Raw genomic sequence first — 57,671 nt, 5'->3', positions numbered from 1 at the left:
TTACGAGCACTATAACCATTGTCGGTTTTTTCATTATTAGTTCCTGCTGGTTTATATATCATAATAAAATTTCTACGGTGATTTATTTATTCAGCCTTATTATTTTTAATTGTCTTCTTATATTCATATTGGCATTTGCTGTATACGAACCCAGACCAACTGGAATTTTAGTGGTTATGCCTGGTTCCTCATTTCCAGCAATTAATCTTGAAATCGCTACGGCGCTATATGGATTCATCTTATTTTATATAAAAAACACTTATAATTTATTTACGAATGTCCTTAAGTCTATCATCTTTACTCTCTTAGCCTTAAGCGGTTTAGGCTCCATTTATTTAGGAGATTATTGGTTTACAGATATTATTGCCTCTTATTTTGCAGGTGCAGCAATTTGTCTTGTACATTGCCTTGTTTATAGAAAAGCGAACTTTATCCTCACAAGAACATCCTTTTCTTTATTGGTATTTTCACCCTTTTTTATCAGTATTTTTTTATTTTCACTTGTATCCACCTCTTATAATTTCAAAACATTATCCTATAACCATAGATCTTATCATCAGCAATATACATTAAGTGAAAATGCATGGTGGCAACAAAAAAAACCTATATTGCCAATTTATCAATTAAGTAGAATTGGAAAAAGGATCAGTTTACTTAATTTACAATATGCTGGAGATTTATATTTATTTCAACATAGCTTGGAAGAAATTGGATGGGAATCGCATTTGGATTCATTTTTTTCCAATTTATTAATGCGAATGAGTAAAGGACCTAATAGTGTAAAATTACCATTATTCACTCAACTTTATGAAAATAAACCACCTGTATTAATTATGACTTATACTGAAAAGGGATCTGATTTAACTTTAGAATTAAGAATCTGGGAATCTAATTATACTTTATTGAAGTCAAATAAACCTCTATGGATAGGTAGCATTCACTCATCCAAATCGGTTTCTAAACAAAAGAATAAGAACTCTTTTAAAAAACTTATTGATCCTTTTGATTATTTACTTAAAACAGAGGAGACTTTTGCTGTGAAACAAATCTTGCTTCCCGAAGAGATAGTTAAAACAACACGATATCCTGTACAACCAAGCATTATTCTTATTAGACAAAAAAATCCATCCTCCAGTTAAACTAATGCAAGCTCACTATACACCAATTAAAAATACTGTTATAACTATATGTTTTTAAGAATAAATATAAGGTTTTGTTGCTTATCAATACCCGCTTTATGCTCAAAACGTAGGTCATGGGAAGCAAATATCTAAAGAACCTAACTTGAAGAGTTCTCTTGAATGAATACCATTGCAAAATTAATTCAAATTTTATTTCCATTGATTGCTCTATTACTACTAATTATTGGAATAAAAAAAAGAGCCATCTATTACATGATTTCAGCTCTTTGGCTAAGCCTTATAGCTATGTTGATTCATCTTCAATTCTCAGGCAATCAAATTTTTGGCACATATTTCAATTATTATAATGCTTCGATATATACTTCAAATTTACTTATATTGTTGATTACTTTAATTTACGTTATTTCACATTTAAGTACGGGTAGTACATTAAGATATGTATATAGTTTTGTTAATGCATTTTTAGTTGTTATTGCACTTGTAAGCATTATTAATCTTTGGATGAATGCTTTTTTTATTGAAAATAAAATGGAAGGCACTCCTATTATACAAGTTGCACTTATTAACAAGCCTGATTACTGTAAGAGCAAGTATGTATTTTATAAAGTTAATATTGATACTTCTATCATGTATCTCTGTCCTAATTATTATGGTTTAATACCATCTTTAGGACGGTTAGCTGTAAGTCCTGATTTTGTTGCTGCGCAATTACCGTTATCGATTAGAAATCAAATATTATTAAAACATAAAAAAGAGTAAAAAGAGGTTCAGTAGTAAATGTGCGAGCTAGCTTTGATAACGCTGGAAGTTAAATTGTTCTTTGGATTATTATTTGATACCATGTCAAAAATTTATCTTTTTAGTATTAACATGAAGAGAGTATTTGCTCTTATTATGATAGTATTTAGCTTTAATAGCTATGCTATGGCGCCCAAACTTAATTGGGATCAAGCTGTTGATCGTGCTGTACAACGCTACGGTTTAAGAGTAGAACCCCAGTTAAAATCCTATTTTTCAAGAGCCGGGGTCAGCTATCCTCCCCGTGAATTAGCACTACTTGCTTTTAAATCCGAAAGAAAGGTAGAGCTTTGGGCAAGAAATTCAAACCAATCATGGAAACACATTCATGATTACCCGCTAACAGGGTTCAGCGGTCGCTTGGGACCTAAATTACGTGAAAATGATAAACAAATTCCTGAAGGTGTGTATAAATTAGTTAATTTCAATCCTTTTAGTAGCATGCATCTCTCTATGATGATCAATTATCCAAATAGTTTCGACAGACAAAAAGGTTACCAAGATGGAAGAAAACAATTGGGAAATAATATTTTCATCCATGGCAAAAATTTATCTGTAGGTTGTTTGGCCGTTGGTGATCTCGCAATTGATCAACTATTTATTTTAGCAAGACGTGTTGGTTTAAATAATATTAAGGTGATTATTGCTCCCAATGATCTTCGGAAGAAAAAACCATCTACATCAACATTTGCACAACCAAGATGGCTTCCTGAATTATATAAACAGATTGCAGAATCATTAAAACCGTTTGATAAAAGCAATTATACCGCATAGACCAGGTTTTAAGCTAAATGGTATTCTAGTTTTGCTATTTTATAGAATATACCGATTTCGATGGTTATGTTTCTTTACAAGCGTTTCGAATTCGGTAACACCTAAAACCAGGCATGCTCTCTGAACAAATACAATATACGATTGTTAAATTAGTATTATACTCCTCTGGCTTCGTGTATCACTAATAATTAAATTTTTACTTGGTGTTATATAATGTCCCTATCTTTAATCCTTTGATTATCAATGCTCGCTAAACTTTAGGCAAAGTAGCCAATAAATCCGAAACCTCTTTTGGCGTTAACTCATAATGCTGCCCCCGAGATAAATATCGTGGCATGGTAATCGTTCCGTAGCGAATTCGAATCAAACGGCTTACTTCAAGACCTTGTGATTCCCAAAGACGTCGCACCTCCCTATTACGGCCTTCATTTAAAGTCACATGATACCAACTATTAGCGCCTTCACCTCCACGGAACTCTAAACGAGTAAATTTCGCCATTCCATCATCTAACTCAACGCCTTTGGTTAAATTATTTAAAACTTCCTGAGAAACTTGTCCACGGACTCTCACAGCATATTCCCTCTCAAATCCATATTTAGGATGCATTAATTGATTAGCGAGTTCACCAGAATTAGTAAAAATCAGTAGCCCAGAAGTATTTAAATCCAAACGCCCTACTTGTACCCAACGACCTTGTCTTAAATGTGGTAAGTGATCAAAAACAGTTTTCTCAAATTTAGGGTCATGGCGGCTTGAAATTTCTCCTACTGGCTTATGATAAAGCAAAATCCGTACATTTTTCTTTACTTTTAAAGGGTTAGGGATCAATTTTCCTTTTACCGTGATTTTATCCTCCTCGCTTGCTGAGTCACCCAATTTAACTGGTTTCCCGTTGACCTGAACCCAACCATTTTCAATCCATCGCTCCATTTCACGACGAGAACCAAGACCTGCTTGACTTAATATTTTCTGTAACCTTTCGTTGCTCATTCGGTAATATACTCTTCTTCATTAGGGTTATTATGTAAGTTCAATGTTTCCATAACCTCTGGCAAGGATGGAAGCTCATTTAAATATCGTAAATTAAAATAATTGAGAAATTCTCTTGTCGTAGTATAAACCGCAGGCTTACCTGCTACATTTTTATAACCAGAGATACGAATCCATTCTCTTTCCATTAAGGTTTTGATAATTTGGCTATTTACTGCTACTCCACGTAATTCCTCAATATCAGCCCGAGTTACTGGTTGCTTGTACGCAATAATTGCTAATGTTTCAAGCAAAGCACGTGAATACTTAACTGGCTTTTCAGTTTGTAAGCGTGCGACCCAAGTACTGTATTCTTTTTTTGTTTGGATGCTGAAACCTGTTGCAACGTGGATAAGTTCAAAAGATCGTGACGAATACTCTTCTTTTAATTCATTAATAAGGGTTTCCAGATGCTCTTTAGAAGGTCTTTGCCATTCGTCAAAAGTTTCTAATAAGCGCTCTGCAGTTAACGGCTCATTGGTACTTAGAAGTAATGCTTCAATAATATTTTTTAACAGATTATTATCCATTATATTAGGCTGCCTGTAATAATATGGAAGCAAAGGCTTCATTTTGAGTAATAACAATTAAGGATTGTCTCGACAATTCTAAAATGGCTAATAAGGAAACAATAAGCCCCATTCTTCCCTCATCCAAACTAAATAACTGTTTAAATTCGAGAACATGATGTTCCTGAAGCTTTAGTAAGACACTACTCATACGCTCTCGAACAGACAAAGCTTCACGAGAAATTTGATGATGGCTTACTTGTTCTTCCCTTTTCATTAAAGCAATCATTGCTTCAACTAAATCCTCTAATTCAACTTCAGGATGTACAATAATTCGCTCAAGTTCAACGGGAATCACTTGGATTAAAAAGTTATCGCGTTCTTGTCGTGGAAGTGCGTTAAGCAATTCAGCTGCGCATTTGATTTGCTCATACGCTTGTAATCTCCTCACTAAAGTCATGCGGGGGTCTTCGTCTTCTTCATCATCACCTTTTGGAGGCGCTGGTAATAAAAGGCGTGACTTAATTTCAGCAAGCATTGCAGCCATCAATAAATAGTCTGCTGCAAGTTCCAATCTCCGGCATTCCATCAATTGAATGTAATGCAAATATTGCTTCGTAATGCTCATAATCGGAATATCTAATATATCAATATTTTGTTTTCGAATCAGGTATAAAAGTAAATCAAGTGGGCCACTAAACGAATCCAGTAATACCTCAAGCGCATCGGGTGGAATATATAAATCATCAGGCAGCTCGGTAAGCTCTTTACCTGCAACTACAGCTTTAATTTCTGGCTTAATTGATAATTCAATGTCCATTTTAACTACTCATGATGATTTTCTTAAGCATTTATGCTTCTGGTACTGAAAACTGTATTTGGCGCATATGGGTAAAAAGCATCGAAGTTTCACATACTGATGTATGTTGACTGCGCTCCGTTATGCCTTTTTATCCTGTGCTGAAATATCATTTTTTAATAATCAAGTCCCATAACTTCTCTGACAGTACTCAGATTTTTACAAGCTACTTCTCGTGCTGATTCACTTCCCTCAGAAACGATTCGTTTTACTGAGCCTAAATCTGATTCATATTCAGTAATTGCTTCTTGAATGGGCTTTAACTCTTTATTAATACTATCAACCACAGGCCTTTTGCATTCAATACAACCGATTCCAGCGGTACGACACCCTGTTTGAACCCAATTTTTAACTTCTTCAGTGGAATATATTTTGTGAAATTGCCAAACTGGACATTTTTCAGGCTCGCCCGGATCTGTTCGCTTTACTCGTGCAGGATCTGTTGGCATAGTTAACACTTTCTTTTCTACCTGGTCAGGAGGTTCTCTTAGCATAATGGTGTTATGATAAGATTTGGACATTTTTTGCCCGTCAAGACCAGGCATTTTAGCTGTTTCAGTAAGTAATGGATGAGGCTCAGGTAAAATAATTTTACCACTACCTTCTAAATACCCCAATAAACGTTCTTTATCACCAATGGATAAGTTAGACTGATCCTCCAAAAGAGCTTGAGCTGTTTTGATTGCCTCGTGATTTCCAAGTTCTTGAAATTGTCGACGTAACTCACTATAAAACTTACTATTTTTCTTACCCATTTTTTTTATAGCTTCAGCTGCTAATTCTTCAAAATTGGGTTCTTTACCATAAAGATGGTTAAATCGACGAGCAATTTCTCGGGTTAACTCTATATGAGAGACTTGATCTTCACCAACAGGAACATAATCTGCATGATAAATCAAAACATCCGCACTTTGTAATAAGGGATAACCTAAAAAGCCATAAGTTGCTAAATCTTTTTCCTTTAATTTTTCTTGTTGGTCCTTAAAAGTTGGAACTCTTTCTAACCACCCCAAAGGGGTAATCATTGATAAAAGCAAATGCAACTCCGCATGTTCTGGAACCCAGGATTGGATGAAAATTCTTGACAGCCCAGGATTAACACCACAAGCTAACCAATCAACAATCATATCCCATAGATGTTTTTCTATAAACCTAGGCTCATCATATTGAGTCGTTAATCCATGCCAATCTGCAGCAAAAAAGAAGCAATCATATTGATGTTGTAAGTTGATCCAATTTTTTATTACCCCGTGGTAGTGTCCAAGATGTAATTTTCCACTGACACGCATTCCAGAAACAACTCGTTTATTGGAACTAAATAATACTGACATCAATATCCTCTTTTAATGATTTATTTAACATGACTCTCAACTTTTCCAGAGTATTTCTTGAACGTAAGGCACAAATGCTCATGCCTAATTTAACTTGGAATATTAGCATACGACATACGTGCACCTGTTCACTAAAAAGTTGAAAATCGCCTCAATTTATTTGAAGGGTTCGGGATCACCTTTACCCTCTCTTATTATCACTGGATAATCACCGGTCAAATCGACGACAGTTGTAGGTTCTTGCCCACAATGACCGCCATCAATTACTAAATCAATTTGATTTCCTAAAAGATCTCGAATTGCTTCAGGCTCACTTAATGGTGCTTTAGCACCTGGAAGTATTAAAGTAGTACTCATCAAAGGTGCCTCTAGGCACTCCAACAATGCAAGCGTTATTACATTATCTGGTACGCGCAAACCCAATGTTTTTCTTTTCGGGTGAAGCATGAGCCGAGGCACTTCATGGGTGGCATTAAGAATAAAAGTATAGGCACCAGGAGTAAATGCTTTTAATAACCTAAATATAGGATTCGATACCCGAGCATAAAGACCCAGTTGGGAAAGATCACGACAAACAAGAGTCATATTGTGATTTTTATCCAATTGTCGTAATCTTCGAATACGCTCAAGTGCGGATTTATTACCTAGGCCACAACCCAATGCATAACCAGAGTCGGTAGGGTAAACAATAATACCACCGTCTTCAATTATATTTACGGCCTTTCGCAACAAGCGTGCTTGAGGATTATCAGGATGTAATGCAAAAAACTGACTCATAAAGTCCCCTGTTCAATGTTCCATTCATGCCAAATTGGCGTACAATTTGCTGGTAACTGTTTCTGGCCACCAAGATTTACACGAGAACGACCATCACTGTGGTAGTCAGATCCAGAAGATGCCAATAAATGAAAACGCAAACTGGTTGCGGCCATTTCATTAACTTCATTAAGTGTCATTTCTCCAGATACCACTTCTATACCAACGCCACCAGCCTCTTTAAATTCGTTAATTAACTCATGCAATTTAGATCGCGTCAATCCGTATTTAAGTGGATGAGCAATCACTGCCTGCCCTCCTGCTGCTTTAATTCCCTCTACCGCCTCTTGAACAGTCAACCACAATGTGGGCACATAAGCTTTTTTTCCTCTTCCTAAATATTGCTTAAATGCTGAGGCAAGATCTCGAGCTTTACCTTCATTAACTAACAGTTGGGCAAAATGAGGCCGACCCACGCGAGTATGCCCAGCTAATTCACAAGCTTTGGAGTAAGCATCGCTAATACCTAACGAGTTTAATACTGTCCCTATTTGCTGTGCACGGCTCACTCGGTTTTGATTTTGGCGCTGAATTAGCTCTAGTAGGCTTGACGTATGGTGAATTTGATAACCTAAAATATGAAGTTCATGCTTTTTCCAACGTACACTGATTTCTATACCGTTAATTATCCTAATTGAGGTATTCGTAGCCGCCTGTAATAACCCTGGATAACCCGCTACTGTGTCATGATCAGTAAGTGACAAACACCTAATCTTTTGGTTTTGTGCTTTTTGTATCAATGCTTTTGGAGTTAAGGCCCCATCTGAAAAATTACTATGACAATGAAGATCAATCATGGATGTCTGTTATATAACAAAAAAATGATTGTATCATAAATCTTGCAGAAGATGAGTGTTCTGCACTATTCTTGTGTGCCTATACTTCACCTTATCAAAAAAAGAATAAAATGAAAGTAATGGGACACCCACTATCCCATCCAGTGAGAGAGCTCAGAATTTAGGTACACCACTACCTTTTCAGGAGATCCCTCGCAAAATTTAGCGATGATGGTTTGGGTAGGAATGTATAAAAAATACTATACTGAATAATATATAAATTACTGGTTGAGGAAAACCTAAAGATAATGATTCATAACGTCCATCATGTTAAGTTATGCCGTAAATCAATTGCCGCACGAAATGACAAACAAGCTGATTTTCTTGATGCAATTGATCGTTTTGCAGTAACTTTTGCAGTTGGCCCTGCAGGCACTGGAAAAACTTACCTGGCTGTTTCTAAAGCGATACAATGTTTTGAAAAGGGTGAGGTACATAGGTTAATTTTTGTAAGACCCGCCGTAGAGGCAGGTGAAAAATTAGGTTTTCTGCCAGGAGATTTAGTAGAAAAAGTGCTTCCCTATTTAAGACCCATTTACGATGCCTTATATGAAATGATTGGATTTAAAGAAACTCAAAAATTAATTCAAACCGATACCATAGAAGTGTTACCCTTAGCATTCATGCGTGGGCGAACTCTTAACGAGTCATTTATTATTCTAGATGAAGCACAAAATACTACCATCATGCAAATGAAAATGTTTTTAACCCGTATCGGTTTTGGTTCAAAAGCGGTCATAACCGGAGATATGACACAAGTAGATTTACCCAAAGGTATTGATTCCGGGCTTGCACATGCAGTAGGATTATTCAAAAAAATACCCGATATTAGTATTCATACTTTCACAAGCCGTGAGGTTGTCCGACATCCGTTAGTCTCTAAAATTGTAGATTGCTATGACAATGCATCATCTGGAAAAACTAAATGAATTATTATATCGATATACAAAATGCAACGGACGAATACCTTCCTATCAGTGAAGATCAATTAACTCATTTGGCATCACTTACATTGAGAGATTACAAAAAAGAAGCAGAGCTTACGATTCGGCTGGTTACTCCTGAAGAAATGCTCCAGTTAAATTATACATACAGAAAAATTAATAAAACGACTAATGTATTAGCATTCCCATGTACCTTACCTACAGAAGTGCAATTAGACTACTCTCTTTTAGGGGATGTTATTATTTGTCCACAAGTATTACTTGACGAAAGTAAGCAACTTAATAAAACTTTGGAATCACATTGGGCTTTAATTGTAATTCATGGAATACTGCATTTATTAGGCTATGATCATATTAAGGATGATGATGCAGCCATTATGCAATCTATTGAAATTAAATTGTTAACTGAGCTTGGCTTTGCTAATCCTTATGACGCAGAGGGTAATCAACTTGAATAAAGAGGAAGACAGTAGTTCATGGTTTTCTCGGTTTAAACAGTTTTTACAGGGTGAACCACAAAATCAAGAAGAACTGGTTAGTTTATTAAGAGACGCACATATTCGCTCTCTTATTAGTTCTGAAACATTGGCAATGATAGAAGGCGCTATTTCATTCTCGAAAATGCGAGTACGAGATATTATGCTGCCCAAAAATCAAATGGTTTGCATAAGGCAAAATGATCCGTTTCAAGATATTATAAAAACTGTGACCCAAACGGGCCACTCGAGATTTCCTGTCATTGATGAAAACTCTGATGAAATTATCGGTATATTGCATGCCAAAGATTTATTGCCCTACCAATCAACTGATTTGGACTCCTTTAATTTGCTTGATATTTGTCGTCAAGCCACTTTTGTTCCTGAAAGCAGGCGTTTAGACAGTTTACTCAGTGAATTTCGCCGTAATAAAAATCATATGGCTATAGTAGTCGATGAATACGGAGAAGTTTCAGGCTTTGTTACAATCGAAGACATTATTGAACAAATTATTGGTGATATTGAAGATGAGTTTGATATTGATGAAGATGCCTATCTTAAAGTACATGAAGACAATCATTACATTGTCAAGGCACATATGCCTATCGAAGAATTTAATGAGCAACTTAACGCGCATTTTAGCGATGAATTTTATGATACTATCGGTGGGATAGTAATGAATAGTTTTGGCCATTTGCCTACACGAGGTGAAACAATTACTATTGATTCTTTTGAATTTAAAATTATTAATGCAGATTCCAGACGTATTAAATTGATCGAATGTATTGATAAACGCAAGGCATAATGAATATGAATGGTAATATTCTCATAATAGACGATGATACAGAGCTAACCGATTTATTGTCACAGTACCTGGAACCAGAAGGCTATCATGCTGTTTGCGTCCATGATGGTGAAAATGGTGTGAAAAAAGCATTAAATCAACCTTTCGATGCGGTTATTCTCGATGTGATGCTCCCTAAATTAAATGGTTTTGAAGTGTTAAAATCCATTCGCGAACACCTAGAAACTCCTGTCCTAATGTTAACAGCTCGAGGAGACGATATAGATAGGATTGTCGGCCTCGAAATTGGTGCAGATGATTATTTACCCAAACCCTGTAATCCACGAGAATTAGTGGCTCGCCTAAGAGCTATTTTAAGACGTACGCAAAAAATTCCTGCCTCAAAACCCATTATTGAACAACATAATATAGTTGTCGACTGTTCGAAACGCCATGTGACCATGGCCGGGCATTATCTTGAGCTTACTAATGCCGAGTTTAATATCCTGGAAATGTTAATTAAATCACCAGGGCAAGCTTTTTCGAAGGAAGAGCTGACTGAATATGCACTTGGAAGAAAATATACTGCGTATGATCGCAGTATTGATGTCCACATTAGTAACTTAAGAAATAAATTAGGTGATAATCCTCAAGGAGAGCCCATAGTTAAAACAGTGCGAGGATTTGGATATATGTTTAATGCGTAGTTTATATTGGAAGATTTTTATTTCCTTTTGGCTAGCAACTATCCTTATCATTTTTACCACAGCCTGGATTATTAGTCATATTGTCCATAAATCATCACTACCCGCACAAGAACAATTGTTTATGGATAGTTATGCTAATGCAGCGGTTGCAACTTATGAATCAGGCCAGCAAGCTGCTCTTTTAAAATGGCTGAATAAAATTGGTATTTCTCGCCACATGTCTATTTATTTACTCACCAGTACTGGTGAGATTATTGGTACTCATGTAGCTCCAGAAAACGTAAAAAAGGTTGCAGAAAATTTACTTCAAGATCAATTAAGTGAAGGTATTTTAAAATCAGGCAAACTTATTGTAAGCCATGAAATTTTATCAACATCTGGAAAATTCTATCGACTCGCTGCAGTTAGTGAACAACCCATTTACCACTTTGTTGGTGTTCCATGGGCAGGCCTCGCCATTCGCCTCATTTTAGCAATTTTTATTAGTGGCCTTATTTGTTATTTATTATCACGTTATTTAACACAACCACTACGATCATTAGGAATGGCGGCTAAATCAATAGCAAAAGGTAAGCTAAATACCCGCGTTGGACATTTAAGGGGACATAACAAAGATGAAATTGCTCAGCTTAGTGCTGAGTTTGATCGCATGGCGGAACAAGTAGAAACATTAGTCAAATCGAAAGAAAGACTATTACAAGATATTTCCCATGAGCTACGTTCCCCCCTTGCTCGATTACAAATTGCGATTGAGCTTGGGCGCAAAAAAACAAATCATTTAGCAGATGGTGAGTTTAATCGTATGGAGCTTGAGTGTTCGAGATTAAATGCCTTAATTACTGAAATTTTGGATTTTGCCCGCTTGGAAAAATCAACAACTGATCTTAATTGTAATGAAGTGGATCTTTCAACTCTTTTATTAAATATAATAAATGATGCAAATTTTGAATTTGGCAACGAGTTACCTCGAGTCAAAGCCGGAGTTATTGAGCCATGCCAGTTATTCCTTGATGAACGTTTAATTCATAGAGCAATAGAAAACGTAGTCCGTAACGCCCTGCACTACTCCCCTGCAACTGAACAAGTTACTGTTTCCTTAACGCGTGACAAAACTCAGGAACACATATACATTGATATTACTGATAAAGGACCTGGCGTTCCCGAAGATCAACTTAATCGAATATTTAATCCATTTTATCGGGTAGATACTTCAAGAGCAAAAAAAACAGGGGGGTATGGTTTAGGATTAGCTATTGCTGCTCGTGCAATTCAACTTCATCAGGGAGAAATAGTGGCCTCAAATAATCCTGACTGTGGTTTATTAGTACGTATTAAACTTAACTCTAGTAACCCAGAAAAATAATTACAAAATTCAAATAAGGCGTGTTGACAATTCATCCCCACCACCGACGTGGCGCGGCTTGTTCCTGAGAAAAACTAAAAATTATCCCTGTTATTAAACTGTTTTTTTCTGTTTAATTAAGTTACAATGTGCTAGCTTAAGTAATACTGGAATCTCTGTAATATGACAGTAGCTCAGAAATTAGAAAAAACAAGTGGTATATTTTTTTTCTTGGGTTTTCTGCTTTCAAAACTTCAATATCTTCCTTTTCCTTTAGTATCTACTATTTTCAAGTTTCTTTCATTAGGTATCTATTCTCTAGCCTATGGTTCTTGGTCCATTGCCTGTCTTCTTCATCCAGATCACAAAGAGCATCACCAAAAATGGTATGGTTTTGCACAGATTAAAGAACAATTCTTTTTTTCATCATTCCTGGGATTAATCGCTACCGGACTCAGTATTGCTGCTGTTTTTGTACCCGTTCTCTTTCCAGCAGCAGCTTGGCTTTTCCTTGTCGGAAATGTGCTTTGGACCATTGGCGAATACCATAAATTAAAAAATCCACCACAAGATAATGAGGATTTTTCTTATACCCAACAAAAAAATTATTTATATTATGCAATAACATCATGTGTAATAAGCTTAGTCTCGGCAGTTTCAGCTACACTGGTCGTTGCCTTTCCTCCTTTCTTAATACCGATTACTATTTTTTCACTTCTTCTTTATACAGGCTTGGGGTCACTCGCATTTGAATATTGGTTACATAGTAAAAGTTCAGACAATCCACTATCCATTAAAGGTAGTTATTATCAAATGAACGATTCACTCGGTCCGCCAATTTCCCCTAAAAAATCTAACGCCCCAGGCCCTGGACTTACTAACAGCATTTTTAAAAGGCCTGAAGATGAAATATCTGAAATCGAACTGACCACCATCAATACCCCTGATATAGATGGAAATGAGTATGATTTGCAAATCCATACTTCTTCTTTATAATAAAAAATCTTAAGAGATTTTGATTGAGACTTATATGGATCCTACAATTACAAAAATGATTTCCAGTGCATATAAAGCACTTGCTCATTCTTACTCCCCATATTCCAAATTTAGTGTCGCTAGTTGTATACGTACTGACAAAGAAACTTTATTCACAGGTGTCAATGTCGAAAACAGCTCTTATGGATTATCGACGTGTGCTGAGGCTTCAGCTATTTCTGCGATGATCTCAGCAGGAGAAAAAAATATTAAAAGTATTGTTGTTCTTGCTGGAACAAATTTATTATGTCCTCCATGTGGTGCATGCAGACAAAGAATTTATGAATTTTCCTCCAAAGAGACCATTGTTCATCTTTGCAGCAAAGACTCAATATTACGTAGCATTAAAATTAGTGAACTACTGCCCCTTGCTTTTGATTTTAACCCTTAATTAATAGGAATATTTGTATGATAAATACTGCCCCAAAGCAGAATTATGCTCATTTAGCAGCTAACTATATAAAAAATTTACACCCTTCATTTAAACCAGTCGTTGCTGTAGTGTTAGGTTCAGGGTTAGGTAGATTTGCTGATGAACTGCAAGATGCAGTTTGCATCAACTATGAGGAACTTCCTGGTTTTCCAAAAATTACAGTACAAGGACATGGTGGTAATTTAATTCTTGGTTATTGGAATGGGGTAGGTGTTATTTGTTTGCAGGGAAGAGCACATACATATGAAGGCATAGAAAATTATGAAACAGTAAAAACCTATGTCCGCACTATGAAACTCTTGGGGTGTACTTATTTTATTGCAACTAATGCTTCTGGCTCACTAAGAGAAGACGTTGGGCCAGGTGAATTAATGCTTATTTCCGATCATATAAATTTACAACCAAGTAATCCACTTATGGGCCCTAATGATGATGAGTTTGGCCCAAGATTCTACCCATTAGATAATGCCTATGATCAAACTATGCGTTTGAAATTGTTATCCATTGCCACAGAAAATTCAATCAGACTGACTGAGGGAGTTTATATTTCCGTATTAGGCCCACACTATGAAACTGCCGCGGAAATTAGAGCATTTAAAATTTGGGGGGCTGATGCCGTGGGAATGTCTACTGTCCCAGAAGTATTAGTTGCGAATCATTGTGGGATGCATGTTGCGGTAATCGCGATGATAACCAATTATGCTACAGGCTTATCTAAAACAGCACATAGCCATGAATCGGTCATTGCAATGGCGGAAAGCGCTGCAGCAAAACTTAATCTTATCATAAAACAATATATTGCAGGTTTAAAGTGACAGTAGAAAATCATTTAAATAATGTCATGGAAAAACTGCTTGACCGTTTTCCGAAGCAATTCATCACGGTCAAGCAATTGATACATAGTATCGATCTTACCTTACTTGATGAGCATGCGAGTACAGAGGAATTAACTCAATTAAAACACGATGCCCAACAAAATGGGGTAGCTGCCCTATGCATTTACATGCAACACTTACCTGAAATTATGCCACAACATAGCGTTAGCACGGCAACAGTAATTAATTTTCCACAGGGAATGGAGCCACTTGATGTTTCACTGGCATCGATAGATAAAGCAGCTCACTTAGGAGTCAATGAAATTGACTATGTTTTCCCCTACTCCATGTATCTTGAAGGTCACACACAAAAGGCACTACATCAGTGCTACACAATTTCCGAATTATGTAAACAACATAATCTTGTTTTAAAGGTAATTTTAGAAAGTGGAGCGTTTTCTAACCTTCAAGATATTTATACGATTAGCAGGGAATTAATCGATCTAGAATGTAACTTTATTAAAACATCTACAGGAAAAATCATGCCAGGGGCTTCACTATCTGCAGCAATAGCCATATTAAGCGCAATAAAAGATGCAAACGCCTCTTGTGGGATTAAGATTTCAGGTGGCATAAAAAAACCACAACAAGCTTTTCATTATGCAGTGCTTGCAGAATTAATGATTAATAAACCAATTAATAAAAACTGGTTTCGTATAGGAGCCAGTAGTTTATTAGGTGAACTGTTAAAAACCAATTAAATCTCAGTTATACTTCGTACGCTCTAAACATAATTAACAGTCGTGACATTAATAACTTATCAGGATAGAGTCATTAATTAGATAAGGAATATAAAGTTATTCTAGTTCACCTTTCAACTGGAGTTTAATCTATGCAAAGAAGAAAAATATTTTTTAAATCAATTCTCGTGATACTTTTAGGTCTCATGTTATCAAGTTGTAATAACACTCTACCGCCGGGCGAATACGATACAAATGAAGTCGGTAAAGTAAAAAAAGTTATTCCAGGAGTTATTATTTCTAAGCGCCCTGTTCATTTACGAAATACGGCTGGCATGAATAACAATACAAACAACAATCTCGTGGATAGTGGATACAGTCAAACACGTGGCGTTGAGTACGTTATTAAATTAAACTCAGGGGGAATCATCTCTGTAGTACAGTCAGAAGACTTAAAGCTTAAAAATAAGCAAAAAATTCTGGTCATTTATGGTAAACATACTCGTGTTGTTGCTGATAATGGAAGTGAGATCTTCTAAATATCCAGGATATGTTCTCCCCGTTTTTTTCTTTCGTGTATACTAAGATTTAAACAAGTATACACGAATAGCAAGGATTGCTTAACCACATCTCTTAACTAGATATTAATGCTCATGTTAGGATAAGAAAAATAATTAAATTTAATACTTTAAGATCATCTTTTACCTCAAAATCCAAGTTTAAGATAAAGAATTCTCTTTTACACTAATTTAATATTTGCCTAGAATAAGTGACTAACTCTAATATTTCAATTTTTTGCTAAATGCTGTTCCACAGTTAGATTACTGAATTAGCCTGATATTCATCAAAAAGCCATGATCGTCTAAGTCGATTCTCGACAGTAGAGTTAACGCCTCTCACAAATAGGTCTGTAATGAATCTTGCACATAAACATACCAATAAAGCCATAATTTATTTCTATAAAAAAATTCTTTAGATTTTAATATACTATCAAATGCCCACACCAACGGCCAACCACATCAAGGCACCATAATAAACGCTGACAATAAACGCTTTGAAACATTTTTGTGGTTCTCGTTTATAAATCAGCTTTTGTTGATAAATTAAAATTAAACTCGCTGTCATCCAAATAAGGTAAAATAATAAATGTACTTTATTTATAATTGCCCAGAGCAACCATAATCCATGAAATAAACCTTGTAATAAGCCAATAATTAATCGATCAAAACCTGCAAAATAAATCGCCGTAGATTTAACCCCTATTCGCAAATCATCTATTTTATCCGTCATTGCATACATAGTATCGTATGCTAAAATCCATGCGAAATTGATAAGAAATAATAAATAAAACTCACTGTTCAAAGATACATTTGAGGCTACAAATGCCATAGGAATTCCCATTGAGAATGCAAATCCAAGAACTAATTGAGGCGCATTTAGAAAACGTTTACAAAATGGATAAACAAAAGAGATGAAAAGTGCGATGAGTCCCAAATAAAAGCAATTTTTAGGCAGCTGGACTAATATATATAATGCGGTTAAAAGCAACACGGCTAATAAAATAAATGCTTCAGTTAAGCTCACTTCACCAGCTGTTAATGGGCGAAATTGAGTTCGCATAACATGCTTATCAATATTTCTGTCGGCAACATCATTCATAATACAGCCCGCGGCACGCATTAATACAGTGCCACACACAAAAAAAGCTAAAAGTCTAAAATTAGGTATCCCTTTATTAGCAAGCCATAATGCCCAAGCTGTAGGAAACCAGAGTAGGAATATTCCTATTGGTTTATCAAAACGCATTAAACGCCAATATGCGCTCCACTTCATAAAACAAACTCTAACTCAGGGAGCATTATTTCTGCTATATAAAATGATTCACTCTGTTGAAATGAAAACTCAGCCAGTCGTACCCAGAGAATACCCTCAACCGTATTAATATTCTTTTTTACCCAATAAAACTCCATACAATGGTGATCAATTGCATAATTGATGCTGTTGATACGTTGTACTTTATCATTTCCAAAGATTAAATTTTTTATTGATTCATTTTTTAAACGATCAAAAAAAGAAGGCTCAAGCGCATAACATTTCTTAGGAATAATACTTCGTGCAAACCAATAAGATACTCCTCGACTTTTCATAATGATGTCGCGCTTGAATATTGATTCCTCTTGAATCTGGAGAACATTTTGATCCCACCAATCTGTATTTACCCAGTTTTGAGAAATTAGCTCAAGCTGTGCTTCGCCTTTAATTTTTTGCAACATCTCGGTTAACGAAGCTTGATGGTTAAGCCACTTTTTAAGATTTTCCGGGCTTTGCGCATTAATTACAAAAATCGAATGAGTATTGATAGGCATGGACTTTGATTATTTACAAAATATATTTCTTTGTGATCTTACAAAATTACTGCTTTAGGGACAAGTTATTACTTAATCTTATTCTACCTAATCTATTTAAAGTCAGTGTAATCTTTTCGTGAGTATTAATATTTATCAAACTAAAGTGCCCGTTGCTCATTGCCTGGGTTGGATTATTAGAAAAAATAATTTTATTATTAGAGCTAACCCCTGTCCAATGTAAACTCCAGTGTGGATGACTCCATTGCCATTGATAAATTAACTCTACTTGATTTGTTTGTCTATTCATGAAATTCAAAGTCATGCCTTTAGCCCAATTCAATGAAACATCTGATGGTATAAGGAACACAGAATTACCATTTATCATTGCTTGTAGCTTAGCGTACCGGATTGCATTTCTTAGCTCATCAATTATTATTTGCTGTTCATTTTTTCGCAAAAAATAACTATATGAACTTACGCCCATAATTAATAAACATGCAAACAAAGTCATAGTGATAATCAATTCAAGTAAAGTAAACCCTGTTGCCTTATTAAAAACACATTTAATTTTATTTTATTCCTTAATTTAGGGCTTACTTTAAAATAAAGTTTAACAACTATAAGATTAGACAGTATAAGAAAACGATTCTTCGTGTTCAAAATCATCATAATCTTCACAAAAAACCCCTGAAACTACACGTTGCATAGGCTCACATTTTCGACTTAAGGCACGAATTAAACGGCCATGGGGATGTGCATTGTCACTTAGCACATTTAATAGCCTTATACTTTGTAAAAAAGTCAAATCCCATCGCGCAAAATACTCTTCTTTGTAAATACTCTTACCCGATGAGAGCAACTGCAACACCTGATTTAATGCATTATATACCTTTTCACTTGGATTCTCTTTCAGTTCCTTTAGCAAATTAATAACAATGTGAATAATCACGTGTGATTCCTTGCGAATTTTTGCAAAATGCTTCAAACAAGCAAAAGGGGATTTTAATGAAAAAGAATGGCGTGCGTCATCAAAAAATTTTTTATCCATACTGTCTTTCAAAAGATCCTGGGATAATTTTAAAAAGACAGGGAATACAGCCAATAGAATTTTATGATTTTCTGATCGAACTGAACATAAAGAAGATTGTAGCCCTTCATTACCAAAAAAAGTAAATGGATTATCTTCATGCTTAGGACCGTGAATAACAGAATTTGGATGATTAAAATAAAGTACCCTTAACTCTTCTGCTTGTTTCATTAATTCACTTTGATTTGGTGCAGTTGATTCTTCAATAAGTTGATAGACAACATCAAACCAATTCTTATCGCCTCTATAACAACAGTAAGAAAGTAATTCACCTAATGAGCTAAATGTTGAATACATGTATTCTTCATTTTCATATTCTTGCAATTCATTTTTATGATAACGCATATTTAAATAATTCAGTGTTTCTTTGTAACCTGACTCAATCATTTCCTTTCTGCTTTTTTTACTGACTGAAAAAGAAGAGCTTGATACGTTATCTACATTTATCACTATTGATTGACATGCGTATTTTCTTAATTTCAAGCGATCACGTTCCCAACCGCTGGCAGGATCACTTACACCTGTAAGTAAGGTGTAAATCCAGTTAAGGATAACATTTTCTCTATAGACTTTATCCATTACACGATCTATTGCTTTTCTTTCAGGCCCGTCATCAAATTTTACTGCTAATACTTTTAGGTTATTACCATATTCGGATTCAAGTAAGGTAGAATGATCATCAAAAAATGCTTCAGTAGGAAAATTATTTAATACTCCGCCATCATTATGCTCTTCTCCATCAATAAGTGTTGAACGATATACAATAGGGAAACTTGCTGAAATTTTTACTGCTTCACTGACTTCAAAATTTGGTGAACGAATTAATGAAAAGTAACGGGTGCTACCTTGTCGTTTATTAGTTGCGGTAACTACTATTTCTTTTCCAATCCCACAACCAGGACACTTTTGGCGGATCATTTCTAAAGTGGCGAAAGTAATTATTCCTTCCGGATATGGAATTTGATATTGGGTAACAATTTGGTTCAATTTATATGCAATTGCATAATCCAAAGCTGTTTTTAATGAGTGTGCCTCAGATATTCCATTGAGATTAATATCAAAATGAACTAAATGTTCGTGTTTAAAATGCTTAAATAACTCTTCAATTTCATCTCCTGAGTAACCTAAATAGCACATTAATGCCATAATTGCACCCGCAGAGCTACCTGCAAATTTTTCAGGTAAAATTTTAGCTTTATTAAGGGCCTTACAGACACCAACATGAGCATAAATTTTAGCGCCGCCACCACAAAAAACTATATTCTCTATATTCGGTTTTTTTTCTCTAACCAGAATCTGATGTGATTTTAAAAAACGAAAGATTTCCAATTTTTTTGTTTCATATAATGGGACAATTTGTTTTTCTTTAATTGCTTTACTTTTCTCTTTCTCTTCAGATAACCAGGGAAATAACCAACTCCACATTCGTATATACCAAGGTTTTAGCGACATAAATCTCTGCATTTTTCGATAATCGTACATTTTATCAAGTCGCTCTTGCTGATCAGTGACCTCTATTGACTGGGGATGTGGGTTTTTGCATATGGATTCAAATTTAATATTTTTAGTATTTAAGGTAATAAGCCGATCAACAAGCTTATTAGTAATAAATACTCTTTTCGTATTGCCTAAGGGCTCTTGTTGAGGATCATTTGGATCTTTATATTTTGTACCTGTTCCAGGTACAAGAAATTGATGAAAGCCAATTAATATTCCATGACTTCCATGACACATTTCAATTCCAGTGAGCTGATACTGAGATATATTTTTCAGTGATAAATTTAAATCACTTATTTTCCAGTACTCTAGATATGTACCTTCAAACCAGCTTTTTATTCTACCCCACCAGGTTAAAGAAACTTCTGCAGTAAATCCACGATATTCATTAACTGTAGAGCCACTTAAAAAATTTTTAGTTTTTTCCTTTTGATGGGGATCCAAAAACCATTGCATAAATATCGCTTTTTTTTCATCACTTAAGCGCGTAAAGTCAAATATTAATTGTTCGTTATCAAATAAATAATTACCTAAAGCAATTTGATTATCCGGTGGCAAACCATTAATCTGCAGACGCCCTAAATAAGCTGTAATAATAATTTTTTTTAATAATTCAAGATTTTTGGGATGTTGGGAAGAGTCAGACTCAAGCAGCTGGCTAATTATATGTTGTGGTGTCATTACTTATCCTTAAGTTATGATAATCCATAAATTTTGAAAGTTTTGCTTTATTTATCTCGAGCCCACCTATTCTTAGTTGCCTATATTTTATGTCAATTTATGAGCATTGTTTTTATTTTTTTATCCATCACAAATATAATTAACACAAATTACTCAGAAATTAAATAGTAAAAATAAATTATTGACAGGATTAAAAATCGTTCACTATGAAACACAAATCAACCCTGCTTTTGATAAGCACATGTCTCTAACGTATCCCTGTGGTAAAAATTACCAATTTGAATGGATCTCAGACCTCTATATTGAAAAAATATAGTGTAATTTTTACAGTACGATTACCTCGGAGTTACTGCAAACTCTTTTTTAAAATCCCTAATTTTCTCCCATGCCCGCTTCCCTCCTTCTGCAACAGCAATATTGAGCTAATCCGTGACCCCATTATTTCTTAGCAAGTTAATTTTAGTTTAAGCTATTTGCGATACATTTAGCCATTGCTTAATCAAGTTGATTTAGTTATGAGCCACAAAGATGATGTTATTAAAACAGCTAAACTCCCAAATTTTTATCCTACATTCTTTCAATCTTCTGTAAATAAAAAAAATCGAGTAATTGATTTAATATCGCTTACTTACGAAAAAGAAAAACAGAAAATGTTAATGTATGACAAAAAAATGAGTAGCATACTCATCTATCTACAATTTGAGGAAGCATTAGCATCTAACGATGTGATTAATATTAAAAGATTACGTGAGGAGATGAATAACTTAATTGAACGATTATTTTCCAGTTGGTTTTAGTTCGTCTCCCTATCCTGTTCATGCAGGCTTGTTCAAAAATAGCTCGTTCCATTCTACCCAACATGACTATGGGCATGCTTATCTAAGAGTATTAGAATTAAAATAAAAAGCTCCTCATGCTTTTGCTCAATATAAGGAACTATATAATAAATTAATAGCACAAAAGAATTTAAATTAGATTGATGATCTCTCGTTTAAAAAAGATTTATTTCTATTATTTATACTAGTTCATGAGTTGGATTATTCACCAGATCAAAATCAATCTGTAATAGATTTAATTAAAGAGAGAACCACTCTTCCTTGTGAGAAAGGTGACGATAATTTAATCGAGTTAGAAAAGAATGGAGAAGATAACTTCTTAACTACGATTTTGGTTGTAGACGTAATTGATTTTGTGGAACCTTTAAAGGCATTGGGCTATGAAATTGAATACTCGTCAAAAGTGCCCCTAGACTCCGAAAAGCTTTTCTCAGCATTCTAGATGAATTTATAGAACGACACCCCGAAATAAAACTCGAGGCTCAGCACAATATCAAACCGTGTCTTTAACTGTTTCATTCATGGGCAAAAGAAGTGATTTGCTCTCCTACGACTTTCAGCAAAAATTGCTACAGTTGTTATTCATGGCAATAAAACTTTATTTTATATAACCCATAAGACGAATTGCTCAAATATCAGCCATATTAAACCGATTCGTTACACTTGATACATTATCTTCAGTATCATTTTTTTCCAATGATTGCGCATCGATACTGAATATTAATAAATATCGCCATTAATAAAAAATGAATTTTTTAATTTGTTCATTACTTCTTAATTCAAAGCATGAAGTAATTTTTTCTTGATTTGGATTGGGCTATTCCCCAAAGGAGTGTCAATTTTTGAAGAAGTATAATCATCTAACAGCTCTTTGACTTGTTTTCATAACTTATCAGAAATTTACCCTCGCATGGCGAGTGTTACTCGCCAATGTCTAAAAAATCGTTTGGCAGTGTCTAATTTATTGGTGCCATTTATCAAAAAGTCGCCTCTTAAATTCTTTGAGGCAATAGGGTAAACAACAGATCTGTCTTCAGTTACACCTACTTTTTAAAAATTCAGGATAATGCCTATTGAAATTACTGTGCATCAAAATACAATTGTAAAAGGTTGAAGAATTTTTTAGGAGATTAAAAGGACTTGCTACTAATTCCCTCTCTAGAGGAGAATTTTACCTGCAATATTAGCCAGGTTTGGGCTGGCATGCAGAACGATCACCATCTCGTCATTATTTATGAACAGATAAGAAATACATATCATTGCTATCTAAAACACTTTAAGATTTAGCAAAACTCACCAATTAAAAAGTTAAGTTATATCTTTTATAATTTCAGAAATAACCCTTTGAGGATCTGATGCTTTTGTTATTGGACGACCAATTACTAAATAATTACTACCAGTCTCCATGGCTTGCTTTGGTGTCATAACTCTCGATTGATCATCTTTTGGGCTTGTTTCTAATCGTATACCTGGTGTAACCGTTAAAAATTGAGTCCCACAGATACTTTTTATGACTTTTACCTCTTGGGCAGAACAAACAACACCATCCAAGCCTGATTCTTTTGCCAGAACCGCTAATTTTTTTACCTGTTCTATTATGGGTATATTTATACCTATGGCACTCAATTCATTTTGATTAAAACTAGTAAGAACAGTTACTGCAATCAGTAAAGGTCTAGCGGCACCATAAGACTCAATTGCATCCCTTGCCGCGTGCATCATGCTTGCACCACCAGCTGCGTGTACATTCATCATCCAAACACCTAGATCAGCAGCAGCTTTGCATGCCTGTGAAACAGTGTTAGGAATGTCATGAAATTTTAAATCTAAAAAAACTTTAAATTGCCTTAGGATCAACCGCTTTACAAATTGAGTTCCAAATAAAGTAAAAAGTTCATTTCCTACTTTCAAGGCACATTGTTGAGGATCGAGTTTTTCTATTAAACTTAAAGCCTCATCCTCAGTATGAAAATCTAATGCAACAATTAATTTAGATGACATTTTATGCCATTACCTCTTCTTCGTGTAATGTGAGAGCCTTTTTAACTGCTGCAACTACTTTGCTTTGTTCTGCTTCTTGCAGATAAGGATGCATAGGTAAGCTAATAACACGGCGACTTGCTTGCTCTGCATGAGGAAAATCACCTATTTTATAACCTAAATAACCCATGGCGGTTTGCTGATGCAAAGGGACAGGGTAATGTACTGCCGTAGGAACTCCTAATTCTTGCATTGCATTTTGAAAAGCATCTCGATTACTTACTTCAATGGTATATTGTGCATATACACTTGTATTATAACTATGAATAAATGGTATTTTTACTAAAGGTGATAACATTTGATCATATGCTTTAGCCACTCTTTGACGCATAATAATTTCATCAGGGAAAAGTTTCATTTTTTCAATTAGAACCGCAGCCTGAATCGTATCCATTCGCCCATTAATGCCAATACGATTATGGCAATAGCGTGCGTTTTGGCCATGAATCCGTATTTCAATAAGTTTTTGCGCTAATTCATCATCATTAGTAAAGCATGCACCTGAATCTCCATAGCCTCCTAAAGGCTTAGATGGGAAAAAGCTTGTGCATCCAATTGTAGATAAAGCGCAAGAGTACCGCCCTTTATATGTTGCACCAAAACTTTGGGCAGCATCTTCAATTACGGGAATGCCGTATTTTTCAGCGATAGCATTAATTTCATCATGCTCAGCACATTGACCATATAAACCCACGGGCATTATTGCCTTAGTTTTATTGGTAATGGCACTTTCTAATTGATTAGGATCCATATTATAAGTAAGTGGGTCAATATCCACGAAAACTGGCTTAGCCTGACATAAACTGATCACTTCTGTGGTCGCAAAAAAACTAAAAGGCGTAGTAATGACTTCATCTTCAGGCTGGATTTCCAAAGCCATAAGCGCCATTAACAATGCATCAGTCCCACTTGAATTAACAATAACATGTTTCACTCCGACAAATTCAGCCAATTGCTTTTCAAGCTGAGCTACTTCGGGCCCCATAATGTATTGGCCATGGTTCAAAACATTTCTTATGCTGTTTAAAATATCGTGTTCAATTATTGAATATTGTTTTTTTAAATCGATAAATTGCATCATAGTCTCTTTTAAAAATAGTTAATACCCTTCCAAGCCATGAACTGGCTTCATTCTTCCCCAGTTTTTACAACTAGGGCAATGCCAATGTAAATGTTTTCCACCAAACCCACAGTGTATACATCGATATACTGGCTTATTGTCTAAAAATTTACTAGTTATATCATAAAGCATTTGTAATTTGTCGCGTACTTTTCCATGAGCAGACTCAAGATGCCAATATATTAATTGATTCAAACCACGTATAGATGGATGTTTACTCAAATTATCAGCCACAAAATCTATTGCTGCATCCATATTTTTTTGTTGTTTTAAATATTCCGCTATAACAAAAATTACTGAAGCCCTAGGATTATCTGCTAAAGTTTGCTCAAGATATTTGATGCATTCATCCATGCTATCTAATTTTTTATGGCATAAAACTAAAGGTTCAATAATCTCTGTTAAAAAGTCAGCGTCTTGTTGAGGAACTTTTTTTAATGAGCGGATTGCTTGTTTGTAACGTCCCTCTTTCATTTCCAAGCTTGCATGCATTAAACTCGCACGAACAGAGGCTGCATCAACATTAATTGCTTGTTTGATGCAATAAGCAGCCTTATCTAAAGAGTTAGTTTTTAATGCCTGGCCTGCCATCTCACAGTAATAATGGGCCGCTTGGTGATGAAAACTTGTGCCTGTTGTAATTTCTAATTTTTTAATTACATCTAATGCCTTTTCCCAAGCTTTCTCTTGTTGATAAATTGCCAACAAACCATGTAGGCTACTGGTTTCTTTTGAACCACCTAATTCAACCACCTCTAAAAAAATTCGTTCTGCCCTATCGAATAAGCCCGCACTCATATAATCTTGGCCTAAAGCCATTAAAGACTCTTTTTTTTGTACCAGACTTAATTGAGGTCTAGCGATTAAATTTTGATGAATACGAATAGCCCTATCAACTTCCCCTCGACGTCTAAATAAACTTCCTAAAGCAAGATGGGTTTCAACCGTATCACTGTCTACTTCTAATAACTTAATAAATATATCAACAGCCTTATCAGATTGCTCATTTAATAGATAGTTAAGCCCTACAACATATTCACGAGATAAGCGATTAGCAAGGTTTGGAATATCTTTAGATTTACTACGATTTGCCATCCACCAACCGGACCATGCAGCAGCAGGCAATAGTAATGGCCATAAATCTATCATTATTACCCTCCTCTGTGCATGTTATATTTATAATAATAAAACTAGTGTTGATCTTGCAATGGGATTGAACGTAAGTTCTTAATTTCTTTTTCGGTTAATTTTAATTGATTTTTGAGTCTATGACACTCTGCTTTTAAGCGCCAATAGCGTGCTATAAAAAATATAAAGCCTATTAAAACACCAATCCCCAACATAATCGTCATCAAAACAGAAATAGGCATTGATAGTGTTTCAAAATAAAAATTAACATCTACCGATGTCGCATTTAAGGCAGCAAAGCTAACACCAATAACAATAAGAAGAATATAAATAACTAGCATTAATATGCGCATTGAAGTCTTCCTTTTTTGTAGCATGGGTAAAACCCTGTCACTTAGTCAAAAATCTTTGGGAAAAGTCAGATTTGAGTTCAGGTTGGACGAAAATAATTTTCAAAAATGCCCGCATAACACTTTATGCTGCGCTTTTGAGACTCATTTTCATTCAAAATGTATCAAACATAGCTTTTCGGCAAATTGTATAGAAGACTCAGGGTAAGACCCCATGAACCCTCTAGGAAATAATAGCTATATTAACCTGGACTACACCTCATTTCACCCAGGTTAACAAAACAAAAAAAGCGTAGATATATCTACGCTTTTTAACACATTAGCAGTAAAAATTATTCACTTTCTTTACTGGCCATTTTTTCCTTGAGCAAATCACCTAAAGTAGTAGTTGAAGAACCTTCGGTTCTGGAGTACTTCTTAATGGCATCTGCTTCATCTTGTGCGTCTTTTGCTTTTACTGAAAGTGTGATTGAGCGATTTTTACGATCAACATTTATGATTTTTGCTTCAATTTCATCACCTTCTTTGACAACAGTAGTGGCATCATCAACACGCTCATCAGATAATTCACTTACGCGAATAGTACCTGTAATATCGTCAGCTAATGCTACAGTAACTGTTTTTGGATCTACAGCAGTAACAGTACCTTTAACTATCGCACCTTTAGTGTACTCATCTACAAAACTTGCAAAGCTGTCTCCTTCAAGTTGTTTAATTCCTAAAGAAATACGCTCGCGTTCAGGATCAATAGCTAAAATAACTGCTTCAATCTCTTGTCCTTTTTTGTATTGTTTTACTGCTTCTTCACCAGGAGTTGTCCAAGAAATATCAGATAAATGAACTAAGCCATCGATATCTCCATCTAAACCAATAAAGATTCCGAAGTCAGTGATTGAACGAATCTTGCCACTTACTTTCTGCCCTTTATTGTAACTTGCAGCAAATTGTTGCCAAGGATTGCCAACACATTGTTTCATACCTAAAGAAATACGACGTCTTTCTTCATCAATCTCAAGAACCATAACGTCAACAACATCACCCAGTGCAACTACTTTACTTGGATGTACGTTCTTGTTGGTCCAATCCATTTCAGACATATGAACGAGGCCTTCAACGCCTTCTTCAATTTCCACGAAGCAACCATAATCAGTAATATTAGTTACTTTACCTTGTAGTTTCTTACCTATAGGATAACGTTCAACGAGATCAACCCAAGGATCATTTCCTAATTGTTTCATACCTAAAGAAACACGGTTGCGTTCGCTATCAAAACTTAATACTTTTACTTTTATATCTTGGCCAACGGATAATACTTCACTTGGATGCTTCACACGTTTCCAAGAAATATCAGTAATATGCAGTAAACCATCTATACCACCTAGATCAATAAATGCGCCATAGTCGGTAAGATTTTTAACAATACCATGCAGTTCTTGACCATCATGTAAGGATTCAAGTAATGCTTGTCTATCGGCACTGCTTTCTTCTTCAACAACCGCACGACGTGATACCACAATATTATTACGCTTTAAATCCATTTTAATTACTTTGAATTCAAGCTCTTTGCCTTCAAGATAAGAAGGATCTCTTACAGGTCTGACATCCACTAATGAGCCAGGCAGGAATGCGCGTATGGAACCAATTTCAACAGTAAAACCACCCTTAACCTTTCCAGAAATAAGTCCAGTAACTGTGTCATTGTTTTCATGTGATTTGGATAGTTTACGCCAAGCTTCCTGACGTTTTGCTTTTTCTCTTGAAAGGATTGTTTCGCCATAGCCATCTTCCACAGAATCCAAGGCTACTTCAACCGTATCACCCAAATTTACTTCCAATGCGCCATCTTTGTCATAAAACTCTTCTTTAGGTACAATACCTTCAGATTTTAGACCCGCATTTAAAATGACATAATCACTATCAATACCAATAACTTTGGCATTAATAATAGCACCAGGATAAAATTGAGCGCCGGCAATACTTTGCTCAAACAATTCTTTGAAACTTTCAGACATGTTTATAAACTCTTTAGTAAAATAATGAAAGAATGAGCTCCACTCATCTTTCCCCCAACAAACACTTAAACACTATATAGACGTTCATTAATTAAGTTTAATACATTATCGAACACTTGTACAATGGATAATCTGGTTGTATCAATTTGCACTGCATCAGACGCAGGCTTCAATGGCGCATGCGTTCGTGCAGTATCCCTTACATCACGCGTAGCCAATTCTTCTACAACCTGCGCGAGGCTAACATTAATTCCTTTTTCTTTCAACTGTAAATATCGTCTATTTGCTCTTTCTTCTGCATTTGCATATAAAAATATTTTCAAAATAGCATTAGGAAAAACTACAGTTCCCATATCCCTACCATCTGTCACCAGACCTGGGGGTTGAGCAAAATTACGTTGGCGTTCAAGCAAAGCCTCTCTTACTTCAGGAATAGCCGCGATCTGAGATGCGTCCTGGCCACATTGTTCACTTCGAATTTCGCGACTGACATCCACATTATCAAGAATTGCTCGAGAGCCATATTCATCACAAAAATCAAACCTCAAGTTAAGAGAACGAGCGAGCCCTACTAATTGTTTTGTGTCGTTGGAAGCAATATTATTTTTTCTCGCTGCATAAGCTAAAACACGATAAATTGCGCCACTATCAAGCATATTCCATTTCAGTTGCTTTGCAAGCAACTGACATAAGGTTCCTTTACCAGTGCCACTTGGTCCATCCAGGGTTATTACAGGTACATCGTTATTGTACATTATCAACTGATTCCTCTATTTGAAGTTGAAGTTGCTTGGCTGTTTCTACAAACAAAGGAAATGAGGTAGCTACATTAGCGCAATTTCTGACAGTAACTGGGGCACTGGCTACAGCTCCTGCAACGGCAAAAGACATAGCAATACGATGATCATCTCTGCTTTCAACAATACCTCCTTGTAAGGTGCCTCCTTCAATGAAAATTCCGTCATCTAATGCCTCTGCTTGAATTCCTAATTTTTTTAGACCATCAACCATAGCAGCAATTCGATCGCTTTCTTTAAAGCGTAATTCACTTGCACCACGAAGAGTAGTTTGTCCGCGAGCACAAGCAGCAGCTATAAAAATAACAGGAAATTCGTCAATTGCAAGCGGAACCATATTTGCAGATATATTGATTCCTTTCAAATGAGCATATTGAACGCGCAGATCAGCCACCCATTCTTCACCAACTTGACGCTGATTCAAAAGAGTAATTTTGGCTCCCATTTCCAACAGTATATGAATAATTCCCGTGCGTGTTTGATTTATACCCACATTTCGTATTAGTACATCCGATCCAGGAATAATTGTTGCTGCAACAATGAAAAATGCTGCAGAAGAAATATCGCCAGGAACATATATTTCAGTAGCCAAACACTCATGATCAGAATTAATTACCAGAGTATTTCCTGAACGTTTTATTGGATATGAAAAATATTTTAGCATCAGCTCTGTATGATCACGGCTCACTCCCGTTTCAGTAATCAATGTCTCACCTTCAGCATACAGACCTGCTAACAAAATACATGACTTAACTTGGGCACTGGCTTCGGGCATGACATAATCGATACCATGAAGTTTTTTTCCACCCTTAATAGTTATTGGTGGCTTTCCATCAATTGTTGAAATATCCGCACCCATCAAAGTAAGTGGTTTGCTAATCCGCAACATGGGCCTTTTCAAAAGGCTCTCATCTCCTGTTAACTGACTATCAAAGGCTTGTGCAGCCAATAATCCAGCTAATAGACGTATACTAGTCCCTGAATTTCCACAGTCAATCACCTGCTCGGGTTTTTTCAACCCATATTTGCCTACACCATAAATCACTACCTGCTGTTCGTCTGGGCCTTCTATTGTGACTCCCATTGCTTGAAACGCTTTCAAAGTAGCGAGACAATCATCCCCATCAAGAAATCCATTAATAACTGTTGTTCCTTTTGCGATAGAACCAAAAATGATAGAGCGATGTGATATCGACTTATCTCCAGGAACAGTAATTTCTCCTTTTATCGAGACAACAGGTTTACTTATAAAATTGTGTATTCTCACAGCTTATTTTCCTTTGCAAATTCAGACATGAATTCAATTAAAGCATCTACTCCAGCCATAGGCATGGCATTATAGAGACTTGCACGAATCCCACCTACTAGCCTATGACCTTTTAATGCATATAAACCTCTCAATTGAGCCAATCTAAGAAATTCTCTTTCTAACTGGGCATTTTTAAGGGAAAAACATACATTAACTATCGAACGCGCATCACTATCGATGTCAGTATTATAAAAATCTGAACTATCTATATACTTATATAATTTCGTCGCCTTTTGGCAATTGAGCCGATACATTGCATCCACGCCACCTTGTGCTTTTATCCAACGAAACATTTTATCAGCTAAATAACAATTAAATACTGGCGGAGTAGCATAAAGTGAATGATGTTCCGCATGAATTTTATAATGAAGCATTGTTGGTACAGGGGGATTAGGCGCTCTTTCTAATAAATCATCCCGTATAATCACTATAGTTAAACCCGCATTAGCTATGTTTTTCTGCGCACCCGCAAAAATCAAACCAAATTGGCTAACATCCAAAGGCTCACTAAGTAGAGAAGAAGTCATATCAGCAACTAAAGGAATTCCTTTAGTTTGAGGAACATAATGAAACTGAACGCCATTAACCGTTTCATTGGCAGTATAATAAACATAAGCAGTATTTTCATTGAATTCCCAGTTTTGCTGACTGGGAATAGTTTTATAGGCATTTTTTTCACTGCTGGCAATACAATATGCTTTTTTTAAATTCTGTGCTTCAGAAAAAGCTATATGAGACCAAACTCCAGTAACTACATAACCTGCTTGTTCATTCGGGTGCAAAAGATTCATTGGAATCATTGCAAATTGCGTACGAGCAGCCCCTCCTAAAAAGAGGATCTGATAATTTTTAGGAATAGTTAATAATTCCCTAAGTGTTTGTTCCGCATGGTTTAGTAGGGTCATAAATTCAGAACTACGATGCCCAACCTCAAGAACAGAAATACCTAAGTTTTGCCAATCAAGGAATTCTTCTTGGGCTTCTCGAAGTATACACTCCGGAAGCATCGCGGGTCCTGCACCAAAATTATATACTCGGGTTGTCATCACTACTTTCTTCAATTTCAACTGAGTCATTATTTATATCATTGGAGTCCTCGCCTAAATCTTCAATCTTTTGCATTCCAACTACTTTTTCACCCGAACTCACATTAATAAGACGAACACCTTGAGTATTTCTGCCAATAACTGATAATTCATTAACCTTAAAGCGCACTAGCGTACCCTTATCAGTGATCAGCATGGCTTCATCTGCATCAGTTACTTGCACTGAGCGAACTACTTTACCATTACGTTCATTCACCTGTATTGAAATTACACCTTGCCCTCCTCGCCCAGAAACGCGATACTCATCGATTGAAGTACGTTTACCATATCCATTTTCTGTCGCAGTCAATATAGTTCCGTCGGGATGAGCAACAACTAAAGAAATTACCGCCTGTTCTTCTTCGATACGAATACCGCGAACTCCACGCGCCGTGCGCCCCATAGGTCTTACCTTATTTTCATCAAAACGAACGACCTTACCCGCATCTGTAAACAACATAATATCTTTGCTGCCATCAGTAATATCCACACCAACCAAACTATCATCATCGTCCAGATCTACGGCAATAATTCCATTAGATCGTGGTCTGCTAAAAGCATTTAAAGGTACTTTTTTTACAGTACCCTTTTTAGTTGCCATAAATACATAATACCCATCCAAATATTCTCTTACTGGCAGCATGGCATTAATTTCCTCGCCTTCAGCAAGTGGTAATATATTAATTATTGGTCTGCCACGAGAAATACGACTTGCTAAAGGAAGTTCATATGCTTTTAACCAATAAAGTTTTCCATGGTTCGAGAAGCACAACAAAGTATCATGCGTACTTGCAATGACTAAACGAGAAACAAAATCCTCATCTTTAACATTTGTAGCAGATTTTCCCTTGCCTCCACGACGCTGGGCTTGATATGCACTAATTGGTTGATACTTGACATAGCCTTGATGCGATAAGGTTACAACAACATTTTCTTCGGTAATTAAATCTTCAATAGTTAAATCTTCTTGGGATTCAATAATTTCAGTACGACGCTCATCACCAAATTGAGTTTTTATTTCAACAAACTCATCACGAATGACTTGCATCAAGCGTTCTGGTGAGGCCAATATTTCTAATAATTCCCGAATAAGCTTTAATAACTCTTCAAATTCGTCCAAAATTTTATCTTGTTCAAGAGCAGTTAATCGATGGAGTCTTAATTCAAGAATAGCCTGAGCTTGTGCCTCTGATAACTTATAACCTTCAGTACTCAAACCAAATTCAGCTGCCAAATCATCCGGTCGTGAAGCATCCGAACCTGCTCGTTCCAACATTGTTTTGACTAAACCTGGTTGCCATAGTTTTGCAAGTAACGCTTGTTTTGCATCTTGGGGAGTTGGTGATTGTTTAATTAAAGCAATCATCTCATCGATATTGGCTAAAGCAATTCCTAGACCTTCTAACAAATGCGCGCGACTTCTCGCTTTTTTCAATTCAAATAAAGTTCTTCTCGTTACTACTTCACGCCTATGTTTAATAAAATACTCTAAAATTTGTTTCAAATTCAAGGTACGCGGTTGGCCATCAACCAATGCAACCATGTTAATTCCAAAAACATTTTGCATTTGAGTTTGGGTATATAAGTTATTTAAAATAACATCTGCAATTTCTTGTCGTTTTAACTCAATAACGACACGCATTCCTTGCTTATCTGATTCATCCCTTAAGCCCGAAATTCCTTCAATTTTCTTGTCTCTTACTAATTCAGCGATTCGCTCAACCAAACGTGCTTTATTAACTTGGTAAGGAAGCTCAGTAATGATGATCGATTGGCGACCAGTATCTTCATCAGTTTCAATTTCTGTTCGAGCTCGAATAATAGCGCGCCCTTTTCCTGTACGATACCCTTGAATGATTCCGGCTCTACCATTAATAATGGCAGCAGTAGGAAAGTCAGGGCCAGGGATAATTTGCATAATCTCATCTAAACCAATTTCAGGATCATCAACTAAAGCAATGCATGCATTTATCACTTCAGTAAGATTATGGGGTGGAATATTAGTCGCCATTCCTACAGCGATACCGGAAGAACCATTCACCAATAAATTAGGTACTCTTGAAGGCAATACCACTGGGGCAAATTCGGTTTCATCATAGTTAGGACTAAAATCGACCGTCTCTTTTTCCAAATCAGCTAACAAAGCATGCGCGACTTTAGACATTCTTACTTCGGTATACCTCATTGCTGCCGGGGCATCACCATCCACGGAGCCAAAGTTACCCTGACCATCTACCAAAAGATAGCGCATCGAAAAAGGCTGTGCCATACGAACAATCGTATCATAAACTGCTGTATCACCATGAGGGTGGTACTTACCGATCACATCCCCTACAACGCGTGCAGATTTTTTATAAGGTTTATTCCAATCATTACCTAGCTCGCTCATTGCGTAAAGAACGCGTCGATGAACAGGCTTAAGTCCATCACGTACATCAGGCAAGGCTCTGCCTACTATGACACTCATTGCATAATCCAGGTAGGATTGCTTTAACTCATCTTCAATATTAACTGGCAAGACTTCTTTCGCTAGATAAACCATAGTTTGGACGTATCCTTGATGAAAAATTTTAATGATGAAGAATAGCATATAGACGCATTTAATTAAATGTCTGTACTAAATACGACTAAGTGAAAAATAGAAAACTTTAAATAATTTTAGATTGACTAGGCAGAAACTATAAATCATGCTGCACTACAGCAATATCTCAATAATTTTACTATTTCCCACTGTAATTCTTTCAAATTCTAAACCATAATAAAATTGACTGTAAGTGCTCGTTTTGTATATAGTGCCACCCACAAACAATAAGTATCCTTAATCAGGAGTAGCAATGACTAAAAAAATAGCTAAACTCAGTATTGAAGGCCAAGAGCCACTGGAATTACCCGTTTACACACCAACTTTAGGGAACGATGTGATTGATATCACACAACTGGGTGCTCGTGGCGTATTTACCTTTGATCAAGGCTTTTTATCCACTGCGTCCTGTGAATCTAAAATCACCTACATTGATGGTGATAAAGGTATTTTGCTCTATAGAGGCTATCCAATTGAACAACTGGCTGAGAAAAAAGATTTTCTTGATATAAGTTATCTTTTACTTAATGGCGAATTACCAAATGCTGAAGAAAAGAAAAAATTTGTCGGCTTAATTAATAACCATACTATGGTACATCAGCAAATGTATCAATTCTTAAATGGTTTTCGTCGTGATGCCCATCCTATGGCAATTATGGTAGGAATGGTTGGCGCCCTATCTGCTTTCTACCACGATACCATGGATCTCAATAATGCAGAAGATCGCTTTATTTCAGCAATTCGAATGGTTGCAAAAATGCCTACTTTTGCTGCTATGAGCTATAAATACTCCATAGGACTACCTTATATTTACCCTCAAAATAAAATGTCCTATGCCGAAAACTTTTTACACATGATGTTTAGCGTTCCAACAGAAGAATCAACTCCTGATCCAGTTCTTGTACGTGCAATGGATACTATATTTATTTTACATGCTGATCATGAGCAAAATGCATCAACTTCAACCGTAAGGCTTGCTGGCTCAACGGGAGCCAATCCTTTTGCGTGCATTTCTGCAGGTATTGGGGCGTTATGGGGTCCAGCTCATGGAGGTGCGAATGAAGCGTGCTTAAACATGCTTAAAGAAATTGGAAGTGTAGATCGAATTCAGCATTATATTAAACGAGCAAAAGACAAAGATGATCCATTCCGCTTAATGGGTTTTGGTCATCGTGTATATAAAAGCTATGATCCCAGGGCTAAAGTAATGCGTCAAACCTGCTACGATGTTTTGGAGGCAGTGGGTGCAAAGGATGCTCCTTTATTCAAACTGGCCATGGAATTAGAGCGCATTGCCCTTGAAGACGATTATTTTATTGAGAAAAAACTTTATCCAAATGTTGATTTCTATTCAGGATTGACTTTGAGTGCTATAGGTATTCCAACTAATATGTTTACTGTAGTATTCGCCCTTGCTCGTACAGTAGGCTGGATGAGTCATTGGATGGAAATGGTTGCTACAAAATCAAGAATAGGTAGACCTCGTCAGCTTTATACTGGTGAAAAAACCAGAAATGTACCCTAGTCTCCGTAAGTTTGACATAAAAAGCATGTATATGCTTTTTATGTCACTTAACATACATTAATTTGTTCCTTGCTAATAAGCACATCAAACATTCCAGAAAAGCAACGTATCGTTGCACAGAACAATAATTAAAATTAAGAATGATAAGACTTTCCTAACTACTAGTGACTTGTAATCACCTAAATAACGGTGTTTTCTTTTAGATATAGCAGTGTAGATGTAGCCCGGGTTATGGCTTTGCATAATCCGGGCTAAAGAGGATTTTTGTTCTATTCTCGTTATGTTATGTATAGTGTGTAACGATATTCTATACCTCTTGCTCTTCTAATGCATAGGATTGTACTGTAGTTTGAGTTAAGTCCAACAATTCTCTGATTGCAACAAAAAACATAGTATAGTTTAGAACCGTACTCGCTCTTAGATCTGCTAAAATGTAACGCCAACGCTGAATCAATGCCCTATGGGACTCACCCCAAGAAGTAAGACGGGCTTCTAAATCAGGATTATCGCTATCATAGTTCAACAATCCAGCTGTAAGTTGACGTTGTTGCCAATCTAGATCATCTCGCAAAGCCTCCCTGGATAAGGACTCCCAATGATTTTCGCTAGGATGTATAATAATTTGTTTTCTTATCCAGGCGAGATCTAAGAACTCACCTACCCCATAATAAATTTCAGCAACTTTTGCAACACTCATATTTTTCTTATAGGCAATTTCAATTATATCAGTTGCCGCAAATAAACCACGGGATATAGTTAACTCATGAGCTAAAGTCGGCGATATACCTTCATCAACATACTTTTGATAATGAGTTTGATAGTGAATACGCCGTTCTTCACTCAAAATAGCAGGAATAGATTTCTTCAGTGCAACTACTCCATCCGCATACAGTTGTACGATTTCTGAAATATCTATCGCCTTCCGTTGAGTACGTAAGAACCAACGAGTAATACGTCTTGCAAGTCTTGCATACAACATAATCATTTCAATTTGTTGCTTTGCACTAATCTTAGTACCTAGTTCTTCAATTTGTTTCCAAATAGATTCTAAATTAAGAACAGAACGAGTGATGATATAAGCTTTGACAATGGCGGAAACAGGCGCTCCAGTTTCATCCTGTAACCTATAAACATAAGTAAAGCCCATTTCATTAACAATAATATTGCTTAATTTTGTGGCAATAATTTCTCGTCTTAATGGATGCGATTGCATTTGTTGCCTAAAACGCTCTTGTAAAGGTATTGGAAACGAATTGGTTAAAAAATGCTCCATATACGCTTCTTCGGGAACACCTGATGCCAAAATTTGTTCTTTCAAAATCGTTTTACTGTAGCACATCAAAACTGCAATACTGGGGCGCATTAATCCTTTCCCCATTAATTTGCGCTCCATGATAGCCTTGTCATCAGGTAAGTATTCCAAGCTACGATCAATTTTCCCTGTTCGCTCTAGGTCATTGATATAGCGGCTTTGGAGATCCAAGGCTTGCAGAGGTTGAGATGCTGTTAAGCTGATTGCACGAGTCTGTAAGAAATTATCTCTCAGAACCAATCGGCTCACTTCATCAGTCATCTCCATTAAAAGTTCATTTCGTTGTTTAGGTGTCAAATCGCCACTTGCGACTATACTATTTAGTAAAATTTTAATGTTGACTTCTTTATCAGAACAGTTCACTCCACCAGAGTTATCAATAAAATCGGTATAGACCATTCCACCATTTAAAGAGTATTCAACACGAGCCAATTGGGTTAAACCTAAATTACCTCCTTCACCTATAACTTTACAGCGGAGTTGTTTTGCATTTACTCGAGTTGCATCATTTGTCCTATCACCTACATGTGTATTAGACTCTGTACTGGCTTTTACATAAGTTCCAATTCCGGCGCTCCAAAGCAAATCAACCTTGGCTTTTAAAATCGCTTTAATTAATTCATTAGGTTCAATTTCAGTCTGCTTAATACCTAAAGCGGCCTGCATTTCCTTACTTACTGGAATGGATTTAGCATTGCGATTAAAAACCCCTCCTCCCTTAGAAATTAGTTTTTTATCATAATCAGACCAATTTGACCGAGGCAAATGAAACAAACGCTCACGTTCTTTAAAACTCTCTTCCGCATTTGGATTCGGATCAACAAAAATATGAATATGGTTAAAGGCACCAATTAACTTGATATGTTTTGATAACAACATTCCATTACCAAACACATCCCCAGCCATATCACCAATACCAACTACAGTAAAATCGTTGTTTTCAATGTCTATATCTAATTCATAGAAATGGCGTTTCACAGACTCCCAAGCGCCTTTAGCAGTAATTCCCATTTTTTTATGGTCATAGCCTACTGAGCCGCCTGAAGCAAAAGCATCACCTAACCAAAAACCATATTCTTGGGAAATTGCATTTGCAAGATCAGAAAAGGTTGCTGTGCCTTTGTCTGCAGCAACAACAAGATACGGATCATCCTCATCAAAACAGATGACATTTTTAGGTTTAACCACCTTTCCATCAATATAATTATCCGTAATGTCTAACAAGCCACGAATAAATAATTGATAGCAACTGATTCCTTCAGCCATAATTTCTTCTCGTGTACCATTAACAGGCAATAGTTTAGGTACAAAACCACCTTTAGCGCCACTTGGTACAATTACGGAGTTTTTTACTTGTTGCGCTTTCATTAGACCAAGTATTTCTGTACGAAAATCTTCTCTTCGATCTGACCAACGTAACCCTCCCCGGGCTACTTTACCGCAACGTAAATGAACTCCTTCAAATCGAGGTGAATAAACAAAAATTTCAAACATTGGATGTGGTTTTGGTACACCCGGAATGATTTTGCTATTCAATTTCATGGAAATGTAGGGATTGTGATGATTATTTTCATTAATTTGATAGAAATTAGTACGCAATGTTGCACTAATAGCATGAATGTATTGTCTAATTATCTTATCTTCATCTAGATTTGATACACCATCAAGATCAGCTAAAATTTCAATGGACAGATCGGTAAAACGGTCTTCTCGATTAGGATCTTCCGCTGGATTACAGCGAATCTCAAACAACCTTACTAATTTTTTAGCAATGGCAACATTATTATTTAAAGCCATTTCCATATAATCTTGGCTAAAGGTAATGCCTATTTGTTTAAAATATTTAGCATAGGTACGTAAAACAGCTACCTCACGCCAATTTAAGCCTGCTGCCAAAACAAGCTGATTAAAGCCATCATTTTCAGCCTCACCAAACCAAACTTTAGCGAAAGCATTTTGGAATAACTCTTTTATTTCATCGAGATCGAACTCTGTAGACTTATTATATTGCATCGCAAAATCATTAATCCACGTCACTTTACCATCATCAAACTTTAATGGATAAGGACGCTCGCTAATCGCACGTAGCCCAAGCTTTTCCAGAATAGGTAAAACATCAGAGAGTGGAATTGTTGAGTCATGTTGATAAACTTTTAACCTAAAACTGTTTTCCGATTCATCCAAGGGTTTATAAAAATTAATTCCTAAAGGGTTTTCAGGTGTAAGTATTTCAATATGCTTAATGTCATATACTGCAGTTCTGGGAGAAAACATATCACGATAAGCAATGGGAAATGCATTTTTATACTGGGCATACAAACAATTTGCTTGCTCCTCTCCATATGACTCATATAAATGCGTTTGCAAATCATCTGTCCATGATCGTCCCGCCTCTATTAGTTTCTTTTCAATTTCTTTTAAATCGTATTTAAGAGGGAGTTTAGGGTCAATTTTAATAATGAAATGAACACGTGCAAGTACTGATTCTGTAAACTGTTGTGAATATGTAGTTTCAATCGAGTTAAAACTATCATCAAGAATTTTCTTCATGGTCATTCTTAATTCTGTATTGATCCTTTCCTTGGGAACATATACCAGACATGAAACAAAACGGTGATAAACATCCATTCGTGCAAACAAACGAATACGTTTTCTATCCTGCATGTAAAAAATGCCCATTGCAATTTCGAGAAGTTCCTCTTCAGTTCCCTGAATCAAATCATCACGAGGCAAAGTCTCAAGAATGTTTAGTAAAACTTTACCTGCATGACTTCTCGGATTGAGTCTGGAATTCTCCATAATAAGTGCTACTTTACGACGCAAAAATGGAATTTGTTTGGGGTTCGTATGATAAGCTGCAGAAGTATACAAACCAATAATTCTTCGCTCACCAATGACATCTCCCTTTGCGTTAAAACGCTTTATACCAATGTAATCGGTATAAGCATCACGATGTACGCTTGCTAATGTATTGGTTTTTGAGGTCACTAAAATACGGGGGGATAAAGAAAACTCTCGCGCCTCAGGAGTCATTGCAGAAATGCTACGCGCCATTGATTTTGTAACGTTTTCACGTAAAAGCCCCAAGCCTGTGTCAGGTATTGCTTGTAATACTGTTTCTTTTCCTTTTTGCACGAGCTCATAATCCCGCATTCCCAAAAAAGTAAAATGATGGTCTTCAATCCAATGTAAAAATGCCTTGGTTTCTTCTACTTCATCCGAATCGAGCACGGAAGATACTTTATCAATCTCAGTAATTGCCTCGCGAACTGATGCGCGCATTTTTTCCCAGTCTTCAAAAACAACCCTATTATCCTCAAGTGCCCTTTCACATCCTTTATGTAATTGCTCCAGCATTTCAGGATCAGTTTGCCGGTCAATTTCGATAAATATAGGAGCTTCATGAAGTATTCCAGTTTCAGTAGTCAATTGATTACGTGGTAAAATCTCACAAATTTTATTGTTTTTATCTCTTTTAACACGAATGCCGCCCATATGAATTGTTAAATGGGAAGATAGTCCCATTCTATGGATTACGAGACGAATTGAATCAACTAGAAAAGGCATATCATCACAAATCACTTCAATTACAGTATGCGTTGTTTGCCAGCCGTGCCGTTCATAATCTGGATTATAAATTCTTATTTTTGTTTCATGTGGAGCACGTTCATTAATCAAGGACCAAAAATTAACCACAGCACCATAAAGGTCATCCAGATTCCATGCGCTAAGATCTTCCATAGCCACAGTACCATATAACTGTTTAGCAAATTCGGCGCAGAATTCAGCTTGATCACCAATCATAGTGCTTTTTATTTTATCTACAATGGCTTCAATTAATACATCTTTACCTTCTTCAAATTTATAAGACATTGTTGTTTTACCCCGTCGATTTTGCCTCTGCCCTGCAGCGAGAATTATTGTTTAAATAAATAACCAGCCACTCATACCTCAATGTGATGACATGAGATAAGAGTGGCTCAAAAATTATGCTTTACCCAAGCATTTTGCTAATTTATCTTGTCGATAAATTCGCACTGTGCTCTCGTTAAGTGTTACTAACTGCTATGGTTTTGATATTAACAAATTCTAATATACCTTCTTTTGATAATTCACGACCATAGCCAGATTCTTTTATTCCACCAAATGGTAACCTAGGGTCAGATGCAACAAAAGCATTGACAAAACATACCCCGACATCAATTTCATAGGTCGCTATATGTTCCCCTTTTTCTAAATCACGTGTGAACACAGCCGCACCTAAGCCATATTGGCTTTGATTGGCATAGGCTATGGCCTCTTTTTCATTATTGGCTGAAATGATGACAATAACAGGTCCAAATAACTCTTCATCAAAAGCTGGCATGCCTGGCGTTACATTACTTAACAAAGTTGGTGGATAGAAAAATCCCTGGCCGTCAGGAATTATACCACCAAGCAATAATTTAGCACCTTGTTTCAGTGATTTTTCTACTTGCGAATGTAAGCTATCTCTCAAGTCCGAACGAGCCAATGGACCAAGCTTCGTATCCGGATCAAGTGGATCTCCCATTTTAAATCCAGCTATTTGTTCCATTATTTTTTGAATTAACTCATTTTCAATAGATTTTAAAACAATGATACGCTTAGCAGCAATACAAACTTGACCTGAATTGTTTAGTCTTGAATTAACAATACAGTTTGCAGCCAAATCAAGATCTGCATCTTCAAGAACCAAATATGGATCATTTCCACCAAGTTCTAAAACAGATTTTTTCAAAAATTTTCCTGCATGGCCTGCAACAGCACTGCCAGCTCTCCCACTACCAGTTAAAGTTACCGCAATAACAGATGGATGTTCAATTACTTTGGCTGCTCCATCATTATCAACGATTAAATGCTGAAAAACATGTGGCGGAAAACCAGCCTCTAAAAAAAGCTGTTCAATTTTATTTCCTGTTCCTGTTGAAATAGGCGCATGTTTTAAAGCTGCAACATTCCCAGCCATTAATGATGGAACTGCAAAACGAAATACCTGCCAAAATGGGAAGTTCCACGGCATAATAGCAAAAACTATTCCTAACGGTAAATGACAAACCTTGGCCTTTTTCATTTCAGTTTGAACGATTCGGGGCGCAAGATATTCTTCTGCATGCTCGGCATAATGCTCACATAGCCAAGCACATTTATTAATTTCTGCCTTGCCTGCTGTAATTGGCTTTCCCATTTCATGAGTCATTAATCGTGCAAGCTCGTCAGTTTTACTTTTTAAAAGTTGTGCAAGTTGGAGCATCAATAATTTTCTTTTAGTAAATGATGTCTGCTTCCATGACAAATATGCATCATGACCTTTATTCAGTTTTTCATGAATTTCTTTCGGGCTGAGGCAATCATAACTTTGCAAAACTTCTTCTGTTGTAGGATTTATTGTTTGAATTTTCATTATATCTCCATACGAAATAATAGTATATTTAACTCAAAGTTGATAACTCTCCTTGCGTACTACTTTTGATTATTGATACTATTTTTATGTTTTACGCTTTATTATAAAAAAGTGGTAGTCAATATATTAAATAGACTTACTGATTATCTTCAATAATTTGTTTTTAGAAGAATACTTTTTTAAATAATGGATTTCTTTTAACCCTAGGATAATTGATGAATTTAAGCAAATTGAAATTCCATCCATTACAATACATTGCTGCTTGGTTAGTACATATCTTTACTGCAAGTGCAGCATGTATTGGTGTTTTTTCGTTGGTAAAAATGTATCAGCATGAATATATTTTTGCTTTATGGCTCATGCTAATCACAGTAGTTATAGATGCAGTTGATGGAAGTTTTGCACGACTTGTTGAGATTAAAAAAATCTTGCCACAAATAGACGGCGCTTTACTTGATAACATAGTCGACTATCTAAATTATGTCATTACCCCATGTTTTTTCTTATTAGTAAAACCAGATATGCTTCCTCCGCAATATTCTGTTTTTTTGATTGCTGCCGTTACAATCACTTCCGCCTATCAATTTTGTCAATCAGATGCTAAAACACCTGATCACTTTTTTAAAGGGTTTCCTTGTTATTGGAATGTAGCAATATTATATATGTTTATATTTGACACTTCTGCAACAACTAATGCCATAATACTATTCATTCTTTCTATACTTATTTTTGTGCCCGTAAAATATGTATATCCTTCAAGACTGGATTATTTAACCGAATCAAAAATATTAAAAATTCTCATGCATATTTGTTCAATTATTTATGCTATAAGCTCTATTTGTTTACTCGTAAGCTATCCTAATCCCAATATTGTTTGCCTTAGCCTCTCGATGGCATATGTAGCAATGTATTTGTTTTTAAGCTTTTATAGAACTTATTATCCATTGATTAAGGCAAAAATTACTGCACATAGATAATAAGCTTCTTTTACTAAATGATAGACTTTGCTTGTTTTATGATTAAAATACCCCGAAAATTTACTTATTGAGGTCGTTATGTTTTTGTTGCAACAAATTAAAAAATCACTAATTCTCTCTATGATACTAGCTAGCTCCGTAGAGGCTTCTGGACCATTCCCAAGAGGTTGTGAGGTCACTGGTTTTGGATACAATCAAAATTATTTAATTTTAAATGAGACTGGAAATCAGTCCTATTATTTAATACAAAATCATTCTGATAGCAGAATTGAGCTAGAGCGTTTAAATACTGAAGAGGCTTTTATGAGCCCCCCTTTACACGCAACATTAGATCCAATGAGCTGGGGAGCATTTGCTTCTGATGTTAAAAATTTAAATTTCAAATGCTATAAGCGTAACGATGACAACACTGTACTTGTAGCGTGCCAAGATGTATTAGATGTGTGTCAGTATCCAAGAGTAAAATTCGCTCTAAGTAACATGGGAAATTATTGGATCTCATTTAATAAACCACAAGGAACAATTATCCAGGAGTCTGTAGCAAAAGGAATTTATTTAAAATGGTGATTTGTGCTTAAACAATGGCTTACCCTATTGGGATGGTTTGGCACACTTATTATATTATTTGGAACCACTCAAAAACCATCCCATATTTATTATATTGCTGGCGCAGTAGCATTACTTACGACAGCAATTTACTTTAGGTTGTTTTTCTATATTGCTCTTGAACTCATTCTTATAGCAGGACACTTAGCAATTATCCTCAGAATCGGCCCCTATACTCAACTTTTTCTCCCTATACTGCTCTGCACTCAGCTGTTAACCTTCTATTTTGTATTTGGTAAGATAAAATTTTTTTTAGTACTTGGAATTTTAGGAATAGCTTTGCTATCTATAGGACTAGCTTATAATAATCAATGGATATTTTTTTCTGGTAGCACATTTATCGGCACTTATTCTTATTATGTCGGACACAAAGGGCAGCACCCTGCTTACATTTGGGCTGGTTTAAATACAGCGCTTGCATTAATTGCGCTTTACAGGATTCTTATTTTTTAGCCATAAAAATATTTTTTCATGTTTCAATTGTGCAGAGAAACATCTCAATTGTGCATAAAGCGATGTTTGTAGACAACAGGGTTTTATAATACCTTTTTAAGCTCAGAAAGCTAAGCAACTTTCATAAGCCTTCATATTATCGAGATGAGGATATAATTTTTCTATTGTTTTTTTAATTGATATGAAAGTCATTTAAACACTAAAGCAAAGCAGGATATATAATTTAAACATCTATACCACACTTTGCTTTATGTAAAAATATGTCACTATTTGGCAGGAACAATTTCAATGCTTAAATTAGCAATAACATCACTATGAACATGTATTTCAACAACAAAATTACCAATTGAGTGCAAAGGACCTTCTGGCATCACAATTTCGCGTTTACTTACTTCAATATTCTTTTCAGTCAAAGCATCTTTAATTTCATTGACACCAACAGAACCGTATAACTTGCCTTCGTCACTAGCCATAGCACTAATAACTATATGAGTATCATTAAACTTAGACGCACGTTGCTCTGCAATAGATAATGCCTGTTGGGCTTTCTTTTCGAGCTCTGACCGACGTTGCTCAAATATTTCGATATTTTTAGGTGTGGCAAAAACAGCTTTATTTTGTGGTATTAAAAAATTACGACCATAACCTGCTTTTACATTAACTTTATCACCTAGGTTACCTAAATTTCTCACTTTTTCTAATAAGATAACTTCCATCTCAATAACCCCTTAAATTGATTCACCTACCCTTGATGGGAGGTACATTCTAAAATTAACTAAACTATCTAATGAACCAAGGATAATGTAGATACACAATACAAAAGTTGGCTTCAATAATATTAATAATATTAATAATATTAATAAAATGAATATACTAATCTGGCTTTTATTAGAAAAAATAAAATAAACCAATGTAAAACCAGCAAGTACAAAATAACAAAGCATCAAAGGAAGAACATTGATAGCTAAAGGAATTCCGTAATAAGAAGCTAGAGAAACTCCTAAAAATACTAAAAACGATAATTTGCTACTTCGAAATGTCATAAACTCATTCTTGAAACCTCCAGGTACAAACAATTTAGCCTGGATTGCTCGAGCAACCATCAACGACATTACTGATGAAATAATTACACTTAACATCTGAACGCCGAAAAACAATTGTGCCAACATTGATGAGTTCATGCCATCAAGAGAACTTTCAACGAGCTCCTGATATTGCATAATGAGCATCTTAAATTGTTCAAATTGCCCCAAAATAAAATTAGGCGCTAAAAGTTGAAGAAGCAAACATCCCAAAAATGCCTGTATGAAAAAAGCTCCAAATGCCATTTGCCATTTTCCGGTTTTCCGCAAACATAGTGCTGCTAAATAACAGGGCATATAAGTAATGAAAGTATTAATTAAAGCTCCGGATAATGGTACCAACATCATCAGTGGGACAGAATGAATGACTAAAGCGGGTAATAAAATATCAAAACCAGATTTTGCTCCTTTTCTTAAAGTTACTAGACAAACTAAAGCAACTGAAAGCCAAGATACAAACGGCAAGACTGAAAAAACCGCTGCACAAACAATTGCATACTGCTTATTTTCAAGCATTAGCTTACATTGTTTTGATATGAAATTACCTGCTCGATTCATTTGATTTATTTATGGCTATCACAATATGGCAACAGACCAAGAAATCTGGCTTGCATAATTGCTCTTGCTAATTGTCTTTGGAAACGAGTATGAGTACCAGTAATACGACTTGGTACTATTTTTCCTGTTTCAGAAATGTAATTTTTTAATAAATTAATATCTTTATAATCAATTTCATTGCCACCTTCTGCACTGAAGCGGCACATTTTTTTTCTACGAAAATAAGCTGACATAAATAAGTCTCCTCTTAGGCTGCTCTGGTTTCTTTCTCTTTCTTCATCAAAACAGACTCAGTAGTAATTGCTTGTTTTTGACGTGTGATTAAGTTTCTGATGATTGCATCATTGTATTTGAATGCATTTTTAATCTCTTCCAAAGCTTCGAGACTGCACTCAATATTCATAAGAATATAATGTGCTTTATGTACATCACAAATTGGATAAGCCAATTGACGACGGCCTAAGTCTTCTTTTCGGTGGATTACTCCATTGTGCTTACTTATGATCCCCTCGTAACGCTCAACCATTGCAGGTACTTGCTCACTTTGATCAGGGTGCACAAGAAACATAATCTCATAATGTCTCATGATTTCTCCTTATGGGTAAAAGCCTTCTGTATTCAATGACAACAGTAAGGCAAGGTTTTAAAAAAGCTGCCAATTATAACTATTTCTGCTTGATCTTACAATCGCAAGCTACGTAAAAAATAGAAATTTTAAAAATTTAGTATCTAATACTACGATATAAATTATTTTTTTATTCATTTATCTCAATTTGTAGTGGTAAATATCTATAATTTAGGTTACCGTGCACATGATAAACGTGATGGACTTATAAACTACTTAATCAAAAATTATAGAGGTTTTTAATGGATATAATTTCTCTTCAATTTGAAGAACCTTTAATGATTCATATTGGCAAAGCATCTGTCAAAATTTTAGCATTTAAAACACAAGAACCAGGAAATATCAAATTTGGAGTTGATGCTCCTAGATCAGTCAATGTACACAGGGAAGAAATTTTTAATGCAATAAAACAGAAACAACTTTTAGATACAGTCGAATAATAACTCAATGAACCAAATATCATCACGGCCAATTAATATCCTTGCAGGGCTAATGCTACTATTGTCTTCTATTGTTTTTTTAGTAAATAACTATTTTTTTAAATTCAGGGGAAATAATTACTTTCCGGGAGGGATTCCCTACCTGGCAACTGTTTTGTTTCTTTTCAATTTAGGATTAATACTTTATTTTAAAAAAGGAAGCAAGTTCAGACAAATTGGCAGAGAGCTTCTTTATTTGTTTGGTGTAATGAGTTTGATCGCAATAGCAACCAATGCAGTACAATTAACCCCCTTTACCCCTATAGATCCATCCATTGTTAATTTTGAAAACTATATACATTTTCCTATGGAATCAGTTGTGGCTTGGACTAATAATCACCCTAAATTTAAATACCTCCTTGGCGTAACTTATGATAGTTTAACCTATCAAATGAGCATTTTGCCCCTGTTTGTCATTTTTACTTGTCACTTTCATCTTGTTCGAGAATATTATTTTTATTTATTATGTACCACATTGATTGGGTTTTCATTTTATTACTTTTTTCCAACCACCGCTCCAGCAAGTGTTTTAAACAGCGATCTTTTTTCTATTTCACAAATAGCAACAGGACTTAAGTTCCAACAAATACATCATTATATTAATCCTACTACAAATGATGGGGGGCTTATTGCTCTTCCCTCATTTCACGCAATTTGGGCGGTATTATGTGTGAACTTAGTTCGAGATTGGAAAATTTTATGGGTAGTTTTATCCGTGATTAATCTATTTCTTATTGCATCATGTGTACTTTTAGGATGGCATTATATTACCGATATCATAGGTAGTTTTATTGTTTTGTGGATAAGTTACTATTTTTTTAATCTGTGTAAAACTGAGCACAATATCATAAGAGAACCGACTATCTTGAGAGACTCTTGAAATAGTTGGCTCAATGCCTTGCGGTTTATATCATTTCATTTTTTATATTTTTCTAACTAATCCTGATGGAAATGCAAGCTCATTTTGGATAACCTTATTATCCTTGGTCATATGGCCCGATAACTGTTTTTCCAGTACCGTCTGTAACCGTATGTTACGTTGCTCGCTAAGCATCGGATATACTTGTAATACCAGTTGGCCATCTTGTTTACCTGTTTTTACAGGTTGATTAATGATTCTTACTTGCGTGCCGACCGGGACTGATCGAAATAAAAGTTCAATATCATCAGGATACATTCGTATACATCCCGCACTTACACGAGCACCTATTCCATCTTGTCTGTTGGTACCATGAATAAGAAATGTAGGCCAACCTAATCGCAAAGTATATTGACCTAATGGGTTATATGGACCTGAAGGCAATTCTTCAGGAAGAAAATCACCATTTTTTTCAGCTTCTTCTCGCAGATTTTTTGTTGGCCTCCACTTTGGATTAGCTACTTTAGCAACAACTTTAGTAACTCCTAATGGAGTTTTCCATCCTTTGCGTCCTATACCGATAGGGAAAGTAAGCACTACATTTTCGTTTTCAGGAAAATAATAAAGCCTGTATTCTGCTAAATTGATTACAATCCCTTTTCTAGGAACATGGGGCAAAATATACTGAGAAGGTATAATTAGCCGTGAATTAGCCGCTATTGTACGTTTTGGATCAATATGAGGATTAGCTCTGACTAACTCATGATAACCTACATCAAATCGTTTCCCTATTTCATCGATAGATTCAAGGCCTTCAGACAATACATATTGTGGTTCACCGACTACATCTCCGGTAGCCGGTAAAACTAATGTAGTTGCATGAGCAATAATAAATAGCCCAACAATTTGTAAGATAAGTAAAACAAACAGCCTATATTTGCTTAAGCACATTTTTTATCATACTCAAACCTGTACCTGGGTGAAACAATGTAAATTGTGTAATTTATCATGATCTAAGTTCGATCTTTGCTTCACTTAAGATGCATATACTCACTTAGTAAGAGAGTTTATAAACTCTCATCTACCTTGAAACGTTCACCATATTTTGATTCCAAAGTCTTAAATAGTTTTTCTAAGTTGTTTGCCCCAAAATCTTTCGCGTAATTCATTGGCCCTCCACGAAATGGTGCAAAGCCGGTAGCGAAAATCATGCCTGCATCAAGTAAGTCAGCATCAGCAACAACTCCTTCACGTAAACAAGCAGCTGACTCATTTACCATCCTTAAAATTAATCGATCCGCAATATGGGCATCTATGGCAACAGTTGGACGCTTTTTAATTGCTTTGCCATTTTTATAGTGATAAAAACCCTGACCACTCTTGCGACCCAGTTTTCCTTCTTTGACCATATCACGTAGTTTCTGGGGGACTGTACCGCCGAAATGTCCTGTTAAATTTTCAGCCACAGCCAAGCCGACATCTAAACCCACCGTATCTGCCAATTCAACTGGCCCCATAAACATACCAAAGGCTAAAGCTGCTTCATCAATTGTTTCAGGACTATAGCCCTCATCTAATAATTGAACACACTCCATCAAATACGGCATTAATACTCGATTCACCAAGAAACCTGGACTGGATTTAACAGGTAAAGGAAGCTTGCCGATTTGATTGACAAATGCACAAGAATTTAGCTCAACTTTTTTAGATGTTTGTGCACTGCTTACAATTTCGACCAAATCCATCTTTGCTACTGGATTGAAAAAATGGATCCCCACTAAACGTTTAGGATCATTCATGACACTGCTCATCTCATCTAATGGAATGCTCGATGTATTCGTAGCAATAATGGCATCTTTTTTAGCAAATTTTTCGACTTTTTTTATAATGTCTTGTTTGACTGCAAGATTCTCGAAAACTGCTTCAATAATTACATCAGCACGAGCGATACCACAGCCTTCAGGATCAGGAATTAAATTGTCCATTGCAGCTTGAATTAGCCTAGGTTTGCGCAATTTTTTCTTATATAAAGCATGTGCACGCCCAATTGCAGGGGCAATTTGAGCATATGTTTGATCTTGTAATGTTACTTTAAGCCCGCGCAAGGCACACCAGGCGGCTATATCACCTCCCATCACTCCTGCTCCAATAACATGTACCTGCTTCGCCTTAAAATCGCTTCCTTTAGCAAAAGCCTTCAATCGCTCACGTAAAGTAAATGCCCGGATTAGATTTTTTGAAGTAATCCCAGTCGATATCAAATGTTCTATAGAGTCAATTTCTTTTAAGTAAGCCCTATCCCCTATACCTCCTTCATGCTCCCATAAATCGATAATGGCGTATGGCGCTGGGTAATGCTCTTTACGAACTCGTTTACCAACACTACGGCGCATTAAAGAAGCAAGAGGCTTTCTCACCCATGCATTGTTAGTAATTCCCTGTATTAATGAGGGTTTATGCTTCGCGGGTTTGTTTTTGATGAAATAAATTGCTGCACGTTTTAACTGCCGAACAGGTACTACATCATCAACCATACCTAAGCTTTTTGCTCTTGAAGCCGAAACTGCACTTCCCGTTAAAATAATTTGTGATAAGGCGTTAAAACCTCCTATGAGTTGCGGCAAACGCACAGTACCGCCCCAACCAGGATGTATACCTAGCATTACCTCAGGCAAACCAATCCGAGTATCTTTTTCATCACTCGCGACACGGTAGGTACAGGCTAAAGCTAATTCACAACCTCCTCCCATACAAAAGCCATCAATCATGGCAACACTAGGAACTGTTAATGCCTGTAACCTAGCAAATACGGCTTGTCCTTTTCGTAAGAAATCTACCGCTTGAGCCGTTGTTTCGAATTTAGAAAAAGCATTAACATCTGCACCAGCAATAAATCCTTTTTCTTTAGCTGAATACACAATTAATCCTATAGCATTTTTATTTTGTGAAATTTCATGAAGCAAACTATTCAGTTCATCCAATACTTCTTCATTAATGCTATTTACAGTTGTATCTATTCTGTTTAAACCCAGCCATAGAATATTGTCATTGTCTTGATGCAATTCCCAATGTTTATAATTATTCATGTCCTTTCACCTCAGTCACTCTTTCCAGATACATTGCCCCACCCTGTCCTCCACCAATACAAATAGAGGCCATACCCCGCGACTCATTTCTTTGCTCTAATGATTTTAATACATGCAATACAATCCTGGCTCCGCTTGCGCCTATTGGATGTCCAGCCGCAATTGCCCCTCCCTCACGATTCAACTTGTCCAATGAAGGTCCGCCCCAAGCTTTTTCTAGACCTAATTGGTTACGACAGTAATCATCATTATTCCACGCTTCTATACAGCCAAGAACTTGTGCAGCAAATGCTTCATTTATTTCCCAACAATCCATATCATTAGGTTTTAATTTTTGTCTTTGTAAGATAGGCGTTGCTGCATGAACGGGACCAAGACCCATTTGAGAAGGATCAAGCGCAGACCACTGGGAATCTACAATTCGTCCAATAACAGGTAAACCATATTTTTTCACTGCCTCACTGCTAGCAAGCAATAATAAACACGCCCCATCAGTTATTTGAGAGCTGTTTCCTGCAGTTACCATACCGTATTTTTTATCAAAAAAAGGTCTTAATTTAGCTAATTTTTCTACTGTTGAATCAGCCCTTAAGCCATCGTCTTGTACATAAACACGTCCTTTGTAGTCAATAATAGGCGATACCTCTGTCATTTTGTTTTCGTTATATGCATGGGCTAATCTAATATGGCTCTGGCAAGCAAATTCATCCATTTGTTCCCGAGTGATACCAAATCGATAAGCAACCTTTTCAGCTGTTTGTCCCATGTTCATGCCTACAATTGGATCTGTAAGTCCGCGAAGTAATGCAATAACAGGAGCAAGAAATGCAGGTCTAAATTGAGTGACAAGACCTAATTTTTGCCCAATACTTTTGGAAGAATACCAACTGGCCAACCAAGAGGCCATTTTTTGATTAAATAATAAAGGAGCATGACTCATTGCATCAGTTCCACCTGCAAGAACTAAATTACTGCGGCCACTAGCTATTTGCATTGCAGCATTATCTAAGGCTTGCATGCCGGAAGCACAGTTTCTCATTACAGTAAACGCAGGAACCTTATCACCGCAACCTAAACGCAATGCAATTACACGAGCAATATTGGCCTCATCTGGTCCAGGCATGGCACTGCCAATAATTACTTCATCAAGTTCTGATGGAGAAAAAGGCTGTCGATTTAATAATGTTATACCTGCAGCTACAGCCAAATCTGATCCAGAAAAAGGACCTATTCCTTTGGCTTTAAGAAATGGAGTTCGATTTCCATCAACAACATAAACATCCCGACCATTTAAATTTGACTGCTGTTTCATTGATCCTCCTTATTTATCTATGCATTTATGTCACGGCAATCACATTTATCATTTTCTTAAAAGCAGGCATGACACAAGAAATATTTTCTTAATCCAATATTAACCCGATTTATGAATGTTAAAGAGTAGCAGTAAACATGAAAATTTGGAAATTTTATAAAACTTTCACTAAAAAATAAATGAAGCTAACTATTTGAATAAAAAAGAACTCCATACATTATTTTAATACAATATGATTCATACCAAGTCATGACACGATTAATTAAGTAGAGCATACGTTAATTTATATATCAAACTGATTTTAGTAGCCCCCCATATAAGCTCGAAGATACTCCAAGCTAAAACAAATATTCATGGATATATTTCATTTAAAATAAAATGAGTTTTTATAGCTTCATGAAAAATGGTAATTAGATTTGACAAATAGGGGTACGATACTTATTTTCTAAAAACTGTATTGTATCAACGAGTTTATCCTTTGGACTAATAATTTCAATTTCATATAGCTTTTCAAGAATACTATCAATATCCTGTAACTCCTTTTGCTTAATTTTTGCGACTATTTCAGTAATATCTCGACTATGATCATATATAGATGATGATATTAAACAACAAAAAAAGCCTACATCAGAATGGGGTTTTAATTTTGTTAGATATTCTTCAAGTTGTAAACATATTTCATGAACTGCTAGAGGCAATAATTCTTCTTCACTTTTTCTTAATTCAAAAATAAATTCACCAAACTTTTCATTTTTATTTTCCAATACTTCAAGAAAAAATAACAATTGAGAAACAAGCTCATGTGGATCGCTAGCCTCTGACATTAATTGACGCAATACAAAAATTAATTGGTCAACATTCACCGATACATTATGATTAAGACTCCCAAATACTTCATTTTCTATTCCGAGTAATATTCTTAAAAAAATTTTATTCGGCGTAGAATTAAACGACGTCTGAATATCTCTAGATATTAATGACTGTTCAGCATTCTTTAATGGACTGCCTGTATAGAAAACGTTTATTAATTCGTGTACCTCATTTTTGAAGTCCATAGCTGTAAATATTACCTCATCTTTACACAAAAGAATAAAATCACTAACTCTAACAACAGAGTCATCGGCATATTTCACATGAAGAATAAGCAAGCCTATACAGACTCTGGAAAACTCAGATAATGAAACATCTCTATATTGATTGTTTTCTGCAAACAGATACAAATCTTTAATTAAACCCAGGACTGCCATTAATTCAAATTCATAATCCCATTTTATTTCCATCAAATTAATTAAATGAGTAATAAATCGCTCAGCCATTTTTTTATTTGATTTGCATATTTTTTTAGCTTGAGATTGTAAGATATCTGTATACCACATATTTAATTACAAAAAATAATTTTATCTGTGGTATTAGCATAGTTTTTTGTCCTTGGGTGTATTATGCATTACTTTTAAACATGGAGATCTTTTTTTATTTATTAATTTAAATAAGATTTTAATTAATTTACAATGTATATTGACGACAGTAAAATACCTGATATACTCCGCAACCATTGATTGGAGAGATGGCCGAGTGGTCGAAGGCGCTCCCCTGCTAAGGGAGTATGGGAGAAATCCCATCGAGGGTTCGAATCCCTCTCTCTCCGCCAATCAACGCGCCCGTAGCTCAGTTGGATAGAGTATCTGGCTACGAACCAGGGGGTCGGAGGTTCGAATCCTTCCGGGCGCGCCATTTTTAACTAAATAAAATCAATGACTTACCCCAAAGCTTGTGACATAAAAAACCAGCTACTGTGGCAAAAACGTGTCATAAACTCGTTCTGCCGCCATTTTTAGATGGTCGCTCGAGAGATGTGCATATCGTAATACCGTCTCATAGTTAGACCACCCACCCAGTTGTTGTAACTCATGTAATGCTGTTCCATTCTGCACATGCCAACTTGCCCATGTATGGCGTAAATCATGCCAGCGAAAATCATTTATATTTGCTCGAAGAAGCGCTTTCCTCCAAGCATGATTATTACATCGAGTTACAGGTTTACCCTGGTACGTAAATATATAAACAGAGTTTTTACCTTTTTGTGACTGAATAATTGAAATAGCTTGTTTATTTAAAGGAACTGGAATAGCTTTTTTAGTTTTAGATTCATCCGAATGAATAAGTGCATGTCCTTTATCCAGAGAAACTGCACTCCACTTTAATTGAGTGACATTTGATTCCCGAAGACCAGTACATAAAGTAAATGCGGCCATATCTCTTAAATGAGAAGGCAATTCCTTTAATAACCGATCAGCCTGTTCCTTAGTTAACCAGCGTATTCTCCTATTCTCTTCTTTTCTCATTCGAATAATTGGAGCCGATTCCAACCAACCCCATTGTTTATGAGCTCGATTTAATACCGCACGAATTATTTCCAACATTCGATTGACTGTAGAGGGAGTCACACCTGTTTTTTCTTTTTTCTGCGCAATTGCTTCGATTAGATCTCTATCAACATCAACCAACATTTTTTTTCTTAAATAAGGATCCAACCAAGTTAAATGCATTTTATCCATATCTAAACTTCGTTTATGTTGAGACTCATCAACCCATCGAACAACCGCATCTATCCATGATTTTTTTGGTATGGACTTTTGTGTTTTTTCATTCCATAAATCATTTTTAAGTTGATCATGAAAGCGTTGGGCGTTCTGTCTTATCTCAGTCCCAGTACTTTTTCGTACACGCTTTCCTTGGTGGTAAATATCTGTCCACCAGATCCCATCTCTTTTGTAGAGTGCCATGTATCAATACTCCTTATATTGACACCCTGCGATGCATCCCAAGTAGAGTACTTGTTTCTTATGTACATCACAAGATCATCCTCTATAAAACGCCAACTTCTACCTATTTTTGCAGCGGGGATTATTCCGTTAGCAACCATTCTTCTTACTGTTTCTTTATGAGCCCCTAAAAATTTAGAAGCTTCAATGATGTTCAGTGTTCGGCTATATGTTTTTTGTGTTATATCTGCTTTGAGTTGATTCATAAACATATTCCTTGCATTGAAATGCACGATTCGAGCATCTAATTACATCATATCGTGCATCTCAATTCAATAATCTAGAAATAATTTTATGTAATCACAAATACGCAATTACTTTGCGCTGAAGATAAAAAAGTAATGTGCTCACAAGAAGATAGAGTGAAGGATTAATGAATAAAGCAACCATAAAAAATGAAAACAGCACACCTAGCGCAACAGGTTGAACTAGCTATAACCCCTTATCTTTACTGATATAAATCTGTGGTAGCAGAAAGTTAAGTGAAAAAATATATTCAAAGCAGAAAAAATCAATGAAAAACAGTATGCAACAACGCATCACCTCAATTGTTCACAATGATGCGTCCATGCATATTTTTTAATTAACCAATTGAATAATAATTAATTTTATGATGAAATGATTTTAAAAAAATATGCATGGATGCATCATTTGAAATCCAAAAAATCGCAAATGAAAGGTGCCACATGCCCAGAGTTACAATAACATTGCCAGAACCAATTCATCAACAAGTCCTAAAGATAGCCACTAAAGAAAAAGACTCTCTTTCTTATACAATAGCCAGACTTGTTGAGATTGGTCTTATTGTCCTGAAAAATAAGAATGAAGGTAGAAAGACTCAAACTAATGAACTGGAAGAATATTGCCAAAAATTAATTATACAGATTAATGGAGTCTTAAAAGCATTGGTGATAAACCAATATAATTTTGACAAGGAAATAATTTTAAAAATCACAAAGGAGACTCTGGATCAATTTAATAGACTAAAAACTTCATAAAGCATGAAGCACAATAAGAACATTAAAATTTACATGGGAATTTGAATATACTTATTTTTATGATTAGCTACCATAGATGATTAGAAAATATTTTAATCAATCAACTATGTCATTTAATATCAGAAATGGATTTCTATCAAGTAAATATTTATTTGGCATAATAATTTCTTATTTTCTATATCAAAATTAGTCAATTAATATGGTAAATTATTCTAAGCCAATTTATGATAAAATTTATTGAGATATTTAACCAAAAGATTCGATTATGCTAATAGGTATCCCGCATTTCCACTGATGATCAAAATTTAAACTTGCAACATGATGCTTTAAAAAATATTGGATGCGAGCGAATATTCGATGATCAAATTACTGGAAGCAAAATTCAACGACCAGAATTAGAAGCAATTTTACAATTTACTCCAAGTGGTGATGTCATTCTTCTCTGGCGTCTAGACCGATTAAGTAGATCACTTAAAGATTTAATTGAAATGGTCGCCCTACTCGATTCCAAGAAAATTGGATTAAGAAGCTTATACGAATCAATTGATACTTCTTCAAGCTCTGGAAAACTAATATTTCATATTTTTGGGGCTTTACCTGAATTCGAACGGGAATCTAATTCGAGAGAGAACGCATGCGGGTTTACAAGCAGCTCGAGACAGGGGTAGAAAAGGTGGGAGGCCTAATAAGCTATCAAAAGATAAAGAAAATTTAATTCGTGAGCTTTATAAAAGCAAAAACCACATTATTAATAAAAATATGTGATTTAGTTAATATTTCAAAACCTACATTATATAAGTATTTAAAACATGAATCCTAAATGGAAGAAAATTGTCTTACATAGATTTTTCATTATTGGCCTTGTCTTTTTATTTTTTTATTTAGGGTCTAAGTTTTCGCCCTCGCCCTTAGAGATATCATTTTGCCATCTTACATCTTTTACATTAAGTACAACCATGTTGAACGTAATTTCAGAGATCTCAATGAACGCAGCTCTCTTATTGATTTTTTATTGTTTTTTAGATGTCAATAGAAGATATACCGCCATATTAGAACTTTCTGATGAACTTGAAAGCAAGTATTTTCAATTTAATTCTAAATTGATAGACTATATTGCCAGGAGACTAGAGAAAGAAGAAAATAATGAGGAAGCATTAAATTTAGCAAATAGAATAAAAAAAGATTTATTAATATCTACCACGCATAAATATGATTACTTTAATAAAACTAGTCATAACTTGAAGAATATAATAAAGAGTAAACTGCTGGATATTAAATATATTATATTTTTTGAGGCAACTACTGTAATTAAT

The 57,671-nt window shown here is 35.6% G+C and carries 54 protein-coding genes and 2 tRNA genes (1 of these 56 running past the window's edge); 25 read left to right on the top strand and 31 right to left on the bottom strand.

Annotated elements, in window-relative coordinates; all coding sequences use genetic code 11:
* The 3 genes from EKG34_RS08450 to EKG34_RS08440 all read left to right on the top strand — a co-directional run.
* Positions 1-1,139 carry the 3' portion of a VTT domain-containing protein gene (locus EKG34_RS08450; protein ID WP_003637003.1) on the top strand. 907 nt of this gene lie to the left of the window's left edge, so the window shows 1,139 of its 2,046 coding nt (coding positions 908-2,046); its start codon lies off the left edge, out of view; it ends in the stop codon at positions 1,137-1,139.
* Between the two features lie 162 nt (positions 1,140-1,301).
* Positions 1,302-1,901 carry a type I secretion system protein LssZ gene (locus EKG34_RS08445; protein ID WP_003637002.1) on the top strand — a complete coding sequence of 200 codons (600 nt, stop codon included), beginning with the start codon at positions 1,302-1,304 and terminating at the stop codon, positions 1,899-1,901.
* Positions 1,902-2,012: 111 nt separating this feature from the next.
* Entirely contained in the window at positions 2,013-2,714 is a 702-nt protein-coding gene (locus tag EKG34_RS08440; protein WP_172622905.1) for a L,D-transpeptidase family protein, read from the top strand.
* Between the two features lie 250 nt (positions 2,715-2,964).
* Here the strand turns inward: EKG34_RS08440 and rluB are convergent, their stop codons facing one another.
* The 6 genes from rluB to EKG34_RS08410 form a co-directional block, all read right to left on the bottom strand.
* Entirely contained in the window at positions 2,965-3,705 is a 741-nt protein-coding gene (gene rluB, locus EKG34_RS08435; protein WP_003636999.1) for a 23S rRNA pseudouridine(2605) synthase RluB, read from the bottom strand.
* On the bottom strand, positions 3,702-4,274 hold the full coding sequence (gene scpB, locus EKG34_RS08430) for an SMC-Scp complex subunit ScpB (protein ID WP_003636998.1): 573 nt from the start codon (positions 4,272-4,274) through the stop codon (positions 3,702-3,704). The genes rluB and scpB overlap by 4 nt, the downstream gene beginning before the upstream one ends.
* 4 nt (positions 4,275-4,278) lie before the next feature.
* The gene (locus tag EKG34_RS08425; protein WP_003636997.1) at positions 4,279-5,073 is read right to left on the bottom strand and encodes a segregation and condensation protein A; all 795 of its coding nucleotides are present in this window, start codon (positions 5,071-5,073) and stop codon (positions 4,279-4,281) included.
* 155 nt (positions 5,074-5,228) lie between these two features.
* Positions 5,229-6,443, bottom strand: coding sequence for a tryptophan--tRNA ligase (locus EKG34_RS08420; RefSeq protein ID WP_003636996.1), 1,215 nt, complete (start codon positions 6,441-6,443; stop codon positions 5,229-5,231).
* 156 nt (positions 6,444-6,599) lie between these two features.
* The gene (locus EKG34_RS08415) at positions 6,600-7,220 is read right to left on the bottom strand and encodes an L-threonylcarbamoyladenylate synthase (RefSeq protein ID WP_003636994.1); all 621 of its coding nucleotides are present in this window, start codon (positions 7,218-7,220) and stop codon (positions 6,600-6,602) included.
* On the bottom strand, positions 7,217-8,056 hold the full coding sequence (locus EKG34_RS08410; protein WP_003636993.1) for a PHP domain-containing protein: 840 nt from the start codon (positions 8,054-8,056) through the stop codon (positions 7,217-7,219). The genes EKG34_RS08415 and EKG34_RS08410 overlap by 4 nt, the downstream gene beginning before the upstream one ends.
* Before the next feature lie 287 nt (positions 8,057-8,343).
* Between EKG34_RS08410 and EKG34_RS08405 the strand changes: the two genes are divergently transcribed.
* From EKG34_RS08405 to EKG34_RS08360, 10 genes are all read left to right on the top strand, one after another.
* A complete protein-coding gene (locus tag EKG34_RS08405) occupies positions 8,344-9,024 on the top strand; it encodes a PhoH family protein (protein WP_003636992.1) in 681 nt (226 codons plus the stop codon).
* Positions 9,021-9,497 carry an rRNA maturation RNase YbeY gene (gene ybeY, locus EKG34_RS08400; RefSeq protein WP_003636991.1) on the top strand — a complete coding sequence of 159 codons (477 nt, stop codon included), beginning with the start codon at positions 9,021-9,023 and terminating at the stop codon, positions 9,495-9,497. The genes EKG34_RS08405 and ybeY overlap by 4 nt, the downstream gene beginning before the upstream one ends.
* Positions 9,469-10,320, top strand: a complete 852-nt coding sequence (locus EKG34_RS08395) for an HlyC/CorC family transporter (RefSeq protein WP_012979131.1) — start codon at positions 9,469-9,471, stop codon at positions 10,318-10,320. Before ybeY ends, EKG34_RS08395 begins: the two co-directional genes overlap by 29 nt.
* A 5-nt stretch (positions 10,321-10,325) precedes the next feature.
* Positions 10,326-11,006 carry a two-component system response regulator CpxR gene (gene cpxR, locus EKG34_RS08390; protein WP_003636989.1) on the top strand — a complete coding sequence of 227 codons (681 nt, stop codon included), beginning with the start codon at positions 10,326-10,328 and terminating at the stop codon, positions 11,004-11,006.
* Positions 10,999-12,369 (top strand): two-component system sensor histidine kinase CpxA, encoded by a 1,371-nt coding sequence (cpxA, locus tag EKG34_RS08385; protein WP_003636987.1) that lies wholly within the window; start codon positions 10,999-11,001, stop codon positions 12,367-12,369. Before cpxR ends, cpxA begins: the two co-directional genes overlap by 8 nt.
* Positions 12,370-12,531: 162 nt before the next feature.
* Complete coding sequence (locus EKG34_RS08380) at positions 12,532-13,344, top strand: hypothetical protein (protein ID WP_003636986.1); 813 nt, start codon at positions 12,532-12,534, stop codon at positions 13,342-13,344.
* 34 nt (positions 13,345-13,378) lie between these two features.
* Complete coding sequence (gene cdd / locus EKG34_RS08375; RefSeq protein ID WP_003636985.1) at positions 13,379-13,774, top strand: cytidine deaminase; 396 nt, start codon at positions 13,379-13,381, stop codon at positions 13,772-13,774.
* A gap of 17 nt (positions 13,775-13,791) precedes the next feature.
* Positions 13,792-14,631: a purine-nucleoside phosphorylase gene (locus EKG34_RS08370; protein WP_003636984.1), complete on the top strand. Its 840-nt coding sequence runs from the start codon at positions 13,792-13,794 to the stop codon at positions 14,629-14,631.
* Complete coding sequence (deoC, locus tag EKG34_RS08365) at positions 14,628-15,392, top strand: 2-deoxyribose-5-phosphate aldolase (protein WP_003636983.1); 765 nt, start codon at positions 14,628-14,630, stop codon at positions 15,390-15,392. The genes EKG34_RS08370 and deoC overlap by 4 nt, the downstream gene beginning before the upstream one ends.
* A 131-nt stretch (positions 15,393-15,523) precedes the next feature.
* Positions 15,524-15,910 (top strand): hypothetical protein, encoded by a 387-nt coding sequence (locus EKG34_RS08360; RefSeq protein ID WP_003636982.1) that lies wholly within the window; start codon positions 15,524-15,526, stop codon positions 15,908-15,910.
* A 451-nt stretch (positions 15,911-16,361) separates the two neighbouring features.
* Here the strand turns inward: EKG34_RS08360 and ubiA are convergent, their stop codons facing one another.
* The 4 genes from ubiA to vpdC are packed head-to-tail and all read right to left on the bottom strand — an operon-like array spanning position 16,362 to position 20,984.
* On the bottom strand, positions 16,362-17,204 hold the full coding sequence (gene ubiA, locus EKG34_RS08355) for a 4-hydroxybenzoate octaprenyltransferase (protein WP_012979132.1): 843 nt from the start codon (positions 17,202-17,204) through the stop codon (positions 16,362-16,364).
* Positions 17,201-17,737 carry a chorismate--pyruvate lyase family protein gene (locus EKG34_RS08350; RefSeq protein WP_003636980.1) on the bottom strand — a complete coding sequence of 179 codons (537 nt, stop codon included), beginning with the start codon at positions 17,735-17,737 and terminating at the stop codon, positions 17,201-17,203. Before EKG34_RS08350 ends, ubiA begins: the two co-directional genes overlap by 4 nt.
* A 46-nt stretch (positions 17,738-17,783) precedes the next feature.
* Positions 17,784-18,287: a GspH/FimT family pseudopilin gene (locus EKG34_RS08345; protein WP_035905123.1), complete on the bottom strand. Its 504-nt coding sequence runs from the start codon at positions 18,285-18,287 to the stop codon at positions 17,784-17,786.
* A gap of 57 nt (positions 18,288-18,344) precedes the next feature.
* Entirely contained in the window at positions 18,345-20,984 is a 2,640-nt protein-coding gene (gene vpdC, locus EKG34_RS08340; RefSeq protein WP_003636977.1) for a Dot/Icm T4SS effector VpdC, read from the bottom strand.
* A gap of 515 nt (positions 20,985-21,499) precedes the next feature.
* Between vpdC and EKG34_RS08335 the strand changes: the two genes are divergently transcribed.
* Positions 21,500-21,781 carry a hypothetical protein gene (locus EKG34_RS08335; protein WP_012979134.1) on the top strand — a complete coding sequence of 94 codons (282 nt, stop codon included), beginning with the start codon at positions 21,500-21,502 and terminating at the stop codon, positions 21,779-21,781.
* A 1,347-nt stretch (positions 21,782-23,128) separates the two neighbouring features.
* On the opposite strand, the gene pyrF is transcribed toward EKG34_RS08335, so the two are convergent.
* The 9 genes from pyrF to gyrA form a co-directional block, all read right to left on the bottom strand.
* Positions 23,129-23,821, bottom strand: a complete 693-nt coding sequence (pyrF, locus tag EKG34_RS08320) for an orotidine-5'-phosphate decarboxylase (RefSeq protein ID WP_003636973.1) — start codon at positions 23,819-23,821, stop codon at positions 23,129-23,131.
* Between the two features lies 1 nt (position 23,822).
* On the bottom strand, positions 23,823-24,938 hold the full coding sequence (locus tag EKG34_RS08315) for a DegT/DnrJ/EryC1/StrS family aminotransferase (RefSeq protein ID WP_003636972.1): 1,116 nt from the start codon (positions 24,936-24,938) through the stop codon (positions 23,823-23,825).
* Between the two features lie 21 nt (positions 24,939-24,959).
* Positions 24,960-26,129: a lipopolysaccharide assembly protein LapB gene (gene lapB, locus EKG34_RS08310; protein WP_003636971.1), complete on the bottom strand. Its 1,170-nt coding sequence runs from the start codon at positions 26,127-26,129 to the stop codon at positions 24,960-24,962.
* Between the two features lie 41 nt (positions 26,130-26,170).
* Entirely contained in the window at positions 26,171-26,461 is a 291-nt protein-coding gene (locus EKG34_RS08305) for a LapA family protein (RefSeq protein WP_003636970.1), read from the bottom strand.
* Between the two features lie 329 nt (positions 26,462-26,790).
* The gene (gene rpsA, locus EKG34_RS08300) at positions 26,791-28,470 is read right to left on the bottom strand and encodes a 30S ribosomal protein S1 (RefSeq protein ID WP_003636969.1); all 1,680 of its coding nucleotides are present in this window, start codon (positions 28,468-28,470) and stop codon (positions 26,791-26,793) included.
* Between the two features lie 65 nt (positions 28,471-28,535).
* Entirely contained in the window at positions 28,536-29,225 is a 690-nt protein-coding gene (cmk, locus tag EKG34_RS08295; RefSeq protein ID WP_003636967.1) for a (d)CMP kinase, read from the bottom strand.
* The gene (gene aroA / locus EKG34_RS08290) at positions 29,215-30,534 is read right to left on the bottom strand and encodes a 3-phosphoshikimate 1-carboxyvinyltransferase (RefSeq protein ID WP_003636965.1); all 1,320 of its coding nucleotides are present in this window, start codon (positions 30,532-30,534) and stop codon (positions 29,215-29,217) included. The genes cmk and aroA overlap by 11 nt, the downstream gene beginning before the upstream one ends.
* Complete coding sequence (serC, locus tag EKG34_RS08285; protein ID WP_003636964.1) at positions 30,531-31,622, bottom strand: 3-phosphoserine/phosphohydroxythreonine transaminase; 1,092 nt, start codon at positions 31,620-31,622, stop codon at positions 30,531-30,533. Before serC ends, aroA begins: the two co-directional genes overlap by 4 nt.
* Positions 31,603-34,203 carry a DNA gyrase subunit A gene (gene gyrA / locus EKG34_RS08280; protein WP_003636963.1) on the bottom strand — a complete coding sequence of 867 codons (2,601 nt, stop codon included), beginning with the start codon at positions 34,201-34,203 and terminating at the stop codon, positions 31,603-31,605. The genes serC and gyrA overlap by 20 nt, the downstream gene beginning before the upstream one ends.
* A 292-nt stretch (positions 34,204-34,495) precedes the next feature.
* Here gyrA and gltA point away from each other — a divergent pair, with 292 nt between their 5' ends.
* Positions 34,496-35,767 carry a citrate synthase gene (gene gltA, locus EKG34_RS08275; protein WP_003636961.1) on the top strand — a complete coding sequence of 424 codons (1,272 nt, stop codon included), beginning with the start codon at positions 34,496-34,498 and terminating at the stop codon, positions 35,765-35,767.
* Positions 35,768-36,074: 307 nt separating this feature from the next.
* On the opposite strand, the gene EKG34_RS08270 is transcribed toward gltA, so the two are convergent.
* Both EKG34_RS08270 and EKG34_RS08265 read right to left on the bottom strand, forming a co-directional pair.
* Positions 36,075-40,952 carry an NAD-glutamate dehydrogenase gene (locus EKG34_RS08270; RefSeq protein WP_003636960.1) on the bottom strand — a complete coding sequence of 1,626 codons (4,878 nt, stop codon included), beginning with the start codon at positions 40,950-40,952 and terminating at the stop codon, positions 36,075-36,077.
* Between the two features lie 175 nt (positions 40,953-41,127).
* On the bottom strand, positions 41,128-42,501 hold the full coding sequence (locus tag EKG34_RS08265; RefSeq protein ID WP_003636959.1) for an NAD-dependent succinate-semialdehyde dehydrogenase: 1,374 nt from the start codon (positions 42,499-42,501) through the stop codon (positions 41,128-41,130).
* A 215-nt stretch (positions 42,502-42,716) separates the two neighbouring features.
* On the opposite strand from EKG34_RS08265, the gene pcsA reads away from it, so the two are divergent.
* The 3 genes from pcsA to EKG34_RS08250 all read left to right on the top strand — a co-directional run bounded on the left by pcsA (position 42,717) and on the right by EKG34_RS08250 (position 44,537).
* Positions 42,717-43,478, top strand: a complete 762-nt coding sequence (pcsA, locus tag EKG34_RS08260) for a phosphatidylcholine synthase (RefSeq protein WP_003636956.1) — start codon at positions 42,717-42,719, stop codon at positions 43,476-43,478.
* Positions 43,479-43,556: 78 nt separating this feature from the next.
* Entirely contained in the window at positions 43,557-44,045 is a 489-nt protein-coding gene (locus tag EKG34_RS08255) for a hypothetical protein (protein ID WP_003636954.1), read from the top strand.
* A 3-nt stretch (positions 44,046-44,048) separates the two neighbouring features.
* A complete protein-coding gene (locus tag EKG34_RS08250; RefSeq protein ID WP_003636953.1) occupies positions 44,049-44,537 on the top strand; it encodes a hypothetical protein in 489 nt (162 codons plus the stop codon).
* 266 nt (positions 44,538-44,803) lie between these two features.
* Here the strand turns inward: EKG34_RS08250 and rplI are convergent, their stop codons facing one another.
* From rplI to rpsF, 4 genes are read right to left on the bottom strand one after another with little or no spacing between them, the layout of a single operon-like run.
* Positions 44,804-45,253: a 50S ribosomal protein L9 gene (rplI, locus tag EKG34_RS08245; RefSeq protein WP_003636952.1), complete on the bottom strand. Its 450-nt coding sequence runs from the start codon at positions 45,251-45,253 to the stop codon at positions 44,804-44,806.
* Positions 45,254-45,265: 12 nt separating this feature from the next.
* Entirely contained in the window at positions 45,266-46,177 is a 912-nt protein-coding gene (locus tag EKG34_RS08240) for a hypothetical protein (RefSeq protein WP_012979135.1), read from the bottom strand.
* A 5-nt stretch (positions 46,178-46,182) separates the two neighbouring features.
* Positions 46,183-46,410: a 30S ribosomal protein S18 gene (rpsR, locus tag EKG34_RS08235; RefSeq protein WP_003636950.1), complete on the bottom strand. Its 228-nt coding sequence runs from the start codon at positions 46,408-46,410 to the stop codon at positions 46,183-46,185.
* Between the two features lie 14 nt (positions 46,411-46,424).
* Complete coding sequence (rpsF, locus tag EKG34_RS08230) at positions 46,425-46,763, bottom strand: 30S ribosomal protein S6 (RefSeq protein ID WP_003636949.1); 339 nt, start codon at positions 46,761-46,763, stop codon at positions 46,425-46,427.
* A gap of 281 nt (positions 46,764-47,044) precedes the next feature.
* On the opposite strand from rpsF, the gene EKG34_RS08225 reads away from it, so the two are divergent.
* Positions 47,045-47,242, top strand: a complete 198-nt coding sequence (locus tag EKG34_RS08225) for a carbon storage regulator (RefSeq protein WP_003636948.1) — start codon at positions 47,045-47,047, stop codon at positions 47,240-47,242.
* A 7-nt stretch (positions 47,243-47,249) separates the two neighbouring features.
* Positions 47,250-48,161 (top strand): phosphatase PAP2 family protein, encoded by a 912-nt coding sequence (locus EKG34_RS08220; RefSeq protein ID WP_012979136.1) that lies wholly within the window; start codon positions 47,250-47,252, stop codon positions 48,159-48,161.
* Between the two features lie 42 nt (positions 48,162-48,203).
* Here the strand turns inward: EKG34_RS08220 and EKG34_RS08215 are convergent, their stop codons facing one another.
* From EKG34_RS08215 to EKG34_RS08200, 4 genes are all read right to left on the bottom strand, one after another.
* Entirely contained in the window at positions 48,204-49,091 is an 888-nt protein-coding gene (locus EKG34_RS08215) for a L,D-transpeptidase family protein (RefSeq protein WP_003636945.1), read from the bottom strand.
* Positions 49,092-49,207: 116 nt separating this feature from the next.
* Entirely contained in the window at positions 49,208-51,226 is a 2,019-nt protein-coding gene (locus EKG34_RS08210; RefSeq protein ID WP_003636944.1) for a 3-hydroxyacyl-CoA dehydrogenase NAD-binding domain-containing protein, read from the bottom strand.
* Positions 51,219-52,538, bottom strand: a complete 1,320-nt coding sequence (locus EKG34_RS08205) for an acetyl-CoA C-acetyltransferase (protein ID WP_003636943.1) — start codon at positions 52,536-52,538, stop codon at positions 51,219-51,221. Before EKG34_RS08205 ends, EKG34_RS08210 begins: the two co-directional genes overlap by 8 nt.
* Positions 52,539-52,948: 410 nt before the next feature.
* Entirely contained in the window at positions 52,949-53,914 is a 966-nt protein-coding gene (locus EKG34_RS08200; RefSeq protein ID WP_003636942.1) for a hypothetical protein, read from the bottom strand.
* A gap of 182 nt (positions 53,915-54,096) precedes the next feature.
* Here EKG34_RS08200 and EKG34_RS08195 point away from each other — a divergent pair.
* Positions 54,097-54,186, top strand: a tRNA-Ser gene (locus EKG34_RS08195).
* Between the two features lie 6 nt (positions 54,187-54,192).
* Positions 54,193-54,269: transfer RNA gene (locus EKG34_RS08190), tRNA-Arg, on the top strand.
* 56 nt (positions 54,270-54,325) lie between these two features.
* On the opposite strand, the gene EKG34_RS08185 is transcribed toward EKG34_RS08190, so the two are convergent.
* Together EKG34_RS08185 and EKG34_RS08180 are read right to left on the bottom strand one after the other, a co-directional pair.
* A complete protein-coding gene (locus EKG34_RS08185; protein ID WP_080619786.1) occupies positions 54,326-55,321 on the bottom strand; it encodes a tyrosine-type recombinase/integrase in 996 nt (331 codons plus the stop codon).
* On the bottom strand, positions 55,234-55,566 hold the full coding sequence (locus EKG34_RS08180) for a helix-turn-helix domain-containing protein (RefSeq protein ID WP_080619972.1): 333 nt from the start codon (positions 55,564-55,566) through the stop codon (positions 55,234-55,236). Before EKG34_RS08180 ends, EKG34_RS08185 begins: the two co-directional genes overlap by 88 nt.
* A 480-nt stretch (positions 55,567-56,046) precedes the next feature.
* Between EKG34_RS08180 and EKG34_RS08175 the strand changes: the two genes are divergently transcribed.
* From EKG34_RS08175 to EKG34_RS08165, 3 genes are all read left to right on the top strand, one after another.
* Positions 56,047-56,358 (top strand): hypothetical protein, encoded by a 312-nt coding sequence (locus EKG34_RS08175; RefSeq protein WP_080619785.1) that lies wholly within the window; start codon positions 56,047-56,049, stop codon positions 56,356-56,358.
* Positions 56,359-56,669: 311 nt separating this feature from the next.
* Positions 56,670-57,026: a recombinase family protein gene (locus EKG34_RS08170; RefSeq protein ID WP_242616750.1), complete on the top strand. Its 357-nt coding sequence runs from the start codon at positions 56,670-56,672 to the stop codon at positions 57,024-57,026.
* A 315-nt stretch (positions 57,027-57,341) separates the two neighbouring features.
* The coding region (locus EKG34_RS08165; protein WP_130560089.1) for a hypothetical protein at positions 57,342-57,671 on the top strand (330 nt) is incomplete at its 3' end.

Source organism: Legionella longbeachae (assembly GCF_004283175.1).
Classification (GTDB): Bacteria; Pseudomonadota; Gammaproteobacteria; order Legionellales; family Legionellaceae; genus Legionella; species Legionella longbeachae.
This window is presented reverse-complemented; position numbering and strand designations above follow the sequence as displayed.

What these genes read in the sequence shown, in the direction of transcription:
- EKG34_RS08270 (WP_003636960.1), bottom strand. Translation starts at nt 40,952, where the DNA reads ATGTCTTATAAATTTGAAGAAGGTAAAGATGTATTAATTGAAGCCATT.
- lapB (WP_003636971.1), bottom strand. Translation starts at nt 26,129, where the DNA reads ATGATAGATTTATGGCCATTACTATTGCCTGCTGCTGCATGGTCCGGT.
- pyrF (WP_003636973.1), bottom strand. Translation starts at nt 23,821, where the DNA reads ATGTCATCTAAATTAATTGTTGCATTAGATTTTCATACTGAGGATGAG.
- EKG34_RS08225 (WP_003636948.1), top strand. Translation starts at nt 47,045, where the DNA reads ATGGATATAATTTCTCTTCAATTTGAAGAACCTTTAATGATTCATATT.
- EKG34_RS08415 (WP_003636994.1), bottom strand. Translation starts at nt 7,220, where the DNA reads ATGAGTCAGTTTTTTGCATTACATCCTGATAATCCTCAAGCACGCTTG.
- cmk (WP_003636967.1), bottom strand. Translation starts at nt 29,225, where the DNA reads ATGTACAATAACGATGTACCTGTAATAACCCTGGATGGACCAAGTGGC.
- EKG34_RS08445 (WP_003637002.1), top strand. Translation starts at nt 1,302, where the DNA reads ATGAATACCATTGCAAAATTAATTCAAATTTTATTTCCATTGATTGCT.
- EKG34_RS08205 (WP_003636943.1), bottom strand. Translation starts at nt 52,538, where the DNA reads ATGAAACAGCAGTCAAATTTAAATGGTCGGGATGTTTATGTTGTTGAT.
- rluB (WP_003636999.1), bottom strand. Translation starts at nt 3,705, where the DNA reads ATGAGCAACGAAAGGTTACAGAAAATATTAAGTCAAGCAGGTCTTGGT.
- EKG34_RS08350 (WP_003636980.1), bottom strand. Translation starts at nt 17,737, where the DNA reads ATGCCTATCAATACTCATTCGATTTTTGTAATTAATGCGCAAAGCCCG.
- EKG34_RS08370 (WP_003636984.1), top strand. Translation starts at nt 13,792, where the DNA reads ATGATAAATACTGCCCCAAAGCAGAATTATGCTCATTTAGCAGCTAAC.
- EKG34_RS08185 (WP_080619786.1), bottom strand. Translation starts at nt 55,321, where the DNA reads ATGGCACTCTACAAAAGAGATGGGATCTGGTGGACAGATATTTACCAC.
- rpsR (WP_003636950.1), bottom strand. Translation starts at nt 46,410, where the DNA reads ATGTCAGCTTATTTTCGTAGAAAAAAAATGTGCCGCTTCAGTGCAGAA.
- ybeY (WP_003636991.1), top strand. Translation starts at nt 9,021, where the DNA reads ATGAATTATTATATCGATATACAAAATGCAACGGACGAATACCTTCCT.
- EKG34_RS08425 (WP_003636997.1), bottom strand. Translation starts at nt 5,073, where the DNA reads ATGGACATTGAATTATCAATTAAGCCAGAAATTAAAGCTGTAGTTGCA.
- rpsA (WP_003636969.1), bottom strand. Translation starts at nt 28,470, where the DNA reads ATGTCTGAAAGTTTCAAAGAATTGTTTGAGCAAAGTATTGCCGGCGCT.
- EKG34_RS08305 (WP_003636970.1), bottom strand. Translation starts at nt 26,461, where the DNA reads ATGCGCATATTAATGCTAGTTATTTATATTCTTCTTATTGTTATTGGT.
- gyrA (WP_003636963.1), bottom strand. Translation starts at nt 34,203, where the DNA reads ATGGTTTATCTAGCGAAAGAAGTCTTGCCAGTTAATATTGAAGATGAG.
- EKG34_RS08440 (WP_172622905.1), top strand. Translation starts at nt 2,013, where the DNA reads ATGAAGAGAGTATTTGCTCTTATTATGATAGTATTTAGCTTTAATAGC.
- EKG34_RS08240 (WP_012979135.1), bottom strand. Translation starts at nt 46,177, where the DNA reads ATGAATCGAGCAGGTAATTTCATATCAAAACAATGTAAGCTAATGCTT.
- gltA (WP_003636961.1), top strand. Translation starts at nt 34,496, where the DNA reads ATGACTAAAAAAATAGCTAAACTCAGTATTGAAGGCCAAGAGCCACTG.
- rpsF (WP_003636949.1), bottom strand. Translation starts at nt 46,763, where the DNA reads ATGAGACATTATGAGATTATGTTTCTTGTGCACCCTGATCAAAGTGAG.
- EKG34_RS08220 (WP_012979136.1), top strand. Translation starts at nt 47,250, where the DNA reads ATGAACCAAATATCATCACGGCCAATTAATATCCTTGCAGGGCTAATG.
- cpxA (WP_003636987.1), top strand. Translation starts at nt 10,999, where the DNA reads ATGCGTAGTTTATATTGGAAGATTTTTATTTCCTTTTGGCTAGCAACT.
- cpxR (WP_003636989.1), top strand. Translation starts at nt 10,326, where the DNA reads ATGAATGGTAATATTCTCATAATAGACGATGATACAGAGCTAACCGAT.
- pcsA (WP_003636956.1), top strand. Translation starts at nt 42,717, where the DNA reads ATGAATTTAAGCAAATTGAAATTCCATCCATTACAATACATTGCTGCT.
- EKG34_RS08255 (WP_003636954.1), top strand. Translation starts at nt 43,557, where the DNA reads ATGTTTTTGTTGCAACAAATTAAAAAATCACTAATTCTCTCTATGATA.
- EKG34_RS08405 (WP_003636992.1), top strand. Translation starts at nt 8,344, where the DNA reads ATGATTCATAACGTCCATCATGTTAAGTTATGCCGTAAATCAATTGCC.
- ubiA (WP_012979132.1), bottom strand. Translation starts at nt 17,204, where the DNA reads ATGAAGTGGAGCGCATATTGGCGTTTAATGCGTTTTGATAAACCAATA.
- EKG34_RS08210 (WP_003636944.1), bottom strand. Translation starts at nt 51,226, where the DNA reads ATGAATAATTATAAACATTGGGAATTGCATCAAGACAATGACAATATT.
- EKG34_RS08180 (WP_080619972.1), bottom strand. Translation starts at nt 55,566, where the DNA reads ATGAATCAACTCAAAGCAGATATAACACAAAAAACATATAGCCGAACA.
- EKG34_RS08420 (WP_003636996.1), bottom strand. Translation starts at nt 6,443, where the DNA reads ATGTCAGTATTATTTAGTTCCAATAAACGAGTTGTTTCTGGAATGCGT.
- rplI (WP_003636952.1), bottom strand. Translation starts at nt 45,253, where the DNA reads ATGGAAGTTATCTTATTAGAAAAAGTGAGAAATTTAGGTAACCTAGGT.
- EKG34_RS08315 (WP_003636972.1), bottom strand. Translation starts at nt 24,938, where the DNA reads ATGCAATTTATCGATTTAAAAAAACAATATTCAATAATTGAACACGAT.
- EKG34_RS08360 (WP_003636982.1), top strand. Translation starts at nt 15,524, where the DNA reads ATGCAAAGAAGAAAAATATTTTTTAAATCAATTCTCGTGATACTTTTA.
- scpB (WP_003636998.1), bottom strand. Translation starts at nt 4,274, where the DNA reads ATGGATAATAATCTGTTAAAAAATATTATTGAAGCATTACTTCTAAGT.
- EKG34_RS08265 (WP_003636959.1), bottom strand. Translation starts at nt 42,501, where the DNA reads ATGAAAATTCAAACAATAAATCCTACAACAGAAGAAGTTTTGCAAAGT.
- EKG34_RS08335 (WP_012979134.1), top strand. Translation starts at nt 21,500, where the DNA reads ATGAGCCACAAAGATGATGTTATTAAAACAGCTAAACTCCCAAATTTT.
- cdd (WP_003636985.1), top strand. Translation starts at nt 13,379, where the DNA reads ATGGATCCTACAATTACAAAAATGATTTCCAGTGCATATAAAGCACTT.
- vpdC (WP_003636977.1), bottom strand. Translation starts at nt 20,984, where the DNA reads ATGACACCACAACATATAATTAGCCAGCTGCTTGAGTCTGACTCTTCC.
- EKG34_RS08395 (WP_012979131.1), top strand. Translation starts at nt 9,469, where the DNA reads ATGACGCAGAGGGTAATCAACTTGAATAAAGAGGAAGACAGTAGTTCA.
- EKG34_RS08175 (WP_080619785.1), top strand. Translation starts at nt 56,047, where the DNA reads ATGCCCAGAGTTACAATAACATTGCCAGAACCAATTCATCAACAAGTC.
- serC (WP_003636964.1), bottom strand. Translation starts at nt 31,622, where the DNA reads ATGACAACCCGAGTATATAATTTTGGTGCAGGACCCGCGATGCTTCCG.
- EKG34_RS08200 (WP_003636942.1), bottom strand. Translation starts at nt 53,914, where the DNA reads ATGTGGTATACAGATATCTTACAATCTCAAGCTAAAAAAATATGCAAA.
- EKG34_RS08215 (WP_003636945.1), bottom strand. Translation starts at nt 49,091, where the DNA reads ATGTGCTTAAGCAAATATAGGCTGTTTGTTTTACTTATCTTACAAATT.
- EKG34_RS08380 (WP_003636986.1), top strand. Translation starts at nt 12,532, where the DNA reads ATGACAGTAGCTCAGAAATTAGAAAAAACAAGTGGTATATTTTTTTTC.
- EKG34_RS08410 (WP_003636993.1), bottom strand. Translation starts at nt 8,056, where the DNA reads ATGATTGATCTTCATTGTCATAGTAATTTTTCAGATGGGGCCTTAACT.